Below are 57,671 nucleotides of genomic sequence, written 5' to 3'. Positions count from 1 at the left end.
ACGATCCAAAGGAGTGCGCCAGTCTTCCGGCTCTTCGACCTCGGCTTCTTTTTCCATCGGCCAGATATCGACGATGCCAGGATCCTTACGGATTGCCTCATGGACGGGCGCTTTTAACTCACGCGACAGGCCTTTGTGGGCATCAACACGGGCAAAAATCTTGTCGACACCGCCCAGTACGTCCGGCGTGGATCGAAACGACAGCTGCAGATCGACGGAATGAAACGTCCGCTCAGCATCTTCTGACCGTTTGGCAAAGGTGCGCCGCATCTCATCGAAATAGGCCGGAACCGCGCCTTGGAACGAATAAATCGACTGCTTTTCATCGCCAACAGCAAAAATGGTGCGGACCTGCCCACGCGCACCTTCACCGGAGAAAAACTCCTCTGCAAGCGAGCGGACGACCTGCCACTGGCGTGGGCTGGTATCCTGGGCTTCATCGACCAGAATATGGTCCAGCCCTTGATCTAGTTTGTATTGCACCCATTGGGCAGCGTCTGAACGGGATAGAAGATTGGCCGTGCGGACCACAAGATCCTCGAAATCGAGAAAACCTTTGCGCGTCTTAGCAGCCTCGTAGCGGTCGATAACCGCATGGGCGAGGCGGAGCAAAGCACGCGTGCCCTCAACAGTCACAGCAGAGGCTCGCTCTTCCAAAAGCACCATCAGACGCGCCTGTTCGGCTTCCAGTTGCTCAACAACCTGAGGGAAGGCTCCAGCAACTTTTTTTGTGGCCAAAGATTTACGCGGCTCGAACTTGGCTGTCAGGAAAATAGGAAGCCATGCATCCTTAAACGCCTGCGCATCAGGCAAGGTCCAAGCCCCTGCGAGTTGATCAGCCCGCGCAATATCGGTCTTGGTTCCAGTCCTGAGGGCCTCCGCATAGGATTTCGCAGCGTTCTCATCCATCAGGCTTTCTGACCGGAAACGCTCATCCAGATCATGCAGGTTGCTTTCAGGAGAGACCCCCAGGCTGGCTGCCAAATTGGCAAGAGCAGTTACCAGATCTCCTTCGTCTTCAACCCAGCTACGGAACGCATCTCGGCGCTGGATCAGCTCGTTGAGCGCTTTCTCCGCACTAGCATCCGGCATAAGCGCAATCAGTGTCGAGAGCGCTTGACCGAACGGGCTTTCGCCATCGCTTTCGGCTTCATGCAGAACCGAAGCTCGCGCTTCTGCCATGAGTTCGCCTGCAATGCGATCATCAAGAACCGTAAAGTGACCGGCGACATTTGCTTCAAAGGGGAATTGATGCAGAAGCGCTTCGCAGAAGGCATGAATGGTCTGAATTTTCAATCCGCCAGGCGTTTCCAAAGCCCTGGCGAAAAGCCGACGACCTAGGGCCAACCGGCTCGCGTCGGGCTCCCGCCCCTCAATGTCCTCCAGCTCAATCGCCAATCGCTCATTGCTCATGGTCACCCAGTCGCCGAGAATGCGGAACACCCGGGTCGCCATTTCAGCAGCAGCAGCCTTGGTGAAGGTCAGGCAGAGCAGGCGCGAGGGATCCGTGCCGTCGAGCAATAGGCGCACAACCCGGCGTGACAGGACAAATGTCTTGCCGGACCCGGCATTGGCACTGACCCAGGCCGAAGCCCGGGGTTGGGATGCCCGATCCTGCCGTTCGCGGGTAAGTTCAGGGATTTGGAAGCTCATTCTGCCTCCTCCCCGCCAGCGGACCATTCCTGAACACGGGCCAAATGATCATACTCGCCATCGGTGCGCCCTTCCATCATCACGCGAGCACGGGAGAGATAGCCATTCTCCTCTAGCGCGTAATGAGCGATCAAGGCTTCCAAACGCTCCCATGCATCTTCAGCCAGATCGCCTAGGTCTTTGTCTTTCGGATTGCGCGGCTGAGGAATGACCGGCTCTGTCCCCCCCTTTAGCTGAACATAAAGGAGGTCCGAAATCGGCAAGGTAGACGGGACATCCTTGAAGCCCAGTCGGCGGATCATCGCGGCCTCAAGCGGCATTTGCGGCGTCAAAAGGGTCTCCACCTGCTTCAAGGAGGGCACTTGCCCTGTCTTGTAATCAATGACGGCGATTGTTCCATCGCGCATCAGATCAATCCGATCCGCCCGCCCTTTGAGGCGAAATTCCAGTCCCGGCAGATTCAGATCAACACCGCCAGCAATCTCCAGATATCGCTTTTCCAGCCTTTCGACACGCCCCCCTTCAAAGGCAATGAAGCCGCGTGCAATCCGTTCAAACCTTGGCCACCACAAAGCCCGAACTGAAGGGAATGCATCAAGCGGTGCAAAATGATTGGCCCCGATTTCAATCAGGCGGTCCACTGCGCTGTCATCAAAGGGACCAGTCCAGACCTCAAGAAATTCAGCCAGAGCATTGTGAATAATGTTTCCCTTGTCGGCAGCATCGGGTTCGCCGCCGATTGGATCCACCAGCTGCAGATCCAGTACATGACGGGCAAAGATCGCATAGGGATCACGTACCAACCGTTCGATCTCCGTGATCGACAAGGTTTTCGGACGGGCAGCAACCGCAGGCTTTGGATTCGGGCGCTCGGCGGAGCGCACTGCCCCATCCGTTCGATCCAGAAAACCGGCCAAGGTCCGATATCGGTCGCCCCGAACTTCCATCTCACTGGCGACATTCGGCCCGGCCAGCGTCAAAAGCCTCTGCAGCCAGCGCGAGGCAACTGTCGGCGCCCCATCGGCACGCCCTGCCCGGGACAGAAAGACCCGCTGAGACCCAAGCCCCTGGGCAAAATCATGCGCAGCAGCGCCAATCCGGCGTTCGGGAGGGTCCAAGCCCAGATCCCGCTTCATGGGCCGATTAAGCCATGGATCATTCCGAGTTCTCTGGGGCCAGACACCTTCGTTCAAGCCCCCCAGAATAATCAGATCCGGCGACTGAAGTCGCGCTTCCATCGGCCCAAGGATCTGCACACGTAGATCACCTGGAAGACGATTGCGTACGGACGAGCCGGACATGAAGGCTGCAAAAACAGCAGGCCATTCACCCGGCGCTACGGCCAACCCGCTGGCCTCGGCATCCAGCAGCCCGGTCAAAAGCAGCGCCAGCGCGTCACCGGTCTCTCCAGAATAGAGTTCAACGTCAGAACCTGTCTCATCGACCCCAATCCGGTGCAGCACTTCGGCATGGGCTTTTGCCAGTTCCACGACAGACTTTGGCTCAGGAGTTTCAGCAAGACTTTCAAGCGGCTCCAGCGCATGTGTCAGTCGGTCAACGAGTTCAAGTATCGCCTCCCAATCCGCATCATGGATTTTCTTCCAACGCGGCGGTGTGCGGCCTATCTCTGCAGTTTCGCGGCTTGCAAGCACAGCTTCCCGCAAACCAGCGGTTCCCGGTCTTGCCCGAGGACCACGCAGAACACCGCGTTCCAAAGCGCGGGCTGTCGAGCGAATATCCTTGACGGAGAGCCCAAGACGGGCCAGCGGATGCTTGAGAAGAGACAGAAGGTCTATCGGATCACAGCCATCCAGCGCCAAACGCGCAGCAAGGCTAGCCAGGATCGCAGGCGGCGTTTGATCCAGCGGACGGCCTGCGCTGTCGTCGACCGCGATATGCCAGCGCGCCAGCTCATTCGCGACGCGGCGTGCCAGCATCCGGTCTGGAGATACCAGAGCAGCACTTTCGCCGCGTTCCACAGCCTCACGCAGCACTACAGCAACAGCGAGCGCTTCCTCGGCTTCATTCGATGCGGTGATCAGACCAACACCTTCGAGCGCAGCAGAGCGCCGTGCCTCGTCAAAACCTTCCAGAAACGCCATCCATGCGTCAGAAGTGTCTGCGGGACGCAAGGCCTCAGATACGATCAGCTCACGGTCTGTCAAAGCCACGCTTGTCGGCCTTTTCAGCTCGACTACATCAGCCCGTGAGACGTCGAGAAGCTCCAGCAACTGCTTCAAGCCATATTGTGGATGGCCCGGCACAGATGTTGGCGCTTTTCGCGGCGCAGCGAGACCGCACTCGACTGGACGGTCCCGACCGCCCAGAGACTGCCAGGACGGCTGATCCATATGCAGATCCAATCCGGGCAGCACGATAGCGCCTTGATCCAATCCTGAAACAGCCTTCAGCAAAGCAGCCGTTGCCGGGACCGATCCAGTAGTGCCTGCAACAATTACCGGCCCCTGAGGTGAGACGTTCTCCAGTCTCTCGGCTTCCCGGCGGATCAGGAGTGAACGGCGTTCCTTCGGATCAATTTTGCCTTGCTCGGCCAGATGAGCTGGCCAAGCTTGCTGGACGATTTTCAAGAAATCCAGCGTGATCTGCCAATAGCGGGCATGGTCTTCCGGCACCAGGTCTTCAAGGTCCGACCACTCTGCTTCCTCAGTCTCGATCTCATCCATCAAGGTTAGCAGATCACCAGCAAGCCAGGCTGCATCAGCTGCAGAGGCTGGCACACCAAGTGGTTCGTCAAGGCGCAGATTAAGCACTTCCCGGCGTAGCGCTCCCTTCCAGGCCATAACCAGACGTGTCATCGCCAAATGGCGCTCAAGCATGGGCATGGCAGGGGGTAGAGGCAGGCCATCGGCCAGTCCGCGAAGCAACTGTTCGTCTTCATCCACATCGCCTACCGGACGAATTGTTGGAAGCATGACCGGCCGACCGCCGAAGAGGTCTTGAAAAATCTCAGGTAGAAGTCGTGCCGCCCTGCGGCTCGGCAGATAGAGCGTGACCGTTGATAGCAGAAACGGATCATCAAGGGGACGAAATCCTGGAACCAGCGTTCCGTCGACCAGCTTCTCAGCGAGAACTCTCAGAAATGGAACCGAAGGCGGAACCGTGAAAATACGCTTGCTATGAGTTCCTGCTTCCATGGATCAGGCTGCGCTTTCGCGCACGGCATATTCGGCAGCACCAATAGCCTCTGGTGTACCAATGTGAAGCCAGATGCCTTCCATCTGCACGCCGAACAAGCGTCCATTTTCGATTGCCTTGTCGAACAAACGGTTCATCGAAAATGAACCCTCGGGAGCCCCTTCGAACAAACGCGGATGTAGAATTGCTGCACCGGCATAGGCAAAGGGCGTAACGCCACGCTCGGAACGCCTGGTCAACGCACCATCCTTGGCCAGCTCGAAATCACCACGCCCATTGTAGCCAACAGCCTTCACCGTTTCGGCGATCAGCAACAAGGCATCCATCCGGTCATCGTTCCAGGCATCAATCATATGTTCCAAATTCGGCTTCACGCCTTCGATCCAATAGGATGTGTCAGCATTAAGCTGAAAGAAGGGCTGGTCGCCCAGCAGTGGCAGGGCTTTTTTGATCCCGCCCCCCGTCTCAAGGAGTTCATTGCGTTCATCAGAGATCAGTATTTCCATATCTTGACGACGTGTGACGTGAACCTCCACGAGGTCCGCAAGATAATGGACATTCACCACGCAGGTTTTAACATCCGCTCTCGCTAAACGATCTAAGCCATGATCGATCAAGGCCTTGCCATTGACCTCAATCAGGGGCTTTGGCGTTGTCGCTGTGATCGGGCGCATTCGCTTGCCCATACCTGCTGCCAGGATCATTGCCGTCGAAGGCCTTTGGGCAGGTGAAGGGCGTTGGGCCATCGAACTCATAATTGTTTCCGATTTTTGCACCTTGAGAGGTCAAGGTCTGTTTCTGTCATACCAGAACTTAAGATCAGACAGAACCGGATGGACGAGAACGCGGTCTAAAAAAGCGTTCATACGCGGCAAATGCCCAAGATACCCGGGTTTGTGATCCCGCCGTGCCAGACGCACGAAAATCCCGAGTACCTTTGTGATCCGTTGTGCGCCCATAACCGCATAGGCTGCTTCGAATGCCACTTCATCAAAATCCGGATTCTGTTCTTTCCTTGCCAATATGTAAGTGCGGTAGAGAGATGCTTCCAGATCCGGCAAGACTTCCACTCTTGCATCCAGCAGCAAGGAGGCCACGTCATAAGCAACTGGGCCGATCACAGCGTCTTGAAAATCAATCAGCCCAATCCGATCGATACCAGACTTGCCCGCGCGCCAAAGCAAATTCGGGGAATGATAATCCCTGAGAACCCAACCGCATTGTGCTTTTGAAATTCGGTTAAGCACCGCGTTCCACAGCTCATGAAACTCTTGGCGCATTGAAGCAGGGGCCTGTTCTCCCGTCATCTCAGGAATATACCAGTCAAGAAGCAAGTCCGTCTCAGCAAGCAAAGCGCGGCGACTGAAGTCAGGCAGGCGATATGAGCCGCCGCCACCAAGGGGGATCTCAGCTGGCCAAGTCTCGCCATGCATCTTCGCCAACAATAGAGTAGCGGTTTCATAGCGCTCCGGATCTGGAAAACCATCCGTCAACACACCTGTGTCACCGAGATCATCCAGAAGCAACAACCCCTGCTCAAGATCTGAGGCATGGATTTCCGGTGCGCCAAAACCCCGCCTGTATAACTCGCGCCCGATGGCAACGAACGGACGGACATCTTGAGCCAAATGCACTGTCTCGCTATAGCTCAGCTCCACGCCAAGCTTTTTTTTCGCAGAGAACGCAGGCGAGTTCATCAGCACTACCGAGCCTTTTGGCCCATGAACCCTTTCATAGGTGCGCGCCGAGGCATCCCCTTGCAGGTGCCGCCGTTCCGCCTGCGTCCAACCGGAAGAGTTCAGAAATTCTCGTATCGCGCGGGAGCGTTCGAAACGGGACCGCAAGTCTGGATCAGCAAACACGATGTTCACTTGTCGACTTTCGTCGTCCTCCCCAACCAACTGAAGCCAGACGTGCGATTTCGGCAGGAGATCACCTCCCAGTTCTGGCCACTCCACAAGCGCTGCACCGGTTTCCAAGAGCTCATCAAGCCCAAGTTCTTCCAACTCTTCCGGATCCTCCAATCGGTAAAGGTCAAAATGAGACACAGCAAAGCGCGGCAGTTCGTAAGTCTGAACCAGAGTAAAGGTGGGACTTGGAACTTCAAGCGAGGGATCATCAGCCAGCGCCCTGAGCAACGCCCTCGCCAAAGTCGACTTGCCAGCCCCCAGATCTCCTGAGAGGCAAATCAAATCACCTGGCAGTAGAATTGCGGCGATATCTTCTGCAAGACGGACCGTATCCGCCTCATTTTGAAGGTCTAAGCTGAAATCCGGATTGGAAATCGGGCGCAGGTCCGTTGCGGACATGACAGCTCCAGGTTCTATTCGGCCGCCACTTGTCCGGAAGCCTTTGGCGTTGCGGGGAAGGTACAGGTGACCGTCGTTCCCTTGCCTTCAGCCGACACAATATCCACATTCCCGCCGTGAAGCTCTACAAAGCTTTTTACAATCGAAAGGCCAAGGCCTGCGCCCTGACGCCGAGCACCTGAATCGTGCCCGACGAAGCGGTTGAAAACCTGTGTGACGACTTCGGTAGGAATGCCACAGCCGTAATCCTGGACGACAAAGACAACCTGATTGTCCTCACGACTGCAGCTCACGTCCACAGTGCCCTGCTCTTCCGAGTAGCGAACCGCATTTGATATCAGATTGAAAAGAACCTGGCGCAGACGCTTTTCGTCAGCAAACATTGTTCCAATGTTTTCGGGAACATCCGTTCTCAAAACAATCCGCGCCTCGGCAAGCCTATCCTTCAAGCCTTCAACAGCAGCTTCCACAGTCGCGGCGACATCAACCTCACTCAGATCCAGCTCCATGATACCCGCATCAAGGGTCGCAAGGTCCAGAATGTCATTGATGATAGCCAGAAGAGCGGACGATGACGACATTATGTAGTCGGCATATTCGCCTTGTTTGATGGACAACTCACCGAATTTCGGATTGGAGAGGAGCTGCGCAAAACCAATGATGTTGGTCAAAGGAGACCGTAGTTCATAGGAAACATGCTGTACGAATGCGTTCTTGAGTTGATCTGCCTGTTCTAGCGCTTCGTTCTTTTCAACCAAGGCCCTTTCGACATTCACACTGTCGGTGACATCAACAAAAGTGACCAGCGTTCCGCCGTCAGGCAGCGGCACCGTCGCATAATCAAGCACTGCGCCATCATGGCGTTCCATACGACTTGCAGCTTGCATCCGGTTGTCAACGAGGCCCGTCACGCTGCCAGCCAGTTGCTCCCATGCCTCCCGCTCGTCCTCGACCAAGGCACAGGCATCCACCACATCATTGACATGGGGCACGCACTCAAGCTGATCTTCGCGCAGCCCCCAAATTCGACCGAAAGCCGGGTTCCAGAGGCGCAGGCGTCCATCAGATCCAAACACGGCCACAGCTTCAGACAGATTGTCGAGGGTTTCACCCTGAACACGAGCCAGCGCGTTGTAACGGCTTTCCAGATCAAGTTGCTCGGTGACATTTTCATAGATGTAGGTCACGCCACCTTGCGGATGCGGGTTTGCAATCACACGCAGGGTACGCCCGTCCGGCAAGTGCCACCAGCTTTCACGGGCTTCAAGGGACTGGTAACCTTCCAGCATCTTCTTGCGCCAGCCACGGTAATCAACCTGTTCGGGAAGCTTGCGCGCCGCGCGGAGGGCATCCAGTAACGCCCCATCTTCCGGACCGCTCTCCAAAAAGGCCGGATCCAGATCCCACAACAGTCGGAAGGCCGCATTGTGGAATTGAAGCTTGCGCTCACCACTGAAGATCGCGACTGCTGTTTGCAATTGATCAAGAGTTCGTCCGTGGAATTCTTCCGCCCGATCGAGCTCTTTACGAACGCGCTCAAGCTCACTTCCATCGACAGCAACACCAGCGCTTCCAATGTTTGACGACACATCCGTCACTTCAAATACGCGACGTTCACCAGCTGCAACAATTGGCATACGAGAGTGGAAGCAGCCATCGTCATCCCGCTCGCGCCTCATGGCAGTGCGGGCAGCAGCATCCAGAAAGGCAACATCCTCATGGACAGCAGACGCTGCATCCGCAGCATCAACGGCATGGGCATAGGCCTTGTTCGCCCATATGATCGTGCCTTCAGCATCTCTCTGCCAAGCAGGAGCTGGCATGGCATTCAGCAAGGAATGCAACATATGGAGTTCACCGGAAATACGGGCATTACGTGCAGCCAGCTCGGCTTGCATCTGCCGTTCACCAGTCAAATCGCGCAGACGCAACACAACTGCACCGCCTGTGGTCCGCCCAGCGGCTTCAACATAAGAACCGATATTGGTTTTCAGGGTCGCCGAAAATGCTTCGCCTGTATTGAAAAGCTTATCTAGGCTGCGTTCAAGATCGGCTGAACATTTTGTACTCAACCAAGTCCCGAAGGCCAGTAACTGATCTGGTGCTCTCGGCACACCGGACGCCTCCGGTAAAATGCCCCAAATTTGAGGCACAGCACCATTTCCAGTCCATACAATGACACGCTGATCATCCGTGTTGAGCATTGTCTCAAAGCGATCAACTTTCAGCTTCAAATCGCCATTTTCATTCGAAAAGCGATTTGCAACACGTGAGGATTGACGCTGTTGGCGAATAAGCGCGACAGCCGCGGTCACAGCGAAGGCACATACGCCGCCAAGTGCGCCAAGCCAAACCATGTTGTCTGGGTTGATGACGTCCGGAGTAAAATTCAGGAGTTCTGCTGCTTGCGCGGGGAGCCAGCTCGACATCAAGGCGGCAAGACTGACACTGGCCAGCTTTACAGTCGCCCGAATCCTTTCCCGCCACGCCGCGCCGTTACGCGCGCCGTTTAAGCCGATTGCCGGCATTTGATGATCCCCTTACGCCGCTTTTTATCCCCGGGTGCCCGGTTCAAATCAGGGCCTCGTGCCTCTAGGCACCTGATTCGCTTAACCATAACCTTTTTGGGAATCGCGCAGAAGAGTCTCTTGATGAAAAGTTAACGTAACCCTTCAATTTGAAGTTTTCCGTTAACACTTTTCGCAGTGACGTTTTCCGGAGCGGGTCTACATATAGTAGCCCGCTCCAAAAAAATCAGTATTTATAGTGCTCAGACTTAAACGGCCCGGTTTTGTTAATCCCCAGATATTGGGACTGCTCATCAGACAGCTCAGTCAGTGTGACATTGAGCTTCGCAAGATGGAGGCGCGCAACCTTTTCGTCCAGGTCTTTGGGAAGCACATAGACTTCATTCTTGTACTGCTCACCCTTTGTCCAAAGTTCGATCTGCGCCAGAACCTGGTTTGTGAACGAAGCAGACATCACGAAGCTCGGATGACCTGTGGCATTGCCTAGGTTCACAAGACGGCCCTGTGAAAGCAGAATCATACGCTTACCATCCGGGAACACATACATGTCGACCTGATCCTTGACCGGGCGGCACTGAGTGTTCTTGAGAGCAGCAACCTGGATCTCATTGTCGAAGTGACCGATGTTACAAACGATCGCCATGTCCTTCATGCCACGCATGTGATCGAAGGAGATGATGTCTTTGTTGCCGGTTGCTGTTACATAAATATCACCTTCAGGCAAAGCCTGTTCGATGGTTTTGACTTCGTAGCCATCCATCGAAGCCTGCAGGGCACAGATCGGGTCGATTTCAGTGACGATCACACGTGCGCCCGCGCCAGCAAGAGACTGGGCAGAGCCTTTGCCAACATCGCCGTAGCCACAGACAACAGCAACCTTGCCAGACATCATGACATCGGTACCGCGACGAATACCGTCCACGAGAGATTCACGGCAGCCGTAACGATTGTCGAACTTGGACTTGGTTACGCTGTCGTTCACATTGATTGCAGGGAACGGCAAAAAGCCCTTTGTCTGCATTTCATAAAGACGCATCACGCCAGTGGTGGTTTCTTCGGAAACGCCCTGGATCAGATCGCGCTGTTTCGTGAACCAGCCCGGATTTGACGCCATACGCTTCCTGATCTGCGCAAACAGGCATACTTCTTCATCAGACGACGGGTTCTCGATGAGATCTGTCTCACCAGCTTCGACCCGCGCACCGATCAGAATGTAAAGCGTCGCGTCGCCCCCATCATCAAGGATCATGTTCGCGCCGTCCGCGAAATCAAAAATCTTATCGGCGTAATCCCAATACTCTTCCAGAGTTTCGCCCTTTATGGCGAAGACAGGCACACCTGTTGCAGCGATAGCAGCTGCAGCCTGGTCCTGGGTTGAATAGATGTTGCAAGATGCCCAGCGCACTTCAGCACCAAGAGCAACCAGCGTTTCAATCAACACAGCCGTTTGGATAGTCATATGCAGAGAGCCCGCAATACGCGCGCCCTTTAGTGGCTTGCTTTCACCAAACTCTTCGCGGCAAGCCATCAGTCCCGGCATTTCGTGCTCTGCGATTTCGATTTCGGTGCGGCCCCAGTCAGCGAGCCCAATGTCCTTGACGATATAGTCGTTCATGAAAACGTCCTGAATGCTTGTCTTGCAACGTCGCAAGTTTGGATGATGGGATACGGTCAGATTGATCGCAGCCAGCCTCTGGAGGTTAAGCGCCTGCCATCGGTACTGGCCATGTTATAGCGTGCCCATCCCAAGCTAGCAATAAAGACATAAAGATTTCTTTATATGAATTCCCGACAGACTTAACCAAGCGTTCACATGTTTATCTACCCACCAAACCGACTGGGCCATGAAGGATAAGAATTGGACGTTGAAAAGCTACTGAGAACACTATGAGACGGAGGCAGCGCTAAAGCCAACACATACTTTCAATCGCGCTCGCCAAACCCGTCTTCGACAAGATCGGCAATCGCGGCCATGGCATCTTGTGCCTGAGCACCGGTCACTTGGATATGAATGCAACTGCCGGTGCTGGCGGTCAACATCATCAAGCCCATGATCGATGTGCCGCCAACGGTTTGGCCGTCCTTGGACACATGTACATCCGCATCGAAAGTCTCGACGAGTTTTACCAACTTTGCAGAAGCACGGGCGTGCAGGCCACGCTGGTTTACAATCGTCAGATTTTTTTCAAGCACGGCGGTCGTGTCACTTTAAATACGGATCATGATCTAGGGCACTTAAGTCCAGACACTAATTCTGTCCAGACAAAACCTGACTTGCAACTGAGATGTATTTTTGCCCGGCTAGTCGGGCTTCGTCAACAGCATCTGCAAGTTGCCGGTCAGATCGAACGCTAGCTAATTTGATCAACATGGGCAGGTTCACCCCGGCAACAACCTCGATCGACTTTCCGTCCATCACAGAGATCGCAAGATTGGAGGGAGTTCCGCCGAACATATCGGTCAAGAGGACAACACCTTTACCGGTGTTGGCCGCTGTAACAGCCGACAAGATATCTTGCCTGCGCTGTTCCATGTCATCATCTGGACCAATGCAGATGGTCTCGACCTGTTCCTGTGGGCCGACAACATGCTCCAGAGCCGACTTAAATTCTTCAGCGAGACGTCCGTGAGTTACGAGTACAAGACCGATCATGACTTCTGTGACCTGACTGCTAGACGGGGCCGCCGCGCGACCGTTGCATGTTCGATGCACTGTCGACAACCGTTCGGCCAGTTGCAAGTAAAATTGCAGCCAAACTCCTAAACGTAGACCGGGCTGTTGGGGAAAAGCTGGATCAACGCCCAACGCACGAGCCGAATAGCCGAAAAAAAGTCTGTTTCCGGCACCTGAAGCAATGGCAACAAATGCCCCTGAATTTCCACTAGAGGCAACGGGTCTTCCGGTAACCGCTCAATATCCTGTCTGTCGACAAAATCAACAACGAGGCGAACCACCGCTTCTGCCTCGTAATCAGTTGCCTGAATGGCAAAGTACCGAACTTCCAGCATTCCAGCCAATTCACCCGGCACTGAGGCAATCAGCGCCCTTCCTTTTGTGGCAAGACACGTTCTGTCATCGCTCACCAGCGCAGCGAAATTTCCGTTAAGACGTGCACTCTGGATCATCAAATCTGCGAGAGCAGATTTCCCGCTGCCTGACCGTCCGCGTACAAGGATGCCAAGGGGACCAACAACAACACATCCTGCATGAATTGTGTCGGCAACCATGTCACTTTGCCGCCGGCAGTATAATGGTGAACCGCGCGCCAACCGTATGGCTTGCCCCCGTAGAAGAACTCCCTGCCAGGCGATTTTCTACCGATATTCTACCGCCATGGGCTTCAATAATTTGCCGGGAAATTGACAACCCAAGACCAGAGTTGTTGCCGAAGCCTTCCCCATCAGGTCGATCCGTATAAAAACGCTCGAAGATGCGGTCCGTATTCTCAGCGCGAATACCGGGCCCATCATCATCAACGGTAATGCAAATATCTGTGCCATTGCGCGACAGGCCAATGCGTACCGCACTTTCTGCCGGGGAGAACGAGCGCGCATTGTCGAGTAGATTGCTGAACACCTGACCAAGGCGGATATCGTGGCCGAGCATTTCATAGTCATGACTTCCAGGAGCATCTGCGACCGTTAAGAGAATCGTAGAAGCTTCTCCATCAACGCGCTGCTTTGCGGCATCGGCGATATTTCTCAAGACCACCGATAGATCAATGGTCTCGGCTTGCGCGCGCGCAAGCTCTGCGTCCAGACGAGATGCATCCGAAATATCGGAAATCAGACGATCAAGACGGCGGACATCATGCTGAATTACTTCTAGAAGACGCTCACGTGACCTTTCATTCTTGGCCAGGGGCAATGTCTCAACAGCGCTTCGCAGAGAGGTCAGCGGGTTCTTCAGTTCATGAGACACATCGGCCGCAAATTGCTCAATCGCATCGATCTTGTTGTAAAGTGCATTGGTCATATCGCGGAAGGCACGTGCCAAATGGCCGATTTCATCCTGCCTATGCGCAAATTCTGGAATTTCCTCACGAGAGTTCGAGCCTTTACGAACCCGCTCTGCTGCCGCCGCAAGCCTTCGAACCGGCCCAGCAATCGTGCCTGCCAACAAAATGGACAAGAGAATGGTCACCGTTGCTGCAACGAGAAACACGCGCATTATGGCAATTCGCTCGGCGCGGACAATCGCATCAATATCGCCGCCTTGTGTCGACAGCAAAAGCGTTCCCAAAACAGCCCTGAACCGCTGAATTGGAACGGCGACAGACACGATGAGCTCCCCTCGCTGAGATACCCGAACGACACTGGCCGGAGAACCTGCAAGTGCAGCCTCGACTTCCGGGTAGGCACGGCCATCGCCGCCCCCAACTTCCTGATAGACGGGCAGATCTCCTCGGCGGAGCCACAGCTTGATGGATTGCCAGATTGTCTCGAACACCCCGGGTTCTTCTTCCATGGGCGGCGGCAGGTCAAACCGAAGGATTTGTGCGCTGGTATAAAGATGCCGCGAGTCGAGGATCAGGATCCCCTCTGGGTCATAAATCCGGGCGCGGGTTTTGGTAGGAGAGATCAGGCGACGAAGAACTGGTCCAACCCTCTCAGGATTCACCGGAAAATCAAGCGTATCGAGGTCATCTTCTCCAGGAGCAATGCTCTCCCCGGCCTGCAGCTGCAACAGCCGCTCGGGATCAACTGTGATGGCACCTGTGTCGACAGTCGCGGACGCTGCAATTGCGCCCGCGATGATTTCGCCTTGGGTGAGGAGACTCTGGACCCTGGCATCGATCAAGCCTGCGCGAAATTGGTTCAGATAAAGAATGCCAATCAGGAGCGCGACCAGACCGATCAGATTGAGAGCAACAATTCGCCGGGTCAATGACGAGAGAACAGAAGCGCTGAAAACCTTGCCGAAGCGACTCAAAAGGCGTCTGCGGATCCGCTTATTGCCAAGCCTTCGCAATTGCGAACGTTCAGGCGTCTCGGCCTCAGCGGGATCTTTCCCCTCAGTTTTCACGTTCTCACCTGCCATTTGGCGCGTCTTCAGGCCTCCCTGAATCTATATCCGACACCATACAGGGTTTCGATCATGTCGAAGTCGTCGTCAACTACCTTGAATTTTTTGCGCAAACGTTTGATGTGACTGTCGATCGTTCTGTCATCAACATAGACTTGATCGTCATAGGCAGCATCCATGAGGGCGTTCCGGCTTTTCACCACACCAGGGCGTTGAGCCAGAGCCGACAAAATCAAAAACTCGGTCACCGTCAAGATGACAGGTTTGTTGTTCCACGTGCAGGTGTGGCGCTCCTGATCCATAAGCAATTGGCCACGTTCAAGAAGCTTGTCTGCATCCTCGCGCGGCGCAGAAGCATCACGCGGCTGCGCCCGCCGAAGCACTGCGCGAACCCGCTCGACCAGAAGGCGCTGGGAAAACGGCTTCCGAATAAAGTCATCTGCCCCCATCTTCAGACCAAATAGTTCGTCTATCTCATCGTCCTTGGAGGTCAGAAACATCACCGGGATATCACTGGTCTGTCGTAAACGGCGTAAAAGCTCCATTCCGTCCATCCGTGGCATCTTTATATCGAAGATCGCCAACTCAGGCGGATCACTCTGCAATCCATCCAATGCCGACGTGCCGTCGGTATAGGTCTGAACGCGATAGCCTTCCGATTCCAATGCAATTGAAACCGAAGTCAGGATGTTGCGGTCGTCATCGACCAACGCAATAGTCGGCATGGGCGGGTCCAGAGTCCTTTTGGAAACGACCTAGCGAAATGCTCGCAGGCGTTCTTCATCGTGCTGATCTTAGCCTATGCATCGGAAATTGGGCGGAAAATAAGGCGCGCCTTATGGATGCAATCCGCAAGTAAGGTAGCTTTAACCGCATATCCAGTCTCCGAATCCTTTTTCCGTGGGGAAAATTGGGTCACTAGCCACTTCAGGAACCACCCTTTCGAAATCTCCAGCAAGGTTTCGTTTATTGCGAAACGCCAACACCATCGCAAATTTTGAATGAATTCTCGCAACATGAAAGCAAATCAAGCTTCTGATACTGGCTGTGCACTTCTGAATCGCAAATCTTCAAGCCAGTAAAAATATTATTTTGAGCATCAAATTAAATATCACACAAAAGATTAAAGCATTTAATCGATTGAATATAGAATTCCCCCCTACATCTGCCTTGTTGCAGCACCATTGATCTACTAGGTTCCGTCGTCCAACGGGCGTCCTCCGATCATCGCTGAAGCGCCCTCGTTTGGACAACTCAAAGTCACAAGGACAGCGGGACCATGAAACAAGTAGGTGCCAAGAACTCCTCCTACGGTGTTGAAACCTTCGGACTTAAAGGTCTGAAGTCCATCTATTGGAACCAGAGCGAACCGGCACTTTATGAGTATGCGATCTCGCGCGGCGAAGCTGAAATCGCCGCCAACGGTCCACTGGTTGCCGATACGGGCGTCCATACAGGCCGGTCCCCAAAGGATAAATTCGTTGTTCGCGATGCCGAGACCGCAGACAGCGTATGGTGGGACAACAATGCCGAAATGAGCTCTGAGCATTTCGATTTGCTGCTCGCTGATTTCCGCAAACACGCTGAAGGCATGGATCTCTTCGCACAAGATTTGTATGGCGGGGCCGAAAAAGACTACCAACTTCCAGTGCGCGTCTACACCGAATATGCTTGGCACTCCCTCTTCATTCGCAACATGTTGCTGCGACCAACGGCTGAAGATCTGGCCAGCTTTGCACCGGATATGACTATTATTGATCTGCCAAGCTTCAAGGCAGACCCCGCGCGTCATGGATGCCGGGGCGAAACCGTCATCGCCTGTGATCTGAGCCGCAAAATCGTTCTGATCGGTGGAACGTCCTACGCTGGCGAAATGAAGAAGTCCGTCTTCACATTCCTCAACTATCTGCTGCCGCCACAAGGCGTCATGTCAATGCATTGCTCCGCAAATGTCGGCGAAGCTCGGGATACGGCCGTTTTCTTCGGACTTTCGGGAACAGGCAAGACCACCTTGTCGGCAGATCCGTCGCGCACTCTGGTTGGCGATGATGAACACGGCTGGGGCAAAACCGGTGTGTTCAATTTCGAGGGTGGGTGCTACGCCAAGACCATCAAATTGTCCGCAGAAGCGGAACCGGAAATTTTCTCTACGACCCAGCGCTTTGGTACAGTTCTTGAAAATGTCGTTCTCGACGAGAACCGTGTTCCTGATTTTGACGACGGCTCGAAGACCGAGAACACACGAGCGGCCTATCCGATCCACTTTATCTCGAACGCCAGCCCAACCGGCTGCGCGCCGATGCCCAAGACAATCATTATGCTGACTGCAGATGCCTTTGGCGTCATGCCTCCAATCGCACGCCTGACACCAGCTGAAGCCATGTACCATTTCTTGTCTGGCTACACTGCAAAGGTTGCTGGCACCGAAAAGGGGGTAACTGAACCACAAGCAACCTTCTCGACCTGCTTTGGCGCACCGTTCCTACCACGACACCCATCAGAATATGGCAATCTGCTACGTGACCTCATTGCGGAGCACAATGTAGATTGCTGGCTTGTGAACACGGGCTGGACTGGTGGAGCTTATGGTGTCGGTGAACGCATGCCGATCAAGGCAACCCGTGCCCTGCTGCAGGCAGCACTCAAAGGTTCGCTGAGGACAGCTGAATTCCGCACCGATGCAAACTTCGGCTTTGCAGTTCCCGTCAATGTTCCCGGTGTGGACACGGCTATTCTCGATCCGCGTGGAACCTGGGAAGACAAGACAGCTTACGACGCACAGGCATCCAAACTGGTGCAGATGTTCATCAATAATTTCGGCACGTTCGAAGATCACGTTGACAGCACTGTGCGAGCAGCCGCTCCAACCTTGCAGTCCGCGGCTGAATAACTCTGGCGAAACTAAAAATTCAATGCATTATCGGCGCGTCCTTAACGGGCGCGCCGTTTTATTTCCTGTACCTTTGGCTTTCTTCCTCGCCAGTTCTGCTTATATTCTTATCATGGGATCCGCACCCAAATGCGGAGGAGCAGAAACATGCCGAACGACACCACCATGACATCGATTGATGTGCTGAACACCGCAGAGAGCTGGGCGACCTCCGGGCGCGCGGTGGCCATCGCCACAGTTGTCGAAACATGGGGCTCAGCGCCAAGGCCTGTCGGATCCCACTTGGTGATTGATAGCGATGGTAACTTCGAAGGTTCCGTCTCTGGTGGCTGTGTCGAAGGGGCTGTCGTATCCGAGGCAATCGATGTGATCGGCACCGGTAAATCCACCATGCTTGAATTTGGCGTCGCAGATGAAACCGCCTGGCAGGTGGGTCTGTCCTGTGGTGGTAGAATTCGAGTTTATGTCGAACCAGTCGAAATAAGCCGCCCGTAACGTCCTTAATTCATTTCATACTGGAGCGCAGCCAGCCGATGGATCTTTCCCTTCTTAGCGATTTGAACAAAGCACGGACCGGACGCCAGGCTGCCATCCTGATCACCAGTATGGAAAAGAACGCCCAGCGGCTTGTGCGCAAAGGGCAAGACACGTCCAAAGATCCGTTAGCAGCGGAACTTGAGAAGCGATTTCGGTCTGGAAAGTCCGGTCTCGTCGCGCTTGCAGATGGCAGTACCGTGTTTTTGACGGTCAACGTGCCTCCTCCACGCCTTGTCATTATCGGAGCGGTTCATATTTCTCAGGCGCTGGTTCCGATGGCCCAGATTTCCGGATTTGATGTGACAGTCATTGATCCCCGCACAGCTTTTGCCACTGAAGACCGCTTCCCCAATTCAACGCTAACGGCAGAATGGCCGGAGGATGTTTTGAAGTCTGCGCCGCTGGATGCCTATACAGCTGTTGCCGCTGTCACCCACGATCCCAAGATTGATGATTTTCCGCTTCAGGAAGCCCTGAAAACCGACTGCTTTTACGTTGGCGCTCTTGGTAGTCGCAAGACCCATGCAAAGCGTGTTGAGCGCTTTGAAACGGCGGGCCTTACAGCACAGCAAATCGCCCGGATTGATGCCCCCATAGGGCTGGACATTGGCGCGGCCTCACCAGCAGAGATCGCAGTCGCTGTCCTGGGAAGCATCATTCTAGCACTCCGTAAAGGCGGAGAGGCAAGCCGATGAAATTCGGCCAGATTTCGGTTTCATCCGCATTGGGCTGCATCCTTGCGCATAGCACCCGGGTCGGAGACGGCATGTTAAAAAAAGGTCGCGTCCTGACCGAAGACGACCTTCAGAGGCTGATATCCGCTGGACTTCAATATGTTGCAGTTGCACGCCTTCACCCGAACGATGTGACCGAAAACATGGCTGCCGAACGTATCGCTTCGGCAGCAGGCGGATCGGGCCTGTCCTGTGATGCGGCTTTTACCGGCCGGGTTAATCTGCATGCCGACGCCTCCGGACTTTTTCTGGTCGACAAAAACGCCATTGACACGATGAACCGTATCGATCCCTCCATCACCATCGCCACCCTTCCAGCGTTTGAGAAGGTTGCGACCGGCAGGATGGTTGCAACGGCAAAAATTATTCCCTTTGCAGTCGATGACAACCTGGTGTCTCAGGCAGAGCAGTCTGTCCGCGACAGCCTGCGCATCGCTCCCTTTCGGCGCCAGAAGATTGGCTTGATCGCGACTGTATTGGACCATCTCAAACCATCCACTATGGATAAAACCCTTCGGGTTCTGGAGCACAGGCTAAACGCCAGCGGCAGTACAATCATGGCCGAAAAGCGCGTAGCGCACGATGTTAATGCAGTCGCAACAGCCATAACTGAGTTTCGGTCTGATGGAGTTGACATGGTGATTATCTTCGGCGCTTCGGCAGTGGTGGATCGGCAAGATATATTGCCCGAAGCGATTGAAAAAGCCGGTGGGTCGATCACCTATTTCGGGATGCCGGTTGATCCCGGCAATCTGCTGCTGCTCGCAGATTATGACGGGATGCCGATTTTGGGCGCGCCCGGATGTGCACGTAGCCCTAAGGAAAATGGGTTTGACTGGATCCTCGACCGTTTGCTGGCTGATGTAACTGTTTTACCGGAAGATATCTCTGGACTTGGAGTAGGTGGTTTGCTTATGGAAATTGGCTCCCGGCCTCAGCCCCGTGAACAGACGCAACATTCGCGCAAGCCTCGCATTGCCGCCATTATCCTGGCTGCAGGGAAGTCCTCAAGGATGGGCAAGGAAAACAAACTCCTAGAACATGTTGATCACCAGCCTCTTGTCGCCCATGCAGCGCACGCTGCGAAGTCGTCCCGAGCAGACGAAATTGTCATCGTCACCGGACATATGGCCGAAGAGGTTACAGCCTGTTTGAAACCGGTAAGCGCTACGATTGTCCATAATCCGGATTTCGCCGACGGCATGGCGGGCTCAATCCGAACCGGGCTGTCAGCCCTTGGTCCAGATATTGACGGCGCAATCATAATGCTCGGCGATATGCCCAAAATTACAGGCGCAATCCTTGATAATCTAATCCAGATCTATTCCAGCGCGTCTGACGCGTTTATCGTGGCTGCGCGAGCCAATGGAAAACGTGGCAACCCGGTTTTGTGGGATCGCCGATTTTTTCCGGAATTGATGAAACTGCAAGGGGATACCGGTGCGCGTCACCTCATTGCTGACAATGCCCATATGTTGCATGAATTGGAAATCGGGGACGCTGCCCGTATTGACCTGGACACCCCCGAAGCACTGGCCACCTATCGCCAACAGACGTCAACTGTAAATTAATCGTAAATATTACAATTAACCAACAGATATTAAGCATATTTGGCTGAGCATTGTAAAAATCATTTAACTACAGAAGTAGTCATGCATGATTTGCAAGGCTCCCATGTCACGCTGCATATTGCAATTCTGTGACATCCAGCTTATTTAAACAGGGTGTTGGTTGCTAGGCTCTTTCGGGTCGGGTCATTTATGCCCCAAGCGCCATTTAAATCAGTTTATCGATAATTGCTGTTCGGATCCATCACTTTGGATGCTCGAGCGCTTTTTGCCGTGATAACAAAATGATAAAAAGGAAACGTCCATGAGTGATCTTAGCCTCCCCCGCCCAGGTTGTTGCAAGTGGGCCGAAGGTGATTCCGGAAGCTACTTCTTCCCATGCTCCAATCGTGTAGAGCAGGGTGTATCTTATTGCGATGATCACCGCTCAATCGTCTACATTCCGCCTGAAGAGCGTCGCCGTAACCGCGGCGGTGGCATGAACACCTCATTCAAACGGATTGCTGCTTAAACATTAGCGGTTTTCCAAGAATTTAAACGCTTCGGCTTGAGAGATCAAACCGAAGCGTTTTCGTTTGTGGCTTTTGATTTGACACTAATCATCGCGAATGATGACCGAGCCCCATAAATGCAAAAAGGCGCCGTGAAATCACGGCGCCTTTTTATAATTCAGTTATGTGCTTGTCAGGCCGCTTTAAGCGCCTCAACAACTTCGCGAAGCTGAGCGAGTGTCTGTTCCGCTTTCTGCTTCACTTCAGGGTCTTTCGCATCCGCGACATCTTCCTCAGCATCCTTGATATGCTGGGCAAGGTCATCGGAATTAATGTCAGCAACCGGAATAGCCTGTTCAGCAAGAACAGTCAGGCCGGAGTTCGCAACATCAGCAAAACCGCCGCGCACGAAATACTCGTTCAACTTACCGTCCTCACCGCGCACCTTGAGAATGCCTGGCTTTATGGTGGACATGAACGGGCTGTGGTTCTTCAGAACGCCAAACTCGCCTTCAGTTCCGGGCACGATGACCTCAAGAACTTGTTCGGACAGGAGCTGGCGCTCCGGCGAGACCAACTCAAACTGGAATAACTCAGCCATTTGGCGTCTTCCTTGTCAGTCTTTCGAAAAGACGGGTATTGCCACCGTCTCGAATATCAAATCGGGCGCCCGTCTTTGGGCGCCCGTTGAGTTTGATTAAGCAGCTTCAGCAGCCAGCTTCTGTGCTTTTTCAATCGCTTCATCAATAGAGCCAACCATGTAGAAGGCAGCTTCTGGCAGATGATCGTATTCACCGTCAATTAGGCCTTTGAAGCCCTTGATGGTGTCTTCCAGGGCAACAAGTTTGCCCGGGGAGCCGGTGAATACTTCAGCAACGAAGAAAGGCTGTGACAGGAAGCGTTCGATCTTACGAGCGCGCGCAACACTGAGCTTATCTTCTTCAGACAATTCGTCCATGCCCAGGATCGCGATGATGTCCTGAAGCGCCTTATAGCGCTGCAAAGTCACCTGCACCGCACGTGCGGTGTCATAATGCTCATCGCCAATGATATGCGCGCTGAGCATACGCGAAGTGGAATCCAATGGATCCACAGCCGGGTAGATGCCCTTTTCTGCAATAGAACGGTTCAAAACCGTCGTTGCATCCAAGTGAGCAAAGGTCGAGGCAGGTGCCGGATCGGTCAAATCATCGGCAGGCACGTAAACGGCCTGAACGGACGTGATCGAGCCCTTATGTGTTGTCGTGATCCGTTCCTGCATGGCACCCATATCGGTTGCCAGCGTAGGCTGATAACCCACGGCGGAAGGAATACGACCCAGCAGCGCCGACACTTCGGAACCAGCCTGCGTAAAGCGGAAGATGTTATCCACGAAGAACAACACGTCCTGACCTTTGTCGCGGAAATCTTCAGCAATCGTCAGACCTGTCAGAGCAACACGGGCACGGGCTCCGGGAGGCTCGTTCATCTGTCCATAAACAAGTGCTGCTTTGGAGCCTTCGCCGCCGCCTTCCTTGTTCACGTTGGATTCGATCATTTCCCAGTAAAGATCGTTTCCTTCACGGGTACGCTCACCAACACCGGCAAATACGGAATAACCGCCATGCGCCTTAGCGATGTTGTTGATCAATTCCATGATCAGAACGGTTTTACCAACGCCGGCACCGCCGAACAGACCGATTTTACCACCCTTGGCATAAGGCGCGAGAAGGTCGACGACCTTGATGCCCGTTACCAGAATTTCAGCCTCGGTGGACTGTTCGATAAATGCAGGCGCTTCCTGGTGGATCGCACGCTTTTTGTCGTGCTGGATCGGGCCAGCTTCATCCACAGGCTCGCCAATCACGTTCATGATCCGGCCCAGTGTGCCTTCGCCAACTGGAACCTCAATCGCAGTACCCGTGTCGACAACTTCCTGACCGCGTACAAGACCCTCAGTGGCGTCCATCGCGATTGTGCGTACCGTGTTTTCACCCAGATGCTGAGCAACTTCAAGCACAAGACGTGTGCCATTGTTGTCAGTTTCCAGAGCGTTCAGGATCAGCGGCAGGTGGTCATCGAACTTGACGTCGACAACAGCGCCGATGACCTGGGCGACCCGTCCGACTATTTTGTCAGCCATATCCCTAAATCCTCGTCTCGATCCGATCAGAGCGCTTCAGCGCCCGAGATAATTTCAATCAGTTCCGTCGTGATCTGTGCCTGACGCTGGCGATTATACTTGATCGTCAACTTGTCGATCATGTCGCCGGCGTTGCGGGTCGCATTGTCCATTGCGGACATACGAGCACCCTGCTCGGAAGCTGCATTTTCAAGCAGCGCCCGGAAGACCTGGACGGAGATGTTGCGCGGAAGAAGATCCTCAAGGATCTCAGCTTCATCCGGCTCATACTCATAGACTGATGCTGCTCCATCATCCGCGGCTGCAACTTCAGTCGGCAAATCTGCCGGGATCAGCTGTTGGCCTGTCGGAATCTGTGCGATCACCGACTGGAATTTGGAATAGAACAATGTGCACACATCAAATTCGCCAGCATGATACATCGACAGCAGTTCAGTGCCGATATCATCTGCATTGACAAATGCAACATGCTTCACACCGCGCAGATCAATCGTCTTAATGACGTATTGGCCAAGCTCGCGTTTCAGAGCATCGTAGCCCTTTTTGCCGACGCAGATGATTTTCACCGTCTTGCCGTCTGCAATAAGACTGCGCGCTTTGTCACGTGCGAGCTTTGCAATGTTCGAGTTGAAGCCGCCACAAAGGCCACGTTCAGCAGTGGCAACGACCAGGAGATGCACCTGATCCTTGCCCGTGCCGGACATCAACTTCGGAGCGTCATCGCGGCCTTCAAAAGCAACCGCCAGATTAGCCAGCACCTGCTCCATGCGTTCAGCATAGGGCCGAGCGGCCTCCGCAGCTTCCTGAGCACGACGCAGTTTCGCCGCAGCCACCATTTGCATGGCCTTGGTGATTTTCTGCGTCGCCTTCACGGAAGCGATGCGGGTTCGTAAGTCCTTCAGGCTCGGCATGGCCGCCCCTGCTCCTTATCCCGGTTGCGTTCTCAGGCGAAGTTCTTAGCGAACGTATCGAGCGCAGCCTTAAGCTTAGCCGTCAAGTCAGCATCGAGTGCCTTCTTTTCCCAGATTGCTTCCAGGAGTTCAGCGTGTTCGCCACGCATGAACAGAAGGAGGCCCTCTTCGAAGTCACCAACACGGTCAACTGCCACCTCATCGAGGTAGCCGTTCACGCCAGCGTAGATCACAGCGACCTGTTCTTCCGTCTTAAGCGGAGAGAACTGAGCCTGTTTCAGCAATTCAGTCAGACGCGCACCACGGTTCAGCAAACGCTGAGTTGTGGCATCAAGGTCAGAACCGAACTGTGCGAAAGCGGCCATTTCACGATACTGGGCAAGTTCACCCTTAATCGGACCAGCAACCTGCTTCATCGCCTTGATCTGAGCGGAAGAACCAACACGGGAAACCGACAGACCAACGTTCACAGCAGGGCGGATACCCTGGTAGAACAAATCTGTTTCCAAGAAGATCTGACCATCAGTGATCGAAATCACGTTAGTCGGGATAAACGCAGAAACATCGTTGCCCTGTGTTTCGATGACCGGAAGAGCTGTCAGCGAACCGCTGCCATTTTCTTCATTCAACTTCGCAGAACGCTCAAGCAGACGAGAGTGAAGGTAGAAAACATCACCCGGGAATGCTTCACGTCCTGGTGGACGACGCAGAAGAAGAGACATCTGTCGGTAGGCCACAGCCTGCTTGGTCAGATCATCATAACCGATTACGGCATGCATGGAGTTATCGCGGAAGAATTCACCCATCGCACAACCAGCAAACGGAGCCAGGAACTGCAGCGGAGCTGCATCCGAAGCCGTTGCAGCAACAACGATAGAGTATTCAAGAGCGCCAGCATCTTCCAGTGTCTTCACGAACTGGGCAACAGTCGACCGCTTCTGACCAACCGCAACATAAATGCAGTAGAGCTTTGCGTCTTCGTCATCGCCAGCATGCAAAGGCTTCTGGTTGAGGAAAGTATCGAGGATGATTGCGGTTTTACCGGTCTGACGGTCACCAATCACAAGCTCACGCTGTCCACGTCCAACCGGGATCAAAGCATCAATCGCCTTGAGACCCGTCTGCATCGGCTCATGCACCGACTTACGTGGAAGAATGCCAGGAGCCTTTACATCAACGCGACGCATTTCCGTCGATTCGATAGGACCCTTGCCATCCAGCGGATTGCCGAGCGGATCGACAACGCGACCGAGCAGGCCTTTGCCAACCGGCACTTCAACGATTGCACCGGTCCGTTTAACCGTATCGCCTTCCTTGATTGTGCGGTCAGAACCAAAAATAACAACACCGACGTTGTCACTTTCCAGGTTCAAGGCCATGCCCTGGATACCACCAGGGAATTCGACCATTTCACCAGCCTGAACCTTGTCCAGACCGTAAACACGAGCAATACCGTCACCGACGGACAGCACTTGACCGACTTCAGAGACTTCGGCTTCCTGGCCAAAGCTCTTAATCTGGTCCTTGAGGATAGCGGAAATTTCCGCGGCCCGAATATCCATCAGCCGACCTCTTTCATCGCGAACTTGAGTGAATTGAGTTTTGTACGCAGCGATGTATCGATCATGCGGGAACCGACCTTGACCACAAGGCCACCGATCAGAGCAGGATCAACCTTCGCAGAGATTTTTACCGACTTTCCGGAAGACGCGGAGAGCGCTTCTTTCAAGGCAGTAACCTGACCATCAGACAGCTCAGCTGCCGAAACGACCTCAGCAGTTTCCTCGCCGCGCCTTTCGGCGAGCAAGAACCGGAAAGCCTTGATCATGTCAGGAATTACGAAGAGGCGCCGATTACGGGCGGCCAACTTCACAAAATTTGCGGCAAGACCAGAGATCTTAGCCTTGTCGAGCAATGCTGTGAGCGCATCAAGCTGCTCTTCAGCACTGAAAGCGGGGCTTTTCACGAGACGGACGAGATCATCGCTTTCTGAGAGGAAGCCCTCAAAAATGCCAAGATCGCGTTCTACATCTGCGGTCGCACCTGTTTCCTCGGATAAATCGAGGAGAGCAGACGCATAGCGCTTAGCCACGCCGGATACGAGAGATACGTTGTCAGTCACCAGGTCCGAGCTCTCTGACGCATTTCAAGCCCCTGCCAACCGTTATTGGAAGCAAGCCCTTGAAATAATTAGGGAATTCAGGGTCTTAAGGTGATACGGCAGAACCGTTCCCCCAAAGTCGCGCCTCAATTAGCACAGGGTTTCCCTGTGTGCAACTTCACCTAAAGGCTGTAGTGCGCCAAATAGGGCTGTTTTTTGTCTCATTGTTACAAAAAATGTTGCGGATCGACGTCGACCTGGACCCTCAGGCCCTTTGTGGCCTTTGGTCCATTGTCCAGCCACTGCCGAATGTAAGCCTGCAGATCGAACTGCCGTGGTGCCATCAATAAAAGGCGAAACCGGTAACGTCCGCGTATCATTGCCAGCGCAGCTTCAGCCGGACCGAGCAGTGTTACCGCTGCCTCATTGGGAGCCCCCCGGGCCAGCGCCCTGGCATAACCTTCGGTCGCCAATTTATCAGGACCGGAGATAACCAATGCAGCCAAACGGCCAAAAGGCGGCAGTCCGGTGGCCCGGCGCGCCTCAATCTCCGCATTGTAGAAAGCGTCGCGATCCTGCGACATCAGCGCTTTCAGGACCGGGTGATCAGGTGAATAAGTCTGAAGAAAGCCCTTACCTCCACCTGTTACGCGCCCTGCCCGACCGGTGACCTGAGCCAGCAGCTGAAAGGTTTTTTCAGCAGCGCGAGGATCGCCATGAGCCAGACCTAGATCTGCATCAATCACACCAACGAGGCGCATCTTCGGAAAATTATGGCCTTTGGCGACAAGCTGAGTTCCGATAACAATATCAGCGCCACCATCTTCAACAATTTTCATTTCTCGCCTGAGCCGCTCAGGTCCACCGGGCAAATCGGACGATAAAATAAGAGTGCGAGCATCGGGAAATAGATTTTCGACTTCTTCGGCGATTCTTTCCACACCCGGTCCACAGGCGACCAGAGAATCGACCGTATTGCAGGATGGACACGCCTTGGGAACCGATTCGTTGTGGCCGCAGTGATGGCAGACCAGCCGTTTTTGAAACCGATGCTCCACCAGCCAGGAACTGCAATGCGGGCACTGAAAGCGATGGCCGCAGGTCCGGCACAACGTCAGCGGCGCATACCCGCGCCTGTTCAGGAACAGGAGAGACTGCGCACCATCGGCAAATGCCTCTTTCATGGCCTGAAAAAGCTCGGGGGCAATCCACCGCCCTCTACTTGGCCCATTCTGGCGCATATCAATGGCCTTCAGGTCCGGTAAAGCCGCCCCGGATGCCCGCTCAGGCAACTCGAATCGCTGATAACGACCCAGATCTGCGTTCACACGACTTTCGACTGATGGTGTCGCTGACGCCAAGACAACAGGAAACCGAGACAGGTGCCCGCGCACAACGGACATATCACGCGCATTATAGGGAACGCGGTCGTCTTGCTTGAAGGCACCGTCATGCTCTTCATCAACGATGATCAATCCGAGATCTGCAAACGGCAGGAACAACGCAGATCGCGCGCCGATGACAACACGCACATCTCCGCTCGCAACACCGCGCCAGACTCGGCCGCGCTTTTTGGGTGTTATCTCTGAATGCCATTCGGCCGGATAAACTCCGAATCGTTTTTCGAACCGCCTTAGGAACTGTTCGGTCAGAGCAATTTCCGGCAGCAATACCAGCGCTTGATGGCCGCGCCTCAGCGCTTCGGCAATGGCCTCAAAATAAACTTCAGTCTTACCTGATCCCGTCACCCCGTCGATCAGCGAGACAGCTGCGCCCTTGCCGAAACTGGCAACCAAACCATCCGAAGCGACCTGCTGCGCCGGAGTCAACTTGGTCTGGGCAAATTCAACCTGTGGAGCAGGAGAAGGTGCCACCGCCGGCAGAGCGACGGATTCCAGAACTTCCTGCTGCAACAGTCCGTCGATGACCGACGTGCTTACCCCTGCAGCTTGAGCAAGAGAGCTCTTGGTCCAGGCCACGCCGTTTTCGGTGACATCCAGAACCTTCTGCCGGGCCGGTGTCATGCGTTCGGGCATCTGCCCTTTTCGCCTGCGCACACCAGATATCGGAGGCTCGTCCTCAAGAGCCTCCTCCGAGCGCAGAACCATTCTCAGCACCATGCCAGGAGGAGACAAGGTCCAGTTAGCAACCCAGTCTATGAAACGGCGCAGCTCTTCATCGAGAGGTCGCGCCGTTTCATAGACCCGGCTTATGACTTTCAACTTGTTCGAATTAATCCCTGCATCAGGCTCACCATCCCACACAGCGCCGAGCACTTCTCTGGGGCCCAGCGGCACCTTGACGATGGTTCCGGGCACCACAGACACCCCGGCTGGAACACGATAAGTATAGGCGCGGGGCACAGCAACAGGGACCAAAACACTCACGATGGTCTCTTTCATGGCCGGGTCGTCGTCAAAAAGCACAGAAATCTTCTTTCCTGAACCAGCACCAAATCTGGTCTCGCGAGGTTACCAAAACCCTATTTTCCATGACCGGGAACCTTGAGGTACGCACACCATAAAAATTCCATCAAACCGAATCAGGGGTTCTTCTGGACGTCATCCTAAGGTAAAGAGACCACGAACAGAGATTCAATCGCTGTCCGCCTTTGTAAACAAGACGGTTAGCGGACCGTGCCCGATCAGGGCGCACACTAGGGAGCATAAGCCCATGAAGTTTTTCGTCGACACTGCAGAGACTGCAGAGATTCAGGAACTGGCCGCAACTGGCCTTCTTGATGGTGTAACCACCAACCCCTCGCTGATCGCCAAGTCCGGGCGCGATTTCAAGGAAGTCATCGCCGAAATCTGCAAGATCACAGACGGTGACGTTTCGGCTGAAGTCGCTGCGACCGATTTCGATGGCATGATGAAAGAAGCGGCCGAGCTGGTAAAGATCGCCGACAATGTCGTCATCAAACTGCCTTTGACCATGGACGGCCTAAAGGCTTGTAAAGCGCTGACAGAAAAAGGTCACAAGACTAACGTGACTCTGTGCTTCTCCGCCAATCAGGCGCTGCTGGCCGCAAAAGCTGGCGCGACTTACGTGTCGCCATTCATTGGCCGCCTTGATGACATCAACATTGATGGCCTGGAGCTGATCCGCGAAATTCGTGTGATTTTCGACAACTACGGCTTTGAAACAGAGATTCTGGCTGCATCCATTCGCACGCCGAACCACGTCAAGGATTGCGCCATCATTGGCGCGGATGTCGTAACAGTACCGCCATCAACCCTGAAGGCGCTGGTGAAGCACCCGCTGACCGACAAGGGCCTGGAAGCATTTCTTGCTGATTGGGCGAAGACCGGTCAGAAAATCGTCTGATTATTTTCGGCGACATCTATTATTCAAACGGCCCGGCTTTCCGGGCCGTTTTTTTGTGGCTGGATGCTGGTACATAGATCTTGCCCTCAGACTAGTGCTACGCCATAATTTGTTCAGGTCCACGGTGGGGCCTCCGGTCTGCGGAAAGGCGTCCACACCGACTTTTGCCGAGCGCCGATGCGCTCACATCATCAGATTCCCGCTCGTTCCGGAGAGGCAGACACTGGACGACAACCGAGCCCGGGGGTCTTCATGACTGACGAAACGCCACACTTGGCGCAATCACCGCTTTTCAGCGAAACTGATCTTTCCCTCAACCTTGATCGCCAGAAGCAACGTGCAAAAGTCCTTCGCAATGAAGCGCGCGCAGGCAACGCTGAGGCTCTCGCCCGGCTGAGCGCACATCATATCCGCTACAAAAATCTCGACACCGTCCAGCTCAAGCTGGCGGATGCGCAATTTGTCATTGCACGGGAAGCTGGCCTTCCAAGTTGGCCAGCCTTGAAGGCGCATGTCGAGCAAATGGATGCTATGGGCCGCGCCATCCAGAACGCAGCCCCTGCCCCCGATGCAGATATGTCAACGCTACACATACGCTGCGGCAATGATATTGAAGCCCCGCTGAAGCGCGCCGGGTTCCTCGGCGATTTTCTTCAATTCTCAGATCCTGTTTGCCAAGGACCCATTTCCGATGAGCCGAATGCCATTACAGAACGGGCGCGATTTATCGCAAGCGAATATCCCGGCGAGGATGAAACAGAGACAATTGATGTTCTCACAAAAGAGCATAACCGCCTGAACAACGCCGGTGATTATGGCCGCATTGTTCTGTGGTTCGAGCATGATCCTTATGATCAATTGCTACTCGTCAAGACACTTGTCCAGCTGAAGGCAACAGGTGCAAACCGGCGCAAAGTCGAATTGGTCAGCCTCGACAGGTTTCCCGGCATTCAAAAATTCATAGGGATCGGCCAGCTGTCGCCAGCAGCCCTTCGTCACATGTATGCTCGCCGCGCGCCTATCTCCGAAGAGGCCTATAACCTTGCTGAGGTGACGTTTTCGGCACTTCTCGTTAAAGACCCGGAAGCACTTCACGCGCTTTCCCGGCACTCCTCGCTTGGGCTGCCTTATCTGGCAGGCGCATTATCCAGATATCTGTCCGAACTACCGGACGTTCAAAACGGGCTTTCCTTCACCGAAAACTCTATTCTAAAGGCTCTTAAGGACAAACCACTGCCATGGGGCCAGGTTTTCCGCAGCTTCATGCAGGCAGTCGATCCACTGCCCTTTCACGGCGACCTGATGTTCCTGGGGACGATGCTCAGGCTGCGGGACGCTGAGCGACCTGCCCTGACAAGCCAGCCAGTCGATATGACCCGCGAGGGCTGGGGTAGGACAGAATTTTCGCTGACTGAGACCGGGCTAGCGCTCCTTGCAAGGGCTCTTGACTGGAAGACCTGCGGCTCAAGGCTTCGCTTTCAAGGCAGCATCACCTGCTTTGCTGATCCGGATTGGCGCTGGGATCCAATAAAACAAATTCCTGTCGCAAAATGCTGACCAGCGCCGCCGCGCATTAACCAAAAACTTGGAGATGAGAGCTAAAGTCTCACTATGTCCTCATCTCCTGCTCCCGTGAATAACCGAGAAGATGCCTTGCTGGTCACGGCAATGCCAGATCTGAATGACCGGATCGGACGCTGGCTTGATCACCTTTCTGACGAACGGCGCCTGGCGGACAAGACACTTATTGCCTATGAACGCGACCTTCGACAGTTTCTGCGGTTTTTGACCAACCATCTGGGCGGCGCACCAAGCCTGAAAGACATTGCAGAGCTGACACCGGCAGACTTTCGGGCTTTCATGGCCCGCAGACGCCGCGATGGCGCTCAAAGCCGATCTCTTGCGCGCGGCATGGCCGGCATTCGGTCTTTTCTGAAATATCTTGAGAAACGCGGCGAAGTGAACGCGGCAGCATCCAGCGCCATCCGCCCACCCAGGCAAGCACGCTCCTTGCCCAAGCCTGTGTCTTCTCGCGATGCCATCGATCTGACAAGTGGCGATTTGGCCATGGAGAGCGACGCCTGGATCGAAGCGCGCAACGCAGCCGTCCTCACTCTTCTGTATGGTTGCGGCCTGCGCATTTCAGAAGCGCTTTCGCTGACAGGCCGCACGGCACCGAAACACGGTGCCAAAAGCATGCGGATCATTGGCAAGGGCGGCAAGGAACGCATCGTTCCGATTCTTCCGGTCGTGACAGAGGCACTAGATGACTACCTGCGCCTGTGCCCCTATGCGGTTTCGGCTGACAGTCCTTTGTTTCTGGGCGCGCGCGGTGGTCCACTCAGCCCGCGACTCATACAATACGCAATGGAAAAGTTGCGCGGCGCACTTGGTCTTGCCGACAGTGCCACGCCGCACGCCTTGCGACATTCTTTCGCCACACACCTGTTGGCAGGTGGTGGCGACCTGCGCACGATCCAGGAACTTCTCGGTCATGCCAGCCTGTCCAGCACGCAAATCTACACCGAAATTGACTCTAAACGGCTGCTGGAAGCTTATGATAACGCTCATCCTCGCCGCTGACGGGCCAACAAAGCAAAAAAACGGCCACGAAGACTCATTTTCTGCGCTTTAGGGGGTGCATTCTTCGGAAAATTTGATAGGGTCGCGCTTTCTGGACCCGCACCTGTGCGTGGATCTACCCACTATGCTGCCTGAAACCCTATGTAGAAGACATATGGCGACGCGCTGCCCGCTAACCGCCAAAGGAGAAATCTTGCAAGTTCTCGTACGTGACAACAATGTCGACCAAGCCCTTCGCGTTCTGAAGAAGAAGCTCCAGCGTGAAGGCGTCTTCCGTGAAATGAAGACACGTCGTGCTTACGAAAAGCCGTCTGAAAAGCGTGCCCGTGAAAAAGGCGAAGCTGTTCGCCGCGCCCGCAAGGCTGCGCGCAAGCTCGCTCAGCGTGAAGGTCTGGCACCAGGCGCACGCGCCAAGCGCTAAGCGTCTCAACAGCAGCTCAGCAATGACCTGCTGCAAGACATTCGATCAGGTTCCACACTTGAGGCGCATAGCCCGTGTGGAACCGGTCGCATTTCAAAGACCCAGTTCAGGTGCCGTTAACACTTCTCTAACGTATGGAGAAGAGTGTCTCCTTTAAGGAGATCTTACGATGCGCCTTCTTTTTCTGGTCTTTCTGTTTCCCTTTTTATTTATCCTTGAAGATACGGTAGAAGCCCGGATCTATTGCCCCCTGCCGGAACACGGCATCTGGGTCAACGACAGCGCTGCAGCAAAAGAGCTCAGCCGCCTCGAGATCGAGACAAAATGCGTCGATGACAGGCTCCACGCCCGGATCAGGGCTTTCACCAAATGCTATCCTCGCGACTGCAAATGGGGCTGGACCAAAGCCAAACAGCGCGATGGTGGCGGCCTGACCGTCATGCTCATAGGCTTCCTCGGCTCCAAACGGGTCGACGTGCGTGGCTTCGATGACCGGCTGGATGCCTATATGACCGACATCTCCCATGATCCCGCGCACCCGGACAAGGTCAAGAGCTACACGCTCAAACGCAAATAGCGTGTATTTCCAAGCGCTTCGCGCATCGGTTTACCAGGCTCCAATTTTCGCCTATCCTAAGGTTAAGTCTCGCTATGGTGCGCGGCTTTAACATGATGGAGATGAGCCATGCGTGTTTTAAAAATCAGCGCGATCATTCTTGCGACAATGTCATTTGCAGCCTCGCCAGTCGTTGCATGCGAATGGGGCAAGACAGCCAAAATGAAGTCCAACATCACCGTGACTGAAGTGACCAAAGCCCCTGCAGCCGGAAATCCTGAGATCGTCATCGCAACCAACGATCAGCCTGTGAACATGACGGTCTTGCCAAAGTCGAAGATCAAAATCGCTCAGTAGCGCAGAACGTACTCAACTGACGGAAAGTCTGGCCGCTTGAGGCGGATTAGTCTCTGCGCGTTTAAACACGCTTAGGATAAGGTTACATTGCAAGCCACCCGTAATCTGTCGAAAATGCCCGAGCACGCGGACCAGCCAAGCAGACCGAATACCCGATCACGGTACTGCACCGCAGGGTAATTGCGCGCAGTGTGTGAACCCATTGCACAACTTTAGTATCTGCAACAGCACCAACATCCTAAGACTACAGCTGTCCCGGAACGGGTATCCCAATTTTACCACGCCCACAAAAAAAGCCGGGCGATTGCCCGGCCTTTTGCATTCAAAAAGAATGTCAGTCAGCTGATCAGGAATGGATCGGCTTGCCGGCGGTGGCCATGGCGGCTTCCTTGACAGCTTCTGACATGGTTGGGTGGGCGTGGCATGTCCGGCCGAGATCTTCAGACGAACCGCCGAATTCCATCAGCACGGCGGCTTCGTGGATCATTTCGCCAGCGCCGAAGCCGACGATATGAACGCCCAGAACCCGATCAGTCGCAGAATCCGCCAGAACTTTGACAAATCCGTCGGTGTTGTTCATGGCGCGCGCGCGGCCATTGGCGGAGAAAGCGAATTTCCCGGTGTTGTAGGCAACGCCAGCCGCTTTCAGCTCTTCTTCCGTCTTGCCGACAGAGGCAACTTCCGGCTGGGTGTAGACCACACCCGGGATCACGTCATAATTCACATGACCGGCCTGACCGGACAGAATTTCGGCGAGGGCAACGCCCTCATCTTCTGCCTTATGGGCCAGCATTGGTCCAACGATCACATCACCTATGGCGTAAATGCCTTCGACGTTGGTCTTGTAATGACCATCTGTCTTGACCCGGCCACGATCGTCCAGCGCGACGCCGGCTTCCGCCAGACCCAGACCTTCGGTGAAGGGCTTGCGGCCAATGGAGACCAGAACGATATCAGCCGCCAGAACTTCCGCATCACCGCCCTTGGCAGGCTCCACGGAGACTTCCAGGCCCTTGCCCTTCTTGGCAACGCCAGTGACTTTTGCACCGAGCTTAAAGTTCAAGCCCTGCTTCTTGAGGATCCGCTGGAACTGCTTGGAGACATCGCCGTCCATCGGGCCGAGGATCTTGTCCATGAACTCGACAACGGTGACTTCTGCGCCAAGACGCGCCCAGACCGAGCCAAGCTCAAGCCCGATTACACCGCCACCGACGACAACCATCTTGCCCGGTACCTTATCCAGTTCAAGCGCGCCGGTGGACGAGACAATCTGCTTTTCGTCAATTTCGACGCCTGGCAAAGACATCACGTCAGAGCCGGTGGCAATCACAATGTTCTTGGCTTCCAGAACAGACTTGGAACCATCATCCGCAGTCACTTCGACCTTGCCCGCAGACAGGATCTTGCCGATGCCGTGATGAGATTCGACCTTGTTCTTCTTCAAGAGAAACGCGACGCCGTTGACGTTCGCATCGATCACTTCGGTTTTGTGCCCCATCATCGCTGGCAGATCCAGCTTTGGCTTTGACACCTTGATGCCGAGCTTTTCAAAACCGTGACCGGCTTCCTCGAACATTTCCGAGGCATGGAGCAGCGCCTTGGAGGGGATACAGCCAACGTTCAGGCAGGTGCCGCCATGGGTCGCCCGCTTTTCAACAACAGCGGTCTTGAGACCAAGTTGAGCCGCCTTGATGGCGCACACATAGCCACCTGGGCCGGTTCCGATGACGACAAGATCATATTGGGACATTACGGTCGCCTTTGCCTTTTTCTTCGTTCGATCCGGTTGCCGGATCAGGGTAGAATCGCGCGTCCACCGGAGACATCCAGGATTGCGCCAGTCGTGTAACTGGCTTCTTCTGAAAGAAGCCACATGATTGCTTTTGCCACTTCGTCCGCTGTTCCGGCGCGCTTCATTGGCAGGTTTGCCTCAATCTTCGCAACCCGGTCCGGAAGACCGCCAGAGGCATGTATGTCTGTATCGATGATGCCAGGGCGTATACCGTTGACCCGAATGCCTTCATCCGCGACTTCAAGAGCCAGACCAACAGTCATTGTATCAATCGCGCCCTTGGAGGCAGCGTAATCGACATATTGGGAGGCCGATCCGAGTTTGGAAGCTGCGGACCCCACATTCACGATTGCACCGCCCTTGCCGCCATGACGCGTTGACATGCGCTTCACCGCTTCGCGGGAGCACAGGAAGGAGCCAACGACATTGACTGCGAACATGCGTGTCAGACGCTCGGCAGACATTTCATCCACCCGCGCCGGATAGTCAACAATACCGGCATTGTTGACCAATGCGGCAAGCTGGCCGTGTTCATCGCAGGCGGCAAAGATCGCCAATACGTCGGCTTCTGATTGCACATTGCCCTGAATTGCAAACGCTGCCCCGCCGCGCGCTTCAATCTTGGCCACAACAGCATCTGCTGCGGCTTTGTTGTGCACATAATTAACAGCAACGGCATGACCAAGTTCGACAGCTCGCAGACAAGCTGCCGCACCAATCCCACGGCTTCCTCCGGTTACCAGAACGATGCTTTGTGCCATGGATTACTGCTCCGCCAGCGCCAGGCGCAGGCCGAAACCTGCGAATGTGGCGGCGATTGTTCTGCGCATCCACAACATCACCCGATCACTGCGCAGGACTTTCTCGCCGACATGTGCCGCAGAAAGTCCATAGACTGCAAAAACGCCGAATGTCATGGCCATGAAAACGCTGCCGTACATCAGCAATTCCAGTGTGGGATTACTCGCCGTCGGGCTGACGAATTGCGGCAGAAACGCCAGAAAGAACACCGTCAACTTCGGATTGAGAATGTTAATCAGGCAGGCGGTGCGTGCCGTTGCCACACCCCCCTTGCGCGTATCCTGATCAGCTTTCAGGTCTAAGGGACCACTGGTTTTCAACGTTTGCCAGGCCAGATAAAACAGGTAAGCAACACCAGCGTATTTTACGGCCTGAAAGACGAGAGCACTGCTGTGCATCACGGCGGCCAGGCCGACGACCGATGCAATCATTGCCGGCACGATCCCGAGCGTGCAGCCGACGGCGGCGACAATGGCCGCCTGCCGTCCTTTACCAAGTCCGACCGCGACCGTGTAGACAACGCCGGTTCCAGGAACCAGTATCACTATCAGGGCCGTGATCAAAAACTCCACACTCATATTCCGGCTCCCTTGAGCATCGGATCAGGACAAGGACCGGTTTAGAGATCCAGAACCAGCCGCTGAGGATCCTCAAGGCTTTCCTTGATGCGAACCAGGAAGGTCACGGCCTCCTTGCCGTCCACGACGCGGTGATCGTAGGACAGAGCCAGATACATCATCGGACGGATGACAACCTGACCATTCACAGCCATTGGCCGTTCCTGGATCTTGTGCATGCCCAGAATACCGGACTGCGGTGCATTCAGGATTGGCGATGACATCAGCGAACCATAGACACCACCATTGGAGATGGTGAACGTGCCGCCTGTCATGTCAGCCATGCCGAGCTTGCCGTCACGTGCCTTACGGCCAAGGTTGCCGATTTCCTGTTCGATTTCAGCAATTGACATCTGGTCCGCGTCGCGAACAACTGGAACGACAAGACCCTTGTCCGTTCCAACAGCCACGCCAACGTGGCAGAAGTTCTTGTAGATCAGGTCCGTGCCGTCGATCTCGGAGTTAACTGCAGGAACTTCCTTCAGCGCATGGCAGACAGCCTTGGTGAAGAACCCCATGAAGCCCAACTTCACGCCATGCTTCTTCTCAAACAGTTCCTTGTACTGCTTGCGCAGTTCCATGATCGGACCCATGTCCACTTCATTGTAAGTGGTGAGCATCGCAGCCGTATTCTGTGCATCTTTCAAGCGACGCGCGATGGTCTGGCGCAGCTTGGTCATGCGAACACGTTCTTCACGGCTCTCATCATCTGCATTGACCGTGCCACGTAGAGCGGCGGGCTTGGCAGCAGCGGAGCTGGTTGCACCAGAAGCAATAGCAGCGATCACGTCGCCTTTAAGGACCTGACCGCGTTTACCTGAGCCTGCAACCTGATCTGCAGAGATGTTCTTCTCTGCCATCATTTTAGATGCCGATGGCGCTGCAGGCATGCTTGATCCACCAGCAACTGGGGCTGCGGCTGCATCAGGCGCAGCAGCAACGGGCGCTGCAACAGCGGCCTGACCAGAGCTATCGATCTGACAGAGCAGTGCACCGGGTTCCACAGTATCGCCCGTGTTAGCTGAAATCTTGACGATCGTACCTGCGACGGGGGCCGGAACTTCCTGAGCGGCCTTGTCGGTTTCCAGCTCGACAAGCGTGTCATCAGCCTTGACCACATCACCGACCTTGACGCTCCATTCGCCAACTTCGGCTTCTGTCACGGATTCGCCCGCACTTGGCGTGATGACGTCAACGAGTGTTGCAGCAGAGGCCGCCGGAGCCGCTGGCGCTGCCTTGACTGCAGGTGCAGTTGCCGCAGCAGCCCCTTCTGCAATCTGACCAAGAAGAGCGCCCACTTCAACAGTGTCCCCTTCTTTAACCAAGATGCTTTCTAAAGTGCCGGATGTCGGAGCCGGTACTTCAACAGTTACCTTGTCAGTTTCCAGCTCCACCAAAGGCTCGTCGGCCTTGATAGCGTCGCCTGGCTTCTTGAACCACTGGGCGATCGTTGCTTCGGATACTGATTCACCTAGTGTTGGGACGCGAATTTCGGTTGCCATGGTCGCCTTCTCTTAAGTTTGCCTGGCCATTTCCGGTCATGGCGGGGGCCACGAAGGGCCCCCAAATATTATTTTGCAAACGCCTCGTCGAGGAACGCTTGAAGCTGTGCAAGGTGTGCGGACATCAGACCGGTTGCGGTCGACGCCATGGCCTTACGGCCTGCATAGCGTGGACGCTTCACCTTGGCATCAATCTGCTCGAGCACCCATTCGATGTAAGGCTCAACGAAGAACCAGCTGCCCATGTTCTTCGGCTCTTCCTGACACCAGACGGTATCCGCATTCTTGAAGCGGTTAAGCTCCATCGCCAAAGCCTTCTTCGGGAACGGGTAGAGCTGTTCCACACGGAGCAGATAAACATCGTCGATACCGCGCTTTTCGCGTTCTTCATAAAGGTCATAGTAGACCTTACCCGAACACATCACCACGCGGCGGATCTTGTCATCCGGCACCAGCTTGATAGCGGCATCCGCTTCCATTTCCGCATCATCCCAAAGGAGACGGTGGAACGTGGAATCATCCCCCATCTCATCAAGACGGGATACGGCGCGCTTGTGACGAAGCAGAGACTTCGGCGTCATCAAAATGAGCGGCTTGCGAATGTCGCGCTTGAGCTGGCGACGCAGAATATGGAAGTAATTTGCCGGCGTCGTACAGTTCGCCACCTGCATATTGTCTTCCGCACACATCTGCAGGAAGCGCTCGAGCCGTGCTGACGAATGCTCTGGCCCCTGACCTTCATAACCATGCGGCAGAAGGCAAACCAGACCAGACATACGTAGCCATTTACGCTCGCCCGATGAGATGAACTGATCAAACAGTACCTGGGCACCGTTTGCAAAGTCACCAAACTGGGCTTCCCAAAGTGTCAGCGCTTTCGGCTCGGTGAGCGAATAGCCATATTCAAACCCAAGTACCGCTTCTTCAGACAGCATCGAGTTGATGACTTCATAACGCGCCTGATTGTCAGCGATGTTGTTGAGCGGGATAAAACGGCTTTCGTCTTCCTGATCATACAGAACGCTGTGGCGCTGAGAGAACGTTCCGCGTTCGCAATCCTGACCGGACAAACGAACAGCATGGCCATCCTTCAGTAGTCCGGCAAATGCCAGAGATTCCGCAGTCGCCCAGTCAACGCCCTTGCCAGTATCAATCATCTTCTCGCGGTTCTTCATGAACCGCGAAATTGTCCGATGGATGTTGAAGCCTTCAGGGACAGCCGCAAGGCGATGTCCGATCTCGGTAAGCTCAGGCATTGGAATACCAGTCTGACCGCGACGTGGATCTTCTTCATCGGCCGCACGCTTCATGCCAGACCATTTGCCGTCCAGCCAATCAGCCTTATTGGGCTTGAAGGCCTGACCTGCATCAAACTCACCATCGAGATGAGCACGCCATTCGGCCTTCATCTCGTCGACTTCTTCAGTCGAAACGACGCCTTCACTGACCAGCCGCTCCGAATAGATCTGCAGCGTTGTCGCATGCTTGCGGATCTTCCGGTACATGATCGGCTGTGTGAACGCAGGCTCATCGCCCTCGTTGTGGCCAAAGCGACGGTAGCAGATCATGTCGAGTACCACCGGCCGACCAAACATCTGGCGGAATTCAATCGCGATTTTCGCTGCGAAAACGACCGCCTCCGGGTCATCTGCATTGACGTGGAAAATCGGCGCTTCAATCACCTTGGCCATGTCGGATGGATACGGCGAAGAACGCGAGAAACGTGGGTTCGTCGTGAAGCCGATCTGGTTGTTAATGATCACATGAACAGAGCCACCGGTGCGGTGACCGCGCAGAGCCGACAAACCGAAACACTCAGCCACAACGCCCTGTCCAGCAAACGCTGCATCACCGTGCAACAACAACGGCAGAACCTTGGAACGATCGACTTCAGTGGTCTCGACGAAATTTCCAGCCACTGCCGACAGCTGATCCTGCTTGGCGCGAGATTTACCCAAAACAACGGGGTTGACGATTTCCAGATGCGACGGGTTTGCCGTCAGCGACAGATGAACGTCGTTGCCATCGAAAGAACGATCCGCAGATGCACCGAGGTGGTACTTCACATCACCGGAGCCTTCCACGTCATCCGGGGCAGCAGACCCACCCTTGAACTCATGAAAAATAGCTCGGTGAGGTTTGCTCATAACCTGAGACAGAACGTTCAAGCGGCCACGGTGGGCCATGCCGAAAACGATCTCTTTCAGACCCATTTGGCCGCCGCGCTTGATGATCTGTTCAAGCGCCGGTATCAAAGCTTCACCGCCATCAAGGCCGAAACGCTTGGTGCCCGTGTATTTCACATCAAGAAATTTTTCGAAGCCTTCGGCCTCGACCAGCTTGTTCAGAATAGCCTTCTTGCCTTCTTTGGTGAAGGCAACATGCTTGTCCGGACCTTCGATGCGCTCCTGGATCCAGGCCTTAGCAGCCGGGTCAGAGATGTGCATGAATTCGACACCCAGCGTCGAACAATAAGTCCGCTTCAGAATGTCCATCATCTCGTTGAGCGTGGCATATTCCAGGCCCAGCACGTTATCGATGAAAATCCTGCGATCCCAATCGGCATCAACGAAGCCGTAGGATGAGGGGTGAAGCTCTTCGTGGTCGCCCGGTGTCGACAGTTTCAGAGGATCCAGATCAGCATGAAGGTGACCGCGCATACGATAGGCGCGGATCATCATCAGCGCGCGAACCGAATCACGCGTTGCCTGATGAACTTCGGCGTCCGACAGCGGAGCGCCTTTTGCGTCTGATTTTTTCTTGAGCTTGTCGCCGAGCTTTTGCTCGATCGGCGCCCAATTGCCATCGAAGGCATTGACCAAGTCGCCATTGGCTTCAATTGGCCAATCTTTACGCTTCCAGGGTGCTCCGCGGGCTTCCTTCAGGACGTCTTCTTTTTCGTCCTGGAAGCTCGCAAAAAACTCCTGCCACTCGGCATCAACCGAGCTCGGGTTTTCCTTGTACTGAGCGTAGAGGTCTTCGATATAGGCTGCGTTGGCGCCGTAAAGCAACGACGTCAGTGCGAATACATTGTTCGCTTCCTGCCGTGCCATATTTATCCAGCGGAGCAAAACTCCGCCCTTATTCTTTCAGGTGGACCCGGATGAGCCCGTCCTGGGTTCCTTTTCAGGCCGATGAAAACACCGACCCCCTCATAATTCCGGTCAAGGCGATAATTCGCCTCGACCGCTTCGCATCACTATGCCTACCGAATCGTAAACAATTTACGTCGGAGTACCAGCATAAAGCTGATTTAGCCCTTCAATACTTCAAGAAGGGTTTCACCAAGCTTGGCAGGAGACGGAGAAACCTTGATACCGGCCTCTTCCATCGCTGCAATTTTATCTTCAGCACCGCCTTTGCCACCGGAAATAACAGCGCCAGCATGCCCCATAGTCCGACCTGGAGGAGCCGTACGACCCGCAATGAAGCCAGCCATTGGCTTCTTGCGGCCCTTCTTGGCCTCATCGATGAGGAACTGAGCTGCTTCTTCTTCTGCAGAACCGCCAATTTCACCGATCATGATCATGGACTTGGTTTCATCATCAGCCAAGAACATTTCCAGGATGTCAATGAACTCGGTGCCCTTGACCGGATCACCGCCGATGCCGACAGCCGTTGTCTGGCCGAGTCCTGCATTGGACGTCTGGAAGACCGCTTCATAGGTCAGTGTTCCGGAACGCGAAACAACCCCAACAGAGCCCTTCTTGAAGATGGAGCCTGGCATGATGCCAATCTTGCATTCTTCAGGTGTCAGGACGCCTGGGCAGTTCGGGCCAAGCAGACGGGACTTGGATTTCTCCAACTTCGCCTTGACCTTGATCATGTCAGCAACCGGGATGCCCTCGGTGATGCAAACGATGAACGGAACTTCCGCATCAATGGCTTCAATAATCGCAGCGCCCGCGCCTGCCGGCGGAACGTAGATCACTGAGGCGTCTGCGCCTGTGGCTTCCTTCGCTTCACCAACGCTGGCGAAGATTGGAAGTTCAGCTGTAGCATCCAGACTACTGGTCCAGCTTGTACCGCCCTTTTTAGGGTGCACGCCGCCAACCATCTTGGTGCCGTAGTACTGCAGAGCCTGTTCCGTGTGGAACGATCCGGTCTTGCCGGTCAGACCCTGAACGATAATTTTCGTGTCTTTATTGACGAGGATCGACATTACGCGCCCCCCTTGACGGCTTTCACGATTTTCTGGGCGGCATCATCAAGGTCGTCGGCGGCAATGACGTTCATGCCGCTTTCAGAGATGATTTTCTTGCCGAGTTCGACGTTGGTGCCTTCAAGGCGAACAACGAGGGGAACCTGCAGGCCAACTTCAGTCACAGCTGCCAGCACGCCTTCTGCGATCACGTCGCAGCGCATGATGCCACCGAAGATGTTGACCAGGATGCCCTTCACGTTCGGATCAGACGTAATGATCTTGAACGCTGCCGTAACCTTTTCCTTGGTAGCGCCGCCACCAACATCCAGGAAGTTCGCAGGCTCCGCGCCATAGAGCTTAATGATGTCCATGGTTGCCATGGCAAGGCCAGCACCATTGACCATGCAGCCGATGTCACCATCGAGAGCCACATAGGCCAGGTCGTGCTTGGACGCTTCAATTTCCTTGGCGTCTTCTTCTGACTCGTCGCGCAGGGCAAAAATGTCGTCGTGACGGAACAACGCATTACCGTCAAAAGACACTTTGGCGTCGAGAACACGCACACGACCATCTTTCATGACGATCAGCGGGTTCACTTCGAGAAGAGCCATGTCCTTTTCCACAAACGCTGTGTAAAGGATCGGGAAAAGCTTCATGCCATCTTCGCGTGCGACGCCAGACAATTCCAGCCAATCGCAAAGCTTGGCAGCATCTGCGTCCGTCACACCCGTATCCGGGTTGATCGGCAGATTGTGGATCTTCTCCGGTGTCTCTTCAGCAACAGCCTCAATGTCCATGCCGCCTTCAGTGGAAACCACAAAAGCAACCTGGCCGCAGGTGCGGTCCACGAGAATGGAGAGGTAGAGCTCACGCTCGATATCTGCACCGTCCTCAATGTAAAGGCGATTGACGACCTTGCCGGCAGGACCGGTCTGAGCAGTCACAAGTGTGTTGCCGAGCATATCTTTTGCATGCGCGGTCACTTCCTCAAGAGAGAAAGCCAGGCGAACACCGCCCTTTGCGTCTGGGCCAAGTTCGGTGAACTTGCCTTTACCGCGACCACCTGCGTGGATCTGAGACTTCACAACCCAGAGCGGGCCAGGAAGGCTCTTTGCAGCTGCTTCGGCTTCATCGGCGGAGAAGATGGCAACACCTTCAGCAACCGGTGCACCATATTCCTTCAGAACCGCTTTGGCCTGATATTCATGAATGTTCATTTGTTTCCCCCGTTGTCGGAGGACCGTCACCGAGGATCAGTGACGGCCATCAAAAATTACTGCAGTCAACTCAGGCAAGAGCTGGCTGAATTTTCTTACAAGCTTCTACAAGGCCACCGACAGATGCGACGGATTTGTCGAACATTGCTTTTTCGTCTGAAGACATATCGATTTCGATAACACGTTCGACGCCATTGGCACCGATCACAACCGGCACACCAACATAAGTGTCTTTCAGGCCGTACTGACCATCAAGAGCAGCAGCGCATGGAACAACACGCTTTTTGTCCTTGATGTAGCTTTCCGCCATCGAAATGGCAGCAGAAGCCGGAGCGTAGAAAGCAGAGCCGGTCTTGAGCAGACCAACGATTTCCGCACCGCCGTCGCGGGTCCGCTGAACAATCTCTTCCAGACGCTCAGCTGTGCACCAGCCCATCTTGACGAGATCCGGCAATGGAATGCCTGCAACAGTGGAGTAACGGGTCAGCGGCACCATGGTGTCGCCGTGGCCGCCCAGAACGAAGGCCGTAACATCTTCAACCGAAACGTTGAACTCATCAGCCAGGAAGTAGCGGAAGCGGGCGCTGTCGAGAACGCCAGCCATGCCAACGACTTTGTTCTTCGGCAGACCTGAGAATTTCTGCAAAGCCCAAACCATCGCATCAAGTGGGTTGGTGATACAGATAACGAAAGCGTTAGGTGCATACTTGGCGATACCAGCGCCAACCTGCTCCATGACTTTCAAATTGATTTCCAAAAGGTCATCGCGGCTCATGCCCGGCTTGCGCGGGACGCCTGCAGTAACGATGACAACGTCCGAGCCCTCGATAGCTGCGTAGTCGTTGGCACCGGCCAGCTTGGAATCAAAACCGTCAACAGGAGAAGATTCTGCAAGGTCGAGGGCTTTGCCCTGCGGGACGCCTTCCGTGATGTCAAAGAGAACGATGTCTCCCAATTCCTTCAAGCCAGCAAGATGAGCGAGCGTGCCGCCAATCTGACCTGAGCCGATCAAAGCAATCTTGTTCCGAGCCATGTCCGAAAGTTTCCCTTTACGTAAGATGGAACCTTATGCCATCCGCTGATGACTGCGAATGGCACTACTCCCTTTGCCCGCCCCGTGCAAGCTAACCACAAGGATAACTGCCGCGAAACGGAATTAATTGATCATCTTCCCGCCATATACACATGACCTATTGGGAAGGTCTCTAAGTGCGCAAGCGCGTTTCTTCTCCTGACAGATATGCTCCCGAACGCATCTCGATCAACCGTGAAACTGTCCGGTCAAACTCAAATGCCTCGGTCCCACCTTCAGAGATATAGAGGCCGGTGGGCTCCGCTTCAGCAGAAATTACCAGTTTGATGCCGTTGTCATACAGCGTGTCGATCAAGTTGATAAATCGCTTCGCTTCATTACGCCGCGCTTTACTCATGACCGGAACATCTTCAACAAACACCGTTCCATATGTATGTGCAATCCGAAGATAATCAGCTGCGCCCAATGGCTGCATGCAGAGCTCTTCAAATGAAAAGCGAGCAACGCCAGCGGCCGCAGCACGCACCTGAATTTGCCGCCCCTTGAATTCCAGCTCTTCTGCGCGTGGCTTTACCCCATGGGTCAGCTTGCCCCATAATTCGTCAACCTTGCCATCAGCCTCAGCGCCTAGCGGAGAGACATAGACCGGCGCACCACCCAGCTTTTCGAGGCGGTAGTCCGTCGGGCTGTCGAGCATCACCACATCAACCCGCTCTTGCAGCAGCGCCACAAACGGCAGGAAAAGCTGACGGTTCAATCCGTCCCGATAGAGATCCTTGGGATCGACATTTGATGTCGCAACCACAACAACCCCGAGCGAAAACAACTGGGTGAACAACCGTCCCAGGATCATCGCATCCGTGATATCTGTGACTGAAAACTCATCGAAGCAAAGCAGGCGCGTCTCATCTGCAATCTGCTGAGCGACCGGTAGAATCGGGTCATCCCCTTTGACTTCACCGCGCTTCAGAGACTGACGATAGGCGTGAATTCGTTCGTGCACATCCGCCATGAATTCGTGAAAATGAGCCCGGCGTTTACGCTTGACTACAGCCACTTCCATGAAGAGGTCCATGATCATGGTCTTGCCGCGGCCAACGCCACCCCAGACATAAAGTCCCTTGGGGCGCTTTACGGTCTTCTTGTTTCGGCTGAACAACCAGCCGAGGGAACTTTTCTTGGAGGCAAGACGAAGTTGTGAGAGTTCGGTGTTGAGGAGATCAAGCCGATGGACAATATCCAACTGAATTGGATCCTCGCTGATGTCTCCCGAGGATACCAATGCCTGATATCTATTCTGAAGTGCCCGACTGACCGGCAGTTCAACTTTCACTCTGGCGCTCCGTTCCTGACATTTTGTCCACACAGCCCCCGCTGGGGTTTGCCAAACTATCGCCCTGACCGCTCGCATAAGGTTAAACCAACCAAGATGCAAGAGCCGCAGACTGTCGTTGCTGAGTGGAATAACGCTAAAATCGATTTAAATTGATTAACATTTCTTATCTGCGCCGGAGAAACTTAAGGTTGCTATCATTCTATGCCCCATTCAAATGACTGGGCTTTGCAAGCCAAATTGCTCGCCGCGCATATAAAACGCCAACTACCTTTTCCGTTCATAGACCTCCAACAAATCGGCAGCACATCGGTTCCGGGCTTGGTTGCCAAACCCAAGCTGCACCTAGATGTCACCGTCGGAGACGATCAAGACGTGCGCACCGCAGTAACCACTTTGACTAAAACAGCAGGAAAGCCGACTTTATCGCCAGAGTACTCAGCATAAGAGAAGGCACCTAGCGCTCTTTTTGAAAGGAGCAAACAGTCTTATGGCACGCACAACAATCTTTGATAGCGGCAGATCTGAACCGGAGACGCCTGTGAGACCTTCAGAGCGTTACAAACTGAACCGGCATGCCACCCTGGCTCTCCTGAAGTGTCAGAAGCTGGCCAACAAGCTCTCGCTCACTATCAAGATCCAAATCAGCCTTTCGCCCGCGACCGTCGGTCAAGAGCCAAGCGTTGCCTGGGCGAATGACATCGAATTCCATCGGATCAGAAGCATTGAGTTGCAAGCGCTCTAGCAGGCCGCTGTCGACGGAAGGCACACCATCCTGAGCTGCCTTCATCTCCAGTCGCAACGACCGATAAAATAGCTGGATTGCAGAGGTGCTGATAACAACAGAACCGGTATCGCCATCCCGCAGATAGACAATACGTGAGATCCCGGCACCCGTTGGAATTCCTGCCGCTGAACACGGGATTTTATGCATGTCGCCGAGAATGGTCCACTCAGCACGCAGTGTGACTGTGACCGGCTGGCGCAATGCTGGCATAGCGCGGGCCAGCATTTTTTCGCCAGAGCTCCGTCGATCAGAGCTTTCCGCGATCGCAGCATTGGCGGATTTCGCGAGAGACGTCCCCCCGATCCGAAGCCTGCGAAACACAACCACATCCCTTGGAAGGTCCGTACGCTCTACCCGCCATCCGGCATCCAGCCAAGCATTCTGATGAACCAGGCTGCCACCAGAATTAGCCCACCAGGTTCTGTGATCGCGAGCGCTTTTTGGCAAGCCTGATCCCAGAATGCTCTCTAGATCGTCCAGCTTCGCCGCCCAAACCACATCATCCAGACGTGCAAGATGTTCTCTCAAAGGGTCATATTTGGACATTGGCGCACCTCCTACTTTAGAGGTATACTACACCCATGAAGAGTGTCGTCCAGATATTTTTACTTATGGTTGCTAACGGTAAAGTGAGATGGGCGCACCGGTTGCCGTCTGACCATTGAATTGCTCGGTAGAGCTCGCATAGAGCTGCGCAACAATTCCGCCGCTCGCGTCCTTCAAAACCACCTGCTTGCCAGAAAGATCCCATGCAGAAACACCGGACAAAGCCGGGGTCGCACAGCCTCTGGTGTTTGCTCGATATCCGCCGGACCAAGCCGTCAAAGCCATAAAGGCCATGCAATTATCGCCTGCAGAAGAGATTTTCCAGCCGCCAGCCATATCGCTGCGTCCAATCTCAACAGCCCCACTGGGCTCTGCAACCGGCGCGACACTGAGATCCGTGCCAGGCGCTCCCGGAACGCCCTGCTCAACAACTCCGGGGCCTGGAACCGGCGCTAGAGGATCAAGTGGCTGCAAATTACCCTGACCAACCGGAGTTGTCGGTGTCGCAGGCAGAGGGGTTGCATAGTTACTGTTTCCCGAAAAACGCTGACAACCAGCCACCACCAGCGCAGAACTCAAGACCAAGGCAACTGTCACACCACGTTTCATATCGAATCAATCCCCGTTCCGCTGCACACTCATTTATTCTCTTACCGCACCATTACACCGAATGGCAAAATTCGACACAATTTACCGAGCCAATGCTATTGAATAAAGACCATTACGCCTGATATATGATGACGTGCGTTTGGAGGAACGCTGGGAGGACATTGTCTGTCACTCAGGAGCGCTCCATGCAGCCGTCCCTAAATATTTGGCGCCTATTTTCATGGGTCTTCAAACCCAAAGCTCCCAATACGACGGCAGAGCTCTTCGCTAAGGGTGAAATTCGCCCGATTTCCGTGTCAGAGAAACATCTGTTCCGAGACCACCTGCTCCGTCTCGATGCAAATACACGGCGAAGTCGGTTTGCCATGCAGGCAAGCGACGCCTTCTTGCGCAGTTATGTAGAAACATCCTTCACACTGGACACACTGATATACGCCTATCTGGAAAATGGTATCGTTCGAGGAACTGCAGAATTGCGCTCCCTTGGAGATGCCCAAACGGCAGAAGCAGCCTTTTGCGTTGAACCTGACTGGCGCCGCAAAGGCATAGGAACGCGCCTCATGGATACGCTCCTTCAAACTGCTAGAGAACGTCACACTCGTCATATTTATATCAACTGCCTTGCCGGCAATAGCCTCATGCAGGCTCTGGCTCGCAAGTTCTCGGCGTCGATGACCTTTCAGGCCGGAGATGTTATCGGTCACCTGCACCCGGTGGGATCAACATTGCCAGGCAAGTTGCGCAACTTCCTTTCGCGGCTTATTCCCACTCCAAATAGCACCATGCCCCGCTAGTAATCGTTTGTTTCCAGTGACAGCCGGTTCAAAGGCGGTGCCCATCATCGAGCAGATCCTTACAGAACAATCGCCAAGATAATGTGTTTGGCTCTTGGTTCACCTGCTTTGAAACGATAGTTTCCACCTAACAGTCAAAATCAGGACCGCGCTCCAGCAGGTCTGCATAAGTAAGGACACTGTAAATGCCGATTTCAATCTGGTGTATTCTCATCGCTGCCATTCTTCCCATAGCGGCTGTATTTCCCGCAAAACTCGACAAGTCTTACGACAATAACAAGCCACGCGACCCAGACTATTGGCGCAGTGGCTTTCGGGCTCGTGCCAGCGCTGCAGCGGCAAACAGCTTCGAAGCTCTGCCTTTCTTCGCAGCAGCTGTTATTATTGGCCTATGGCAAGGCGGTTCGGTCGAGTGGATCAACAAACTGGCAGTCCTGTTTATCGGGCTGCGGATCATTTACATCCTTTGCTACTACACCGACCGCGCAACGCCTCGGTCTATCTCTTGGCTTGCCGCTTTGCTGTCTGCAGTGGCGATTTTCACCAGCCCGATTTGGAGCGTTTAAACCAAAACGCTGACCGTTGATCGAGGTCGCTTTATGACCGTTTGATGAAATTATACCGACCCGATGTCATATCCATTGCCTGCGTCTGAGGGCTTCAGTAATACTGCCGAAGCACCAGACCACTCAGAATACCGGGACGGACTTTGGCTTATTCTGATCAGACAACAGTCGCCCTGTCTGGGACAGCGGCCACCGAACAACACAAGCATATTGTCGATATACTGATTGAGGAACGCGGCCAAGGCGTCATGAACGCGCCTTGGTGGCCTTTGGTGCAACCTGCAGCCTTCCGGATTTTGGGCTACAGGCGCGCGCTGGAGATGGCCAACATCATCTCGAACATGCCCGCACAGCGCATCTTCGACCATCTCAGCGCCCTTTTACAGCTCAATCTGGACGTACTCGGCCTGAAAAGCGTTCCGAAAACCGGACCAGTTGTGCTGGTGTCGAACCATCCAACAGGCATTGCTGATGGCGTTGTCCTATATGACGCGATCGGATCGCGGCGTAAGGACCTCTCTATCTTCGCAAACCGGGACGCCATCCGCATCAATCCGCGGCTTGCTGACATGATCATCCCGGTGGAGTGGCGTGCCAAGTTCAAGACACGAGAGAAATCCCGGGAGACCCTGAGATTGGCTGGCAAGGCATTTGCCGAAGACCGCGCTGTGGTCCTGTTTCCATCCGGACGTCTGGCCCATTGGCACGAAGGCCGCCTCACAGAACGCCCCTGGATGACCTCTGCGCTGGCCATGGCCCGCCGCTACAAGGTGCCGATCATACCCGTCCATATGGGAGGGCGGAATTCCGCCCTGTTTTATTTCCTGACCCGCATCTCAACCGAACTACGCGACATGACCGTTTTCAACGAGCTCCTCAACAAAAAACACGCCCACTATCAGGTTCATTTCGGCCAGCCGATTGATCCGGCCCTTCTGGACGGCGATTTGAACAGCCTGTCCGAGCGGCTACGAACCCATTGCGCAGACATCCTTGCGCAAGACCCGGACGCTGTGTTCACAGATTAGCCGCCTCTGCAGCGAATCATCCACAGACGGAGATTGCCGTCATCAGGCGAATAAGCGAGACTGCGGAAAATCAGGGAATCAGCCGCACATGCTCGCATCGCAGCCGCTACCGGCCAGCGCACAAGACAAGAGTCACGCCACAGACCCGCGCGATGTTCTTCGCGATGTTTTTGGCTATCCGGAGTTTCGCGGACGACAGGCAGAAGTGGTCGACGCACTTGTCTGCGGGAAGGATGCGGTCGTGCTCTTCCCGACCGGTGCAGGCAAGTCGCTTTGCTTCCAGATCCCGGCGCTTTGCCGACCGGGCATCGGCATCGTGATTTCGCCGCTGATCGCCCTGATGAAAGACCAGGTCGGCGCTCTGACCGCAGCCGGTGTTTCCGCCGCAGCCTTGAATTCTTCTCTTACGCCCGAAGAGCAGGACGCTGTCCGCGACAAAGCCCGATCCGGCGAACTGCAGCTCCTCTATGTGACGCCAGAGCGGCTCTCGACAGAAGGCTTTCGTCGGTTTCTCGATACGCTGGATATTGCGCTCTTTGCTATCGATGAAGCGCATTGCGTCAGCCAGTGGGGCCATGATTTCCGCCCGGAATACCTGTCGCTGACCACACTGCGCGACCGTTATCCGAATGTGCCGCGTGTCGCGTTGACGGCCACCGCCGATCCGCACACGCGTGAGGACATCATTGCCCGGCTTCAGTTGGAAAGCGCTGAGGTTTTTTCGACCAGCTTTGACCGTCCGAACATTCGATACGAGATTGTCGAGCGAACGAACCAGCGACAGCAGCTGCTGGATTTCCTCGCCCGCCACAAGGACGAAAGCGGCATTGTCTATTGCCTATCGCGCGCCAAAGTCGAAGATATTTCCGAATGGCTGTGCGCCAAGGGCATCCGCGCCCTGCCCTATCATGCCAGATTGCCAGCAGAGACGCGCGCAGCTAACCAGGACGCGTTTCTGCTGGAAGAGGGCCTGTGCCTGGTTGCGACTGTCGCCTTCGGCATGGGCATTGACAAGCCGGACGTTCGCTTCGTCGCTCATCTGGACTTGCCGTCTTCCGTTGAAGCCTACTATCAGGAAACAGGCCGAGCGGGTCGCGATGGCGCGCCATCTGAGGCCTGGATGGCCTATGGTATGGCCGATATGGTTCAGCGCCGCCGGATGATCTCGGAAGGTGATGCGCCTGATGATATCAAACGTGCAGAAAACGGTAAACTCAACGCGCTTCTGGGCATTTGTGAAACAGTCGGCTGCAGACGTCAGGCTCTGCTGGCCCATTTTGGCGAGGTCTATCCCAAGCCTTGCGGCAATTGCGACACTTGCCTGTCTCCGGTGGAGACCTGGGACGGGTCAGAAGCTGCGCAGAAATTCATGTCAACGATTTACCGTACAGACCAGCGCTTTGGCACCGGCCATATCATTGATGTTCTGCTGGGCAAGGAAACCGACAAGACCACACGCTTCGGCCATGGCAACCTATCAGTCTTTGGCATCGGTCAGGAACATTCGGCCAAGATCTGGCAATCGGTCGCACGCCAATTGGTGGCGGCAGGGCTTATTGACGTGGACCATGCGAATTATGGCGCACTGATCCTGACGGAAGAGGCGAGATCTGTTTTCCGCAGCGAGCGGCAAGTTCTGCTGCGCAAGGACCGGGCCGCAGCCAGCTTCAAGAAAACACGCGGCGCGCGCTCAGCAAGTTTGGCCGATGATCTCGATCCAGACGACCGGCAGCTCTTTGAACACCTTCGACGCCTCAGAACGCAACTTGCCCGTGATGCGGAAGTACCACCCTATGTGGTGTTTCCCGACGCGACACTCGCCGGCATTGCCAAGGCAAGACCTGGCACATACATCGCCTTGCTGGCTGTATCAGGCGTCGGGCAATCCAAGCTGGAACGCTACGGCAAGGAATTCATCGCCGTAGTCGAAGCGTTTGAAGCAGGGATTTAGCCCCCCACAACCAGAACCGTCGCATCATTGCCACACCCACTTAATAAGGCGGTAAGATGCTAGAAACAAAGAGTATTTCCTAAATTACACAGGTGGCCACAAAGGAAAAATACACTTATAATTATTTCAGTTTATGGATTTAGGAAATACTCTGATGAAAAGTCTACTCTTCGCAACTGCGGTTATTTTTGGGTCATTGACGCATTCAGCATTGAGCGCCGAAGATAATCTAGCTTACACAAGCGGCTTTTACGCAGGTGCACAAGCTGGCTTTGGTAGCCTTAACGGCAAAGACACACTGGGTGGCTCTCAAACACTTGAGAGTGGCGTCTTCGGCCTCTTCGGTGGTTATGATCATGCCTTTGGCAACATAATCGTTGGCCTAGGTGCTGAGGCAAATTTGACGAACTACAGAACTCTCAACGCATCTGGTAGCTCCCGTTCATCGGACAAGTGGAACGCATCGGGAACCGTGCGCATCGGTTACGCCATTGACCGGTTCCTTCCTTATATTTCCGCTGGTGTCGCTCTGAGCGAATATTCGGTAAAGCGAACCTCAACAGGTGAAACAGCATCCAACACGCATGCTGGATATGTTCTGGGAGCTGGCCTGGAAGCCAAGGTCACAAATAACTGGTCTGCTCGGCTTGATTACAAGCATTTTGAAATGGGCACCGAAACGTATCAATTCAACGGCTTTTCACCTTTCGATATATCAGGTCACCAGGATGCCGTTACGTTGGGCGTCGCATACCACTTCTGAGTACCCTTCAAATTACAGATCACGCAATAATGGCAGTGGAGTTGAATTCCACTGCCATTATTGCGAAAGCTTCTTGATTAATTTTCAGCCCCTTGATTCAGCAGGTATGAGAGGCGCGATATACGCGGCTAACCCGCTGGAGATAGGAAGGTCTTCTTAATTCGGCCGACAACAAAAATTGAAGACGCCAGCAAGATCATGCAAATGTTCCTCCGACGGCTCATTGAGCCAATCAGATATCGTGTGAACCAAGACCCTATGCATGGCCTTATGTTTGCGAAGGCGGGAATAAGATTTCCCCAGTTGATAGATTTCCGCGATATCCTCAGTCGAAAAGACCTCCAACGCAGAACTGGCAAATGCGGCACCAAGGTCAGCAAGTGTGCGCCGCGCCAATTCATGGGTGATTAGAAAGGCAAATAGACCCAAGACAAAGCGCTCTTCGTATCGCAAGGTGGACTTGTCGCGCCCCAAGCGCACCAAAATGAGATCAATGGTCACAACTGTACATACAACTGCAAATTCAGTCGAATTGCCTGTCTTCGGCAACTCCATGCCATTGGAGTTCAAAATACAATCTAATTTAACGCGAAGACGATTTTCTGATTCAACAAGTTTCAATTCAGAAATAAAACTCGGCTCTTTAGAGCCCACAGAAAAATATTCAACCATGCAATTGCCCCCTCAAACATTGAAGGCCAAAGGCTTCCCCTTTCCTAAGGTAACTTTAAAATTGGCAACATGCAATTTCTAGCAGTTCTCAGAAACACCGTCTATCTTACTCAACTTCCATGACCGCCTTTCGAAACGCCTTTGTAGGCTTGTTTGCCCCAGACTTTCTTCACCTGTGCATCACGGCCACAAGCCTTGCGATAGCCTTTGTAGGCAGACGCGCGCGTGACGTAGCCAAAGCGGGTCAGGGTGCGAGTATCGCTCTTGTAGTAGCCCTGATGATAGTCCTCTGCAGGCCAGAACAAAGCTGATCCTTCGACCGGCGTGGCAATATTGCCTCCAAGGTCTTTTGCGGCCTCGGTGACGGCTGCCCGCGCCTCTTTAGCCTGGGCGTCTGTCAAAGGATAGAGCGCTGAGGAATAGGCATGTCCCCGGTCGCAGAATTGACCACCGGCATCAGTCACATCAATGGTGCGCAGGAAAATATCGACCAGCTCTCGATAACTCAGCTTGGCCTCATCGAAATCAACTTTCACCACCTCCCTGTGGCCACCCTTCTCATAGGACTTGTAGGTGGGATTCTGGCTTGTCCCGCCCGCGTAACCAGACACCACGTCGCGAACGCCTGGCACCGCCTCAAGGTCGGATTCCACACACCAGAAACACCCCCCCGCGAGGATCGCGGTTTCAGCCTTTGCCGGAAGGCTGACCAAATTGGCAAGAGCGACAGCGCAAAGTGACAGCGTCAAAGAACGAAACATCAGCAACCTCCATAATCATCAGGCAAGAGGTAGCGTTTTATAGACATATGGCAATTCACATCACTACACGAACGCGATAGGGCATTTTAAAGATTGCCGTTAGTTCAGCCAAGGAGCCAAACAAATTCATTTCTCTGCCAGACTGAGCGCAAAGCTGTGTATCTACGGAACAATGGCAGCCATTGATGACATGGAGGCAATCGCCGACACCTTGCGAGAAGACGGCTGGAGTGTCACTACTCCCGTTCGCGAAGAAAGCTCTTTCGACTGGAACACCCTGTCACTTGAAGAGGTCGTCAAAACGAAAGCCGCATTCATGAACGACTATTTCGATATCATCAGAACCTGCGATGTCTTGCTGATTGCGAATGTCGAAAAAAACGGCATCCAAGGATACATCGGATCCAACACCTTGATGGAGGCCGCCTGCGGACATGCATTGGCAAAGCCTGTCGTCTTCCTCAATCCGATTGGGTCTCAACCCTGCCAGCTGGAAGCCATGGCGATTGCCACGGCTGTTCTGGGCGGAACAGTAGCCGGGTTGAAGAAGCCGTAGAGCACTTTCCCCTCAGTCTCCCCAAACGTTAGCGTTGTCTTCAAAATCGGGACGCTGCGGCGGCACGACGCAAAACCGATGGCCACTCGGGGCCTGCATCACAACCCAGCCCTTGCAGCTGCCGACCTCTTGTGCGCCAAGCTCTGTCAACCGTTCCACCTCTGCGGGAATATTGTCGGTTTCCACGTCCAGATGTACGCGCGGTTCGTGATCGACGGATTGCAATAAAACCCTGAGCTCGCTGTCAGGCCCTTTTAGATCCCGGTATTTCGGATCTTTTGATCCGGCTTCCTTGTCCCGTCCCAAGGCCCCAGCCCAGAAGGTTTCATGCCTCCCCATGTCATTGGTCTGGCAATCAATCACCAACACACCCAATCGACTCTTGTGCATTCCTCGTTTCCCTGTTCAGAGGCGTGGCCATTATTTTAGCATTGAATCAACTGAACCGGCGCAAAGAAAGCACAGGAATATAGACCTATGGCAATCAGTCACAAATCTATTTAAAGTTGAATTTTTAAATATTCACGCAATATTCTATTTGTTGCAATTCTACCATCACTGTTAATCGAGGGAAATATTATGACCACCACTCCAGCTCTTATGATCCTTCTAACAAGTTCTTCATCAGAAACATTAACACTGAAATCATGTAAAGTTACTGGCTCTAGCAGTGCGAGTTCGCTCGATCTTCCAAAAACAATTAATCGAGGAACTTATGGTGGGCTCGGATTTCCTAGCTCTGCAACACCGTACAATGTCGAATGGACTTATACTCCAGATGGCGGAAGTACACTTTTAACCTTCAATACAGTGCTTAATGGCCCGACTGGTTTGACTGTCACTCCGTCAGAGACTGGAAAGAATGCCAGTGCCTGGCAGCTCGGCGAAGGGCCAAGCCTCTCAAAAGAGGGTTGGTTGATCCGTTATTATTATGCACCAAAATCCTGATGTTAGGATTTGCGTCGAGCAAATAAAAAAGGCCGCCCCGAGGGACGGCCTTTCGTAAATCGTCATCACAAGGCCCGAAAATCAAACCCGGCGCTCGACCATCATTTTCTTGATCTCGGCAATTGCCTTGGCAGGGTTCAGCCCCTTCGGGCACGCCTGCGAGCAGTTCATGATGGTGTGGCAGCGATAGAGGCGGAAGGGGTCTTCCAGATTGTCCAGACGCTCGCCAGTGGCCTCATCCCGGCTGTCGATCAGCCAACGGTAGGCCTGCAGCAATACGGCTGGACCAAGGTAACGGTCGCCATTCCACCAGTAGCTCGGGCAGGAGGTTGAGCAACAAGCGCAAAGAATGCACTCGTAGAGACCATCCAGCTTTGCTCGATCCTCGTGGGACTGACGCCATTCTTTTTCCGGTGCCGGAGACACCGTTTTAAGCCAAGGCTCAATGGAGCGGTGCTGCGCGTAAAAACGCGTCAGATCCGGCACCAGATCCTTGACCACCGGCATATGCGGCAGCGGATAGATCTTGACCACATCTCCGGCAACTTCGTCCGTACCCTTGGTACAGGCCAGAGTGTTGGTGCCGTCGATGTTCATGGCGCAGGAGCCGCAGATGCCTTCACGGCAGGAGCGACGGAACGTCAGGGTCGGATCGACCTTATTCTTGATGTAGATCAGGCCATCCAGAACCATCGGACCGCAATCGTCTGTGTCGACAAAATAAGTGTCGACACGCGGGTTACGGCCATCGTCCGGATTCCACCGGTAGATCCGGTATTCCCGGAGATTTGTCGCACTGGCAGGCTTGTCCCAAACCTTGCCTTCCGTCACCTGAGAGTTCCGGGGAAGCGTCAGCTGAACCATTTTATTCGCTCCGCGTTTGGGCCCTGGTTTCGCGTCCGGGCCACTCATTCACCGATGTTTAAGCTGCAAGCTCAAAAACCGTGTTGTCGTGTGTTGATCCGGCAGCCTTGTAGCCGAGGGCTTCCAGTTCGGAAGTGCAATCCTCGGCCCAATGCGGCCGGCAATTCGTTTCAAGCATGATGACACTGGGCCACATCGTACGGTCCGTCGTGCGAAGGAAGGGCAGAACCACACGGTCCTCAAAGCCCTCCACATCAACCTTCAGAAGATCAATACGCGTCAGACCCTGCTCAGCGACTACATCAGCAAGTGGGCGTACCGCCACCTGTTTTGCAGACCAGTCACCAGCCCATTCACCTGTTGTCAGATCTTCGACCAGCGTTGCAAAGCCACAATTTGTCGGCTCGGACCACAAGGACAATGTCCCTTCCTGATCACCAATCGCAACTTCCTCCAGCCTCACCTGATCCAGACTGTTCGCCTGGATGTTGAAGGCAAGTTTGGCTGCAGTTTGAGGATTGGCTTCAATCGCCAGAACCTCGGCACCGCAGCTGGCAGCAAACAGCGTGTAGCTGCCAATGTTGGCACCCACATCAACAAAGACCGAACCAGCAGCCAAATAAGGCTTGAGCAACTTGTGCTCGGCCTTTTCCGGCAAGCGTCCCTTGGCCAGGATCTTTCGGTCATCATAGTTCTGTCCCGGATAAATCCGGAATTTCAGACCATCGACCTCGGTGTCGTAAGGTCCCTTGAACATCCGCGAAACAATAAGACGGATACGCTTGCGCAAGGCCGCAGACAGATCGTGACGATCTGCCAGCTTCCAGGCAAAGCGGACAAGGCCCTCGGCAGCATATGTGCCAAACGGGCTTTGCGTATCCACCAATGTTGCGCTCGCGCTCAAGTTCTTATCACGTCCCTTAAATCCAAGATAATGCCCCCCACCATCAAACAGCCCAACCGGGATGCTGACATGGCGTGAGCCTGCATCGGATCAGTAAACCCGCGCTTTCGGCGCGATCTTCTTCATGTCGATGCCTCCGTCTTCGAACTTGGTCAAAGGCTCGGTAACAACCGGGCGATACTCAAGCTTGACGTCGCCACCTTCGCTAACCCA

General features: G+C 54.3%; 53 protein-coding genes (2 of these 53 cut by a window edge). 19 read left to right on the top strand and 34 right to left on the bottom strand.

Features of this window, described 5'->3' with window-relative positions; translation table 11 throughout:
* From addA to V6575_RS13960, 11 genes are all read right to left on the bottom strand, one after another.
* Window positions 1-1,653, bottom strand: the 5' portion of a protein-coding gene (gene addA, locus V6575_RS14010) for a double-strand break repair helicase AddA (protein ID WP_340275155.1). The gene continues 1,860 nt to the left of window position 1, outside the view; 1,653 of the gene's 3,513 nt are visible here — the first part of the coding sequence; its start codon is at window positions 1,651-1,653; its stop codon lies off the left edge, out of view.
* Window positions 1,650-4,808 carry a double-strand break repair protein AddB gene (addB, locus tag V6575_RS14005; protein WP_340275153.1) on the bottom strand — a complete coding sequence of 1,053 codons (3,159 nt, stop codon included), beginning with the start codon at window positions 4,806-4,808 and terminating at the stop codon, window positions 1,650-1,652. Before addB ends, addA begins: the two co-directional genes overlap by 4 nt.
* Before the next feature lie 3 nt (window positions 4,809-4,811).
* Window positions 4,812-5,555 carry a nucleotidyltransferase family protein gene (locus tag V6575_RS14000; protein ID WP_340275224.1) on the bottom strand — a complete coding sequence of 248 codons (744 nt, stop codon included), beginning with the start codon at window positions 5,553-5,555 and terminating at the stop codon, window positions 4,812-4,814.
* Between the two features lie 39 nt (window positions 5,556-5,594).
* Complete coding sequence (gene tsaE / locus V6575_RS13995; RefSeq protein ID WP_340275150.1) at window positions 5,595-7,118, bottom strand: tRNA (adenosine(37)-N6)-threonylcarbamoyltransferase complex ATPase subunit type 1 TsaE; 1,524 nt, start codon at window positions 7,116-7,118, stop codon at window positions 5,595-5,597.
* Between the two features lie 14 nt (window positions 7,119-7,132).
* The gene (locus tag V6575_RS13990; protein WP_340275147.1) at window positions 7,133-9,646 is read right to left on the bottom strand and encodes a sensor histidine kinase; all 2,514 of its coding nucleotides are present in this window, start codon (window positions 9,644-9,646) and stop codon (window positions 7,133-7,135) included.
* Between the two features lie 226 nt (window positions 9,647-9,872).
* Window positions 9,873-11,261, bottom strand: coding sequence for an adenosylhomocysteinase (ahcY, locus tag V6575_RS13985; RefSeq protein WP_340275145.1), 1,389 nt, complete (start codon window positions 11,259-11,261; stop codon window positions 9,873-9,875).
* A 308-nt stretch (window positions 11,262-11,569) separates the two neighbouring features.
* Window positions 11,570-11,839: an HPr family phosphocarrier protein gene (locus V6575_RS13980; protein ID WP_340275143.1), complete on the bottom strand. Its 270-nt coding sequence runs from the start codon at window positions 11,837-11,839 to the stop codon at window positions 11,570-11,572.
* Between the two features lie 55 nt (window positions 11,840-11,894).
* Entirely contained in the window at window positions 11,895-12,299 is a 405-nt protein-coding gene (locus tag V6575_RS13975) for a PTS sugar transporter subunit IIA (protein WP_340275141.1), read from the bottom strand.
* Between the two features lie 107 nt (window positions 12,300-12,406).
* Window positions 12,407-12,874 (bottom strand): HPr kinase/phosphorylase, encoded by a 468-nt coding sequence (locus tag V6575_RS13970; RefSeq protein ID WP_340275139.1) that lies wholly within the window; start codon window positions 12,872-12,874, stop codon window positions 12,407-12,409.
* Window position 12,875: 1 nt separating this feature from the next.
* Window positions 12,876-14,687, bottom strand: coding sequence for a stimulus-sensing domain-containing protein (locus tag V6575_RS13965; RefSeq protein WP_340275137.1), 1,812 nt, complete (start codon window positions 14,685-14,687; stop codon window positions 12,876-12,878).
* Between the two features lie 11 nt (window positions 14,688-14,698).
* Window positions 14,699-15,397 (bottom strand): response regulator transcription factor, encoded by a 699-nt coding sequence (locus tag V6575_RS13960; protein ID WP_340275135.1) that lies wholly within the window; start codon window positions 15,395-15,397, stop codon window positions 14,699-14,701.
* Window positions 15,398-15,951: 554 nt separating this feature from the next.
* Between V6575_RS13960 and V6575_RS13955 the strand changes: the two genes are divergently transcribed.
* The 5 genes from V6575_RS13955 (at window position 15,952) to V6575_RS13935 (ending at window position 20,912) form a co-directional block, all read left to right on the top strand.
* On the top strand, window positions 15,952-17,562 hold the full coding sequence (locus V6575_RS13955) for a phosphoenolpyruvate carboxykinase (protein ID WP_340275133.1): 1,611 nt from the start codon (window positions 15,952-15,954) through the stop codon (window positions 17,560-17,562).
* 147 nt (window positions 17,563-17,709) lie between these two features.
* Window positions 17,710-18,057, top strand: a complete 348-nt coding sequence (locus tag V6575_RS13950; RefSeq protein WP_422785576.1) for an XdhC family protein — start codon at window positions 17,710-17,712, stop codon at window positions 18,055-18,057.
* A gap of 38 nt (window positions 18,058-18,095) precedes the next feature.
* Window positions 18,096-18,794, top strand: a complete 699-nt coding sequence (locus V6575_RS13945; RefSeq protein WP_340275131.1) for an XdhC family protein — start codon at window positions 18,096-18,098, stop codon at window positions 18,792-18,794.
* Window positions 18,795-18,865: 71 nt separating this feature from the next.
* Window positions 18,866-20,404 carry an NTP transferase domain-containing protein gene (locus V6575_RS13940; protein WP_340275129.1) on the top strand — a complete coding sequence of 513 codons (1,539 nt, stop codon included), beginning with the start codon at window positions 18,866-18,868 and terminating at the stop codon, window positions 20,402-20,404.
* Window positions 20,405-20,705: 301 nt separating this feature from the next.
* Entirely contained in the window at window positions 20,706-20,912 is a 207-nt protein-coding gene (locus V6575_RS13935) for a hypothetical protein (protein ID WP_340275128.1), read from the top strand.
* A gap of 173 nt (window positions 20,913-21,085) precedes the next feature.
* On the opposite strand, the gene V6575_RS13930 is transcribed toward V6575_RS13935, so the two are convergent.
* From V6575_RS13930 to V6575_RS13905, 6 genes are all read right to left on the bottom strand, one after another.
* Window positions 21,086-21,493, bottom strand: coding sequence for a F0F1 ATP synthase subunit epsilon (locus V6575_RS13930; RefSeq protein ID WP_340275127.1), 408 nt, complete (start codon window positions 21,491-21,493; stop codon window positions 21,086-21,088).
* 96 nt (window positions 21,494-21,589) lie between these two features.
* Window positions 21,590-23,014: a F0F1 ATP synthase subunit beta gene (atpD, locus tag V6575_RS13925; protein ID WP_340275126.1), complete on the bottom strand. Its 1,425-nt coding sequence runs from the start codon at window positions 23,012-23,014 to the stop codon at window positions 21,590-21,592.
* A gap of 26 nt (window positions 23,015-23,040) precedes the next feature.
* Window positions 23,041-23,925, bottom strand: a complete 885-nt coding sequence (locus tag V6575_RS13920) for a F0F1 ATP synthase subunit gamma (RefSeq protein ID WP_340275124.1) — start codon at window positions 23,923-23,925, stop codon at window positions 23,041-23,043.
* Window positions 23,926-23,957: 32 nt separating this feature from the next.
* Window positions 23,958-25,487 (bottom strand): F0F1 ATP synthase subunit alpha, encoded by a 1,530-nt coding sequence (gene atpA, locus V6575_RS13915; RefSeq protein ID WP_340275123.1) that lies wholly within the window; start codon window positions 25,485-25,487, stop codon window positions 23,958-23,960.
* Window positions 25,487-26,047 (bottom strand): F0F1 ATP synthase subunit delta, encoded by a 561-nt coding sequence (locus tag V6575_RS13910; RefSeq protein ID WP_340275120.1) that lies wholly within the window; start codon window positions 26,045-26,047, stop codon window positions 25,487-25,489. Before V6575_RS13910 ends, atpA begins: the two co-directional genes overlap by 1 nt.
* Window positions 26,048-26,253: 206 nt before the next feature.
* Window positions 26,254-28,428, bottom strand: coding sequence for a primosomal protein N' (locus tag V6575_RS13905; RefSeq protein ID WP_422785578.1), 2,175 nt, complete (start codon window positions 28,426-28,428; stop codon window positions 26,254-26,256).
* Window positions 28,429-28,699: 271 nt separating this feature from the next.
* Here V6575_RS13905 and fsa point away from each other — a divergent pair, with 271 nt between their 5' ends.
* The 6 genes from fsa (at window position 28,700) to V6575_RS13875 (ending at window position 33,270) form a co-directional block, all read left to right on the top strand.
* On the top strand, window positions 28,700-29,353 hold the full coding sequence (gene fsa, locus V6575_RS13900; RefSeq protein WP_340275117.1) for a fructose-6-phosphate aldolase: 654 nt from the start codon (window positions 28,700-28,702) through the stop codon (window positions 29,351-29,353).
* A 252-nt stretch (window positions 29,354-29,605) separates the two neighbouring features.
* A complete protein-coding gene (locus V6575_RS13895) occupies window positions 29,606-30,910 on the top strand; it encodes a DUF1835 domain-containing protein (protein WP_340275115.1) in 1,305 nt (434 codons plus the stop codon).
* Window positions 30,911-30,964: 54 nt separating this feature from the next.
* Window positions 30,965-31,936 carry a tyrosine recombinase XerC gene (locus tag V6575_RS13890; protein WP_422785575.1) on the top strand — a complete coding sequence of 324 codons (972 nt, stop codon included), beginning with the start codon at window positions 30,965-30,967 and terminating at the stop codon, window positions 31,934-31,936.
* Between the two features lie 193 nt (window positions 31,937-32,129).
* Window positions 32,130-32,357 (top strand): 30S ribosomal protein S21, encoded by a 228-nt coding sequence (rpsU, locus tag V6575_RS13885; RefSeq protein WP_153770406.1) that lies wholly within the window; start codon window positions 32,130-32,132, stop codon window positions 32,355-32,357.
* Window positions 32,358-32,526: 169 nt separating this feature from the next.
* Window positions 32,527-32,934, top strand: coding sequence for a serine/threonine protein kinase (locus V6575_RS13880; RefSeq protein ID WP_340275111.1), 408 nt, complete (start codon window positions 32,527-32,529; stop codon window positions 32,932-32,934).
* 108 nt (window positions 32,935-33,042) lie between these two features.
* A complete protein-coding gene (locus V6575_RS13875) occupies window positions 33,043-33,270 on the top strand; it encodes a hypothetical protein (RefSeq protein WP_340275109.1) in 228 nt (75 codons plus the stop codon).
* Window positions 33,271-33,616: 346 nt separating this feature from the next.
* Here V6575_RS13875 and lpdA read toward each other — a convergent pair whose 3' ends face one another.
* The 9 genes from lpdA to zapE all read right to left on the bottom strand — a co-directional run bounded on the left by lpdA (window position 33,617) and on the right by zapE (window position 45,709).
* Window positions 33,617-35,020, bottom strand: a complete 1,404-nt coding sequence (lpdA, locus tag V6575_RS13870; protein WP_340275107.1) for a dihydrolipoyl dehydrogenase — start codon at window positions 35,018-35,020, stop codon at window positions 33,617-33,619.
* A 44-nt stretch (window positions 35,021-35,064) separates the two neighbouring features.
* Entirely contained in the window at window positions 35,065-35,823 is a 759-nt protein-coding gene (locus V6575_RS13865) for an SDR family oxidoreductase (RefSeq protein WP_340275105.1), read from the bottom strand.
* A gap of 3 nt (window positions 35,824-35,826) precedes the next feature.
* Window positions 35,827-36,441, bottom strand: a complete 615-nt coding sequence (locus tag V6575_RS13860; RefSeq protein ID WP_340275103.1) for a LysE family translocator — start codon at window positions 36,439-36,441, stop codon at window positions 35,827-35,829.
* A gap of 41 nt (window positions 36,442-36,482) precedes the next feature.
* Window positions 36,483-37,982 carry a 2-oxoglutarate dehydrogenase complex dihydrolipoyllysine-residue succinyltransferase gene (gene odhB, locus V6575_RS13855; RefSeq protein ID WP_340275102.1) on the bottom strand — a complete coding sequence of 500 codons (1,500 nt, stop codon included), beginning with the start codon at window positions 37,980-37,982 and terminating at the stop codon, window positions 36,483-36,485.
* A gap of 68 nt (window positions 37,983-38,050) precedes the next feature.
* Complete coding sequence (locus V6575_RS13850; RefSeq protein WP_340275100.1) at window positions 38,051-41,035, bottom strand: 2-oxoglutarate dehydrogenase E1 component; 2,985 nt, start codon at window positions 41,033-41,035, stop codon at window positions 38,051-38,053.
* A gap of 200 nt (window positions 41,036-41,235) precedes the next feature.
* Window positions 41,236-42,144, bottom strand: a complete 909-nt coding sequence (gene sucD / locus V6575_RS13845; RefSeq protein WP_340275099.1) for a succinate--CoA ligase subunit alpha — start codon at window positions 42,142-42,144, stop codon at window positions 41,236-41,238.
* Window positions 42,144-43,343, bottom strand: coding sequence for an ADP-forming succinate--CoA ligase subunit beta (sucC, locus tag V6575_RS13840; protein WP_340275097.1), 1,200 nt, complete (start codon window positions 43,341-43,343; stop codon window positions 42,144-42,146). Before sucC ends, sucD begins: the two co-directional genes overlap by 1 nt.
* A 70-nt stretch (window positions 43,344-43,413) precedes the next feature.
* Complete coding sequence (gene mdh / locus V6575_RS13835; protein WP_340275095.1) at window positions 43,414-44,376, bottom strand: malate dehydrogenase; 963 nt, start codon at window positions 44,374-44,376, stop codon at window positions 43,414-43,416.
* A gap of 172 nt (window positions 44,377-44,548) precedes the next feature.
* Window positions 44,549-45,709 carry a cell division protein ZapE gene (gene zapE / locus V6575_RS13830; RefSeq protein ID WP_340275093.1) on the bottom strand — a complete coding sequence of 387 codons (1,161 nt, stop codon included), beginning with the start codon at window positions 45,707-45,709 and terminating at the stop codon, window positions 44,549-44,551.
* A gap of 204 nt (window positions 45,710-45,913) precedes the next feature.
* Here zapE and V6575_RS23345 point away from each other — a divergent pair, with 204 nt between their 5' ends.
* Window positions 45,914-46,156, top strand: coding sequence for a GrpB family protein (locus tag V6575_RS23345; RefSeq protein ID WP_422785574.1), 243 nt, complete (start codon window positions 45,914-45,916; stop codon window positions 46,154-46,156).
* 103 nt (window positions 46,157-46,259) lie between these two features.
* Here V6575_RS23345 and V6575_RS13825 read toward each other — a convergent pair whose 3' ends face one another.
* On the bottom strand, window positions 46,260-47,042 hold the full coding sequence (locus tag V6575_RS13825) for a DUF7662 domain-containing protein (RefSeq protein WP_340275092.1): 783 nt from the start codon (window positions 47,040-47,042) through the stop codon (window positions 46,260-46,262).
* 72 nt (window positions 47,043-47,114) lie between these two features.
* Complete coding sequence (locus tag V6575_RS13820; protein WP_340275091.1) at window positions 47,115-47,651, bottom strand: protease inhibitor Inh/omp19 family protein; 537 nt, start codon at window positions 47,649-47,651, stop codon at window positions 47,115-47,117.
* Window positions 47,652-47,836: 185 nt separating this feature from the next.
* Between V6575_RS13820 and V6575_RS13815 the strand changes: the two genes are divergently transcribed.
* The 5 genes from V6575_RS13815 to V6575_RS13795 all read left to right on the top strand — a co-directional run bounded on the left by V6575_RS13815 (window position 47,837) and on the right by V6575_RS13795 (window position 52,753).
* Window positions 47,837-48,445 carry a GNAT family N-acetyltransferase gene (locus V6575_RS13815; protein ID WP_340275089.1) on the top strand — a complete coding sequence of 203 codons (609 nt, stop codon included), beginning with the start codon at window positions 47,837-47,839 and terminating at the stop codon, window positions 48,443-48,445.
* A 185-nt stretch (window positions 48,446-48,630) separates the two neighbouring features.
* On the top strand, window positions 48,631-49,011 hold the full coding sequence (locus V6575_RS13810) for an MAPEG family protein (protein WP_340275088.1): 381 nt from the start codon (window positions 48,631-48,633) through the stop codon (window positions 49,009-49,011).
* Window positions 49,012-49,154: 143 nt separating this feature from the next.
* Window positions 49,155-50,039 (top strand): 1-acyl-sn-glycerol-3-phosphate acyltransferase, encoded by an 885-nt coding sequence (locus V6575_RS13805; protein WP_340275086.1) that lies wholly within the window; start codon window positions 49,155-49,157, stop codon window positions 50,037-50,039.
* 88 nt (window positions 50,040-50,127) lie between these two features.
* Window positions 50,128-51,990: a DNA helicase RecQ gene (gene recQ, locus V6575_RS13800; RefSeq protein WP_340275085.1), complete on the top strand. Its 1,863-nt coding sequence runs from the start codon at window positions 50,128-50,130 to the stop codon at window positions 51,988-51,990.
* A gap of 154 nt (window positions 51,991-52,144) precedes the next feature.
* Window positions 52,145-52,753, top strand: a complete 609-nt coding sequence (locus V6575_RS13795) for an outer membrane protein (RefSeq protein ID WP_340275084.1) — start codon at window positions 52,145-52,147, stop codon at window positions 52,751-52,753.
* Window positions 52,754-52,909: 156 nt separating this feature from the next.
* On the opposite strand, the gene V6575_RS13790 is transcribed toward V6575_RS13795, so the two are convergent.
* Window positions 52,910-53,425 carry a hypothetical protein gene (locus tag V6575_RS13790; protein ID WP_340275082.1) on the bottom strand — a complete coding sequence of 172 codons (516 nt, stop codon included), beginning with the start codon at window positions 53,423-53,425 and terminating at the stop codon, window positions 52,910-52,912.
* A 110-nt stretch (window positions 53,426-53,535) separates the two neighbouring features.
* Window positions 53,536-54,186 (bottom strand): peptide-methionine (S)-S-oxide reductase MsrA, encoded by a 651-nt coding sequence (gene msrA / locus V6575_RS13785; RefSeq protein WP_340275080.1) that lies wholly within the window; start codon window positions 54,184-54,186, stop codon window positions 53,536-53,538.
* 172 nt (window positions 54,187-54,358) lie between these two features.
* Between msrA and V6575_RS13780 the strand changes: the two genes are divergently transcribed.
* Window positions 54,359-54,742 carry a hypothetical protein gene (locus tag V6575_RS13780; protein WP_340275077.1) on the top strand — a complete coding sequence of 128 codons (384 nt, stop codon included), beginning with the start codon at window positions 54,359-54,361 and terminating at the stop codon, window positions 54,740-54,742.
* Between the two features lie 12 nt (window positions 54,743-54,754).
* Here V6575_RS13780 and V6575_RS13775 read toward each other — a convergent pair whose 3' ends face one another.
* Entirely contained in the window at window positions 54,755-55,132 is a 378-nt protein-coding gene (locus V6575_RS13775; RefSeq protein WP_340275075.1) for a VOC family protein, read from the bottom strand.
* A 189-nt stretch (window positions 55,133-55,321) separates the two neighbouring features.
* Here V6575_RS13775 and V6575_RS13770 point away from each other — a divergent pair, with 189 nt between their 5' ends.
* Window positions 55,322-55,690, top strand: a complete 369-nt coding sequence (locus V6575_RS13770; RefSeq protein WP_340275074.1) for a hypothetical protein — start codon at window positions 55,322-55,324, stop codon at window positions 55,688-55,690.
* A gap of 81 nt (window positions 55,691-55,771) precedes the next feature.
* Here the strand turns inward: V6575_RS13770 and V6575_RS13765 are convergent, their stop codons facing one another.
* The 3 genes from V6575_RS13765 to sdhA form a co-directional block, all read right to left on the bottom strand.
* Window positions 55,772-56,554, bottom strand: coding sequence for a succinate dehydrogenase iron-sulfur subunit (locus V6575_RS13765; protein WP_340275073.1), 783 nt, complete (start codon window positions 56,552-56,554; stop codon window positions 55,772-55,774).
* A gap of 58 nt (window positions 56,555-56,612) precedes the next feature.
* Window positions 56,613-57,458: an FkbM family methyltransferase gene (locus V6575_RS13760; protein WP_340275072.1), complete on the bottom strand. Its 846-nt coding sequence runs from the start codon at window positions 57,456-57,458 to the stop codon at window positions 56,613-56,615.
* Between the two features lie 90 nt (window positions 57,459-57,548).
* Window positions 57,549-57,671 carry the 3' end of a succinate dehydrogenase flavoprotein subunit gene (gene sdhA / locus V6575_RS13755; protein ID WP_340275071.1) on the bottom strand. Its footprint extends 1,704 nt past the window's final position, so only the last 123 of its 1,827 coding nucleotides appear in the window; the start codon falls outside the window, past its right edge; it ends in the stop codon at window positions 57,549-57,551.

The sequence above is a fragment of the Roseibium algae genome, assembly GCF_037783265.1.
Taxonomy (GTDB): Bacteria; Pseudomonadota; Alphaproteobacteria; order Rhizobiales; family Stappiaceae; genus Roseibium; species Roseibium algae.
Note: the sequence above shows the minus strand (reverse complement) of the source record. Positions and strands in the feature narration are given on the sequence as shown.

Excerpts from the sequence above, each read along its gene's own strand:
- V6575_RS13770 (WP_340275074.1), top strand. The coding sequence starts at position 55,322 with ATGACCACCACTCCAGCTCTTATGATCCTTCTAACAAGTTCTTCATCA.
- V6575_RS13790 (WP_340275082.1), bottom strand. The coding sequence starts at position 53,425 with ATGGTTGAATATTTTTCTGTGGGCTCTAAAGAGCCGAGTTTTATTTCT.
- sucC (WP_340275097.1), bottom strand. The coding sequence starts at position 43,343 with ATGAACATTCATGAATATCAGGCCAAAGCGGTTCTGAAGGAATATGGT.
- msrA (WP_340275080.1), bottom strand. The coding sequence starts at position 54,186 with ATGTTTCGTTCTTTGACGCTGTCACTTTGCGCTGTCGCTCTTGCCAAT.
- V6575_RS13860 (WP_340275103.1), bottom strand. The coding sequence starts at position 36,441 with ATGAGTGTGGAGTTTTTGATCACGGCCCTGATAGTGATACTGGTTCCT.
- V6575_RS13820 (WP_340275091.1), bottom strand. The coding sequence starts at position 47,651 with ATGAAACGTGGTGTGACAGTTGCCTTGGTCTTGAGTTCTGCGCTGGTG.
- V6575_RS13955 (WP_340275133.1), top strand. The coding sequence starts at position 15,952 with ATGAAACAAGTAGGTGCCAAGAACTCCTCCTACGGTGTTGAAACCTTC.
- V6575_RS13850 (WP_340275100.1), bottom strand. The coding sequence starts at position 41,035 with ATGGCACGGCAGGAAGCGAACAATGTATTCGCACTGACGTCGTTGCTT.
- addB (WP_340275153.1), bottom strand. The coding sequence starts at position 4,808 with ATGGAAGCAGGAACTCATAGCAAGCGTATTTTCACGGTTCCGCCTTCG.
- V6575_RS13990 (WP_340275147.1), bottom strand. The coding sequence starts at position 9,646 with ATGCCGGCAATCGGCTTAAACGGCGCGCGTAACGGCGCGGCGTGGCGG.
- V6575_RS13775 (WP_340275075.1), bottom strand. The coding sequence starts at position 55,132 with ATGCACAAGAGTCGATTGGGTGTGTTGGTGATTGATTGCCAGACCAAT.
- V6575_RS13780 (WP_340275077.1), top strand. The coding sequence starts at position 54,359 with ATGGCAGCCATTGATGACATGGAGGCAATCGCCGACACCTTGCGAGAA.
- V6575_RS13810 (WP_340275088.1), top strand. The coding sequence starts at position 48,631 with ATGCCGATTTCAATCTGGTGTATTCTCATCGCTGCCATTCTTCCCATA.
- V6575_RS13940 (WP_340275129.1), top strand. The coding sequence starts at position 18,866 with ATGTTAAAAAAAGGTCGCGTCCTGACCGAAGACGACCTTCAGAGGCTG.
- fsa (WP_340275117.1), top strand. The coding sequence starts at position 28,700 with ATGAAGTTTTTCGTCGACACTGCAGAGACTGCAGAGATTCAGGAACTG.
- V6575_RS13965 (WP_340275137.1), bottom strand. The coding sequence starts at position 14,687 with ATGGCAGGTGAGAACGTGAAAACTGAGGGGAAAGATCCCGCTGAGGCC.
- V6575_RS13815 (WP_340275089.1), top strand. The coding sequence starts at position 47,837 with ATGCAGCCGTCCCTAAATATTTGGCGCCTATTTTCATGGGTCTTCAAA.
- lpdA (WP_340275107.1), bottom strand. The coding sequence starts at position 35,020 with ATGTCCCAATATGATCTTGTCGTCATCGGAACCGGCCCAGGTGGCTAT.
- V6575_RS13920 (WP_340275124.1), bottom strand. The coding sequence starts at position 23,925 with ATGCCGAGCCTGAAGGACTTACGAACCCGCATCGCTTCCGTGAAGGCG.
- V6575_RS13825 (WP_340275092.1), bottom strand. The coding sequence starts at position 47,042 with ATGTCCAAATATGACCCTTTGAGAGAACATCTTGCACGTCTGGATGAT.
- V6575_RS13795 (WP_340275084.1), top strand. The coding sequence starts at position 52,145 with ATGAAAAGTCTACTCTTCGCAACTGCGGTTATTTTTGGGTCATTGACG.
- V6575_RS23345 (WP_422785574.1), top strand. The coding sequence starts at position 45,914 with ATGCCCCATTCAAATGACTGGGCTTTGCAAGCCAAATTGCTCGCCGCG.
- V6575_RS13895 (WP_340275115.1), top strand. The coding sequence starts at position 29,606 with ATGACTGACGAAACGCCACACTTGGCGCAATCACCGCTTTTCAGCGAA.
- V6575_RS13960 (WP_340275135.1), bottom strand. The coding sequence starts at position 15,397 with ATGCCGACTATTGCGTTGGTCGATGACGACCGCAACATCCTGACTTCG.
- V6575_RS13935 (WP_340275128.1), top strand. The coding sequence starts at position 20,706 with ATGAGTGATCTTAGCCTCCCCCGCCCAGGTTGTTGCAAGTGGGCCGAA.
- recQ (WP_340275085.1), top strand. The coding sequence starts at position 50,128 with ATGCTCGCATCGCAGCCGCTACCGGCCAGCGCACAAGACAAGAGTCAC.
- V6575_RS13905 (WP_422785578.1), bottom strand. The coding sequence starts at position 28,428 with ATGAAAGAGACCATCGTGAGTGTTTTGGTCCCTGTTGCTGTGCCCCGC.
- V6575_RS13975 (WP_340275141.1), bottom strand. The coding sequence starts at position 12,299 with ATGATCGGTCTTGTACTCGTAACTCACGGACGTCTCGCTGAAGAATTT.
- ahcY (WP_340275145.1), bottom strand. The coding sequence starts at position 11,261 with ATGAACGACTATATCGTCAAGGACATTGGGCTCGCTGACTGGGGCCGC.
- V6575_RS13765 (WP_340275073.1), bottom strand. The coding sequence starts at position 56,554 with ATGGTTCAGCTGACGCTTCCCCGGAACTCTCAGGTGACGGAAGGCAAG.
- V6575_RS13890 (WP_422785575.1), top strand. The coding sequence starts at position 30,965 with ATGTCCTCATCTCCTGCTCCCGTGAATAACCGAGAAGATGCCTTGCTG.
- V6575_RS13865 (WP_340275105.1), bottom strand. The coding sequence starts at position 35,823 with ATGGCACAAAGCATCGTTCTGGTAACCGGAGGAAGCCGTGGGATTGGT.
- atpA (WP_340275123.1), bottom strand. The coding sequence starts at position 25,487 with ATGGATATTCGGGCCGCGGAAATTTCCGCTATCCTCAAGGACCAGATT.
- tsaE (WP_340275150.1), bottom strand. The coding sequence starts at position 7,118 with ATGTCCGCAACGGACCTGCGCCCGATTTCCAATCCGGATTTCAGCTTA.
- V6575_RS13950 (WP_422785576.1), top strand. The coding sequence starts at position 17,710 with ATGCCGAACGACACCACCATGACATCGATTGATGTGCTGAACACCGCA.
- V6575_RS13945 (WP_340275131.1), top strand. The coding sequence starts at position 18,096 with ATGGATCTTTCCCTTCTTAGCGATTTGAACAAAGCACGGACCGGACGC.
- odhB (WP_340275102.1), bottom strand. The coding sequence starts at position 37,982 with ATGGCAACCGAAATTCGCGTCCCAACACTAGGTGAATCAGTATCCGAA.
- mdh (WP_340275095.1), bottom strand. The coding sequence starts at position 44,376 with ATGGCTCGGAACAAGATTGCTTTGATCGGCTCAGGTCAGATTGGCGGC.
- V6575_RS13970 (WP_340275139.1), bottom strand. The coding sequence starts at position 12,874 with ATGGTTGCCGACACAATTCATGCAGGATGTGTTGTTGTTGGTCCCCTT.
- sucD (WP_340275099.1), bottom strand. The coding sequence starts at position 42,144 with ATGTCGATCCTCGTCAATAAAGACACGAAAATTATCGTTCAGGGTCTG.
- atpD (WP_340275126.1), bottom strand. The coding sequence starts at position 23,014 with ATGGCTGACAAAATAGTCGGACGGGTCGCCCAGGTCATCGGCGCTGTT.
- V6575_RS14000 (WP_340275224.1), bottom strand. The coding sequence starts at position 5,555 with ATGGCCCAACGCCCTTCACCTGCCCAAAGGCCTTCGACGGCAATGATC.
- V6575_RS13930 (WP_340275127.1), bottom strand. The coding sequence starts at position 21,493 with ATGGCTGAGTTATTCCAGTTTGAGTTGGTCTCGCCGGAGCGCCAGCTC.
- V6575_RS13875 (WP_340275109.1), top strand. The coding sequence starts at position 33,043 with ATGCGTGTTTTAAAAATCAGCGCGATCATTCTTGCGACAATGTCATTT.
- V6575_RS13880 (WP_340275111.1), top strand. The coding sequence starts at position 32,527 with ATGCGCCTTCTTTTTCTGGTCTTTCTGTTTCCCTTTTTATTTATCCTT.